This window comes from Methylorubrum zatmanii, assembly GCF_014845115.1.
GTDB lineage: Bacteria > Pseudomonadota > Alphaproteobacteria > Rhizobiales > Beijerinckiaceae > Methylobacterium > Methylobacterium zatmanii.
In genome coordinates this window covers 1-48,216 of record NZ_NKUI01000044.1, presented here as the reverse complement: position 1 = coordinate 48,216, position 48,216 = coordinate 1, and the positions used below count along the sequence as shown (strand labels likewise).

General features: G+C 69.5%; 47 protein-coding genes. 19 read left to right on the top strand and 28 right to left on the bottom strand.

The features are described 5' to 3' along the window. A partial coding sequence (locus MZTS_RS06135) for a MucR family transcriptional regulator (RefSeq protein WP_192282577.1) occupies positions 1–275 on the bottom strand: 275 nt, incomplete at its 3' end. Between the two features lie 393 nt (positions 276–668). Between MZTS_RS06135 and MZTS_RS06130 the strand changes: the two genes are divergently transcribed. The 3 genes from MZTS_RS06130 (at position 669) to MZTS_RS06120 (ending at position 7,071) form a co-directional block, all read left to right on the top strand. Then, entirely contained in the window at positions 669–2,816 is a 2,148-nt protein-coding gene (locus MZTS_RS06130; protein ID WP_192282575.1) for a S9 family peptidase, read from the top strand. 378 nt (positions 2,817–3,194) lie between these two features. Then, complete coding sequence (locus tag MZTS_RS06125; RefSeq protein WP_192282573.1) at positions 3,195–3,608, top strand: hypothetical protein; 414 nt, start codon at positions 3,195–3,197, stop codon at positions 3,606–3,608. A gap of 130 nt (positions 3,609–3,738) precedes the next feature. Then, positions 3,739–7,071, top strand: coding sequence for a hypothetical protein (locus MZTS_RS06120; RefSeq protein ID WP_192282571.1), 3,333 nt, complete (start codon positions 3,739–3,741; stop codon positions 7,069–7,071). A 3-nt stretch (positions 7,072–7,074) separates the two neighbouring features. Here the strand turns inward: MZTS_RS06120 and MZTS_RS06115 are convergent, their stop codons facing one another. The 5 genes from MZTS_RS06115 to fabA all read right to left on the bottom strand — a co-directional run bounded on the left by MZTS_RS06115 (position 7,075) and on the right by fabA (position 11,736). Next, positions 7,075–7,476: a DoxX family protein gene (locus MZTS_RS06115; RefSeq protein WP_192282569.1), complete on the bottom strand. Its 402-nt coding sequence runs from the start codon at positions 7,474–7,476 to the stop codon at positions 7,075–7,077. A gap of 58 nt (positions 7,477–7,534) precedes the next feature. Beyond that, positions 7,535–8,284 (bottom strand): flagellar type III secretion system pore protein FliP, encoded by a 750-nt coding sequence (fliP, locus tag MZTS_RS06110; RefSeq protein ID WP_192282567.1) that lies wholly within the window; start codon positions 8,282–8,284, stop codon positions 7,535–7,537. 77 nt (positions 8,285–8,361) lie between these two features. Further along, a complete protein-coding gene (gene fabI / locus MZTS_RS06105; RefSeq protein ID WP_192282565.1) occupies positions 8,362–9,189 on the bottom strand; it encodes an enoyl-ACP reductase FabI in 828 nt (275 codons plus the stop codon). A 627-nt stretch (positions 9,190–9,816) separates the two neighbouring features. Continuing rightward, positions 9,817–11,043 carry a beta-ketoacyl-ACP synthase I gene (gene fabB, locus MZTS_RS06100; protein WP_192282563.1) on the bottom strand — a complete coding sequence of 409 codons (1,227 nt, stop codon included), beginning with the start codon at positions 11,041–11,043 and terminating at the stop codon, positions 9,817–9,819. A gap of 153 nt (positions 11,044–11,196) precedes the next feature. Beyond that, positions 11,197–11,736 (bottom strand): 3-hydroxyacyl-[acyl-carrier-protein] dehydratase FabA, encoded by a 540-nt coding sequence (gene fabA, locus MZTS_RS06095; protein ID WP_009866753.1) that lies wholly within the window; start codon positions 11,734–11,736, stop codon positions 11,197–11,199. 278 nt (positions 11,737–12,014) lie between these two features. On the opposite strand from fabA, the gene irr reads away from it, so the two are divergent. Next, positions 12,015–12,518: a Fur family transcriptional regulator Irr gene (gene irr, locus MZTS_RS06090; RefSeq protein WP_009866754.1), complete on the top strand. Its 504-nt coding sequence runs from the start codon at positions 12,015–12,017 to the stop codon at positions 12,516–12,518. A gap of 55 nt (positions 12,519–12,573) precedes the next feature. Here irr and MZTS_RS06085 read toward each other — a convergent pair whose 3' ends face one another. Continuing rightward, the gene (locus tag MZTS_RS06085) at positions 12,574–13,167 is read right to left on the bottom strand and encodes an SH3 domain-containing protein (protein ID WP_009866755.1); all 594 of its coding nucleotides are present in this window, start codon (positions 13,165–13,167) and stop codon (positions 12,574–12,576) included. 316 nt (positions 13,168–13,483) lie between these two features. Between MZTS_RS06085 and MZTS_RS06080 the strand changes: the two genes are divergently transcribed. Beyond that, positions 13,484–14,488 carry a 2-hydroxyacid dehydrogenase gene (locus MZTS_RS06080; protein ID WP_192282561.1) on the top strand — a complete coding sequence of 335 codons (1,005 nt, stop codon included), beginning with the start codon at positions 13,484–13,486 and terminating at the stop codon, positions 14,486–14,488. Between the two features lie 183 nt (positions 14,489–14,671). Here MZTS_RS06080 and MZTS_RS06075 read toward each other — a convergent pair whose 3' ends face one another. Beyond that, complete coding sequence (locus tag MZTS_RS06075; RefSeq protein ID WP_192282559.1) at positions 14,672–15,685, bottom strand: bifunctional riboflavin kinase/FAD synthetase; 1,014 nt, start codon at positions 15,683–15,685, stop codon at positions 14,672–14,674. Between the two features lie 326 nt (positions 15,686–16,011). Between MZTS_RS06075 and MZTS_RS06070 the strand changes: the two genes are divergently transcribed. From MZTS_RS06070 to MZTS_RS06060, 3 genes are all read left to right on the top strand, one after another. Beyond that, positions 16,012–16,395, top strand: a complete 384-nt coding sequence (locus MZTS_RS06070; RefSeq protein WP_003604011.1) for a response regulator — start codon at positions 16,012–16,014, stop codon at positions 16,393–16,395. Positions 16,396–16,555: 160 nt separating this feature from the next. Then, positions 16,556–17,035, top strand: coding sequence for a protein phosphatase CheZ (locus MZTS_RS06065; protein WP_009866964.1), 480 nt, complete (start codon positions 16,556–16,558; stop codon positions 17,033–17,035). 353 nt (positions 17,036–17,388) lie between these two features. Then, a complete protein-coding gene (locus MZTS_RS06060; protein WP_009866963.1) occupies positions 17,389–17,616 on the top strand; it encodes a hypothetical protein in 228 nt (75 codons plus the stop codon). An 18-nt stretch (positions 17,617–17,634) separates the two neighbouring features. Here the strand turns inward: MZTS_RS06060 and MZTS_RS06055 are convergent, their stop codons facing one another. Beyond that, positions 17,635–19,125 carry an EAL domain-containing protein gene (locus MZTS_RS06055; RefSeq protein ID WP_192282555.1) on the bottom strand — a complete coding sequence of 497 codons (1,491 nt, stop codon included), beginning with the start codon at positions 19,123–19,125 and terminating at the stop codon, positions 17,635–17,637. A 273-nt stretch (positions 19,126–19,398) separates the two neighbouring features. Here MZTS_RS06055 and MZTS_RS06050 point away from each other — a divergent pair, with 273 nt between their 5' ends. Together MZTS_RS06050 and MZTS_RS06045 are read left to right on the top strand one after the other, a co-directional pair. After that, the gene (locus MZTS_RS06050; protein WP_009865072.1) at positions 19,399–19,620 is read left to right on the top strand and encodes a heavy-metal-associated domain-containing protein; all 222 of its coding nucleotides are present in this window, start codon (positions 19,399–19,401) and stop codon (positions 19,618–19,620) included. Positions 19,621–19,931: 311 nt separating this feature from the next. Beyond that, positions 19,932–21,605, top strand: a complete 1,674-nt coding sequence (locus MZTS_RS06045) for a formate--tetrahydrofolate ligase (protein WP_192282553.1) — start codon at positions 19,932–19,934, stop codon at positions 21,603–21,605. Between the two features lie 51 nt (positions 21,606–21,656). Here the strand turns inward: MZTS_RS06045 and MZTS_RS06040 are convergent, their stop codons facing one another. After that, positions 21,657–23,762: a M3 family metallopeptidase gene (locus tag MZTS_RS06040; RefSeq protein WP_192282551.1), complete on the bottom strand. Its 2,106-nt coding sequence runs from the start codon at positions 23,760–23,762 to the stop codon at positions 21,657–21,659. 210 nt (positions 23,763–23,972) lie between these two features. On the opposite strand from MZTS_RS06040, the gene MZTS_RS06035 reads away from it, so the two are divergent. Both MZTS_RS06035 and MZTS_RS06030 read left to right on the top strand, forming a co-directional pair. Further along, complete coding sequence (locus MZTS_RS06035; protein ID WP_192282549.1) at positions 23,973–24,881, top strand: extensin-like domain-containing protein; 909 nt, start codon at positions 23,973–23,975, stop codon at positions 24,879–24,881. Between the two features lie 88 nt (positions 24,882–24,969). Continuing rightward, on the top strand, positions 24,970–26,055 hold the full coding sequence (locus MZTS_RS06030) for a L,D-transpeptidase family protein (RefSeq protein WP_192282547.1): 1,086 nt from the start codon (positions 24,970–24,972) through the stop codon (positions 26,053–26,055). A gap of 7 nt (positions 26,056–26,062) precedes the next feature. Here the strand turns inward: MZTS_RS06030 and MZTS_RS06025 are convergent, their stop codons facing one another. From MZTS_RS06025 to MZTS_RS06015, 3 genes are read right to left on the bottom strand one after another with little or no spacing between them, the layout of a single operon-like run. Then, entirely contained in the window at positions 26,063–26,776 is a 714-nt protein-coding gene (locus tag MZTS_RS06025) for an ABC transporter permease (RefSeq protein ID WP_192282545.1), read from the bottom strand. Further along, entirely contained in the window at positions 26,773–27,915 is a 1,143-nt protein-coding gene (locus tag MZTS_RS06020) for an ABC transporter permease subunit (protein ID WP_009864148.1), read from the bottom strand. The genes MZTS_RS06025 and MZTS_RS06020 overlap by 4 nt, the downstream gene beginning before the upstream one ends. Continuing rightward, entirely contained in the window at positions 27,912–28,742 is an 831-nt protein-coding gene (locus MZTS_RS06015) for an ABC transporter substrate-binding protein (protein ID WP_378738538.1), read from the bottom strand. Before MZTS_RS06015 ends, MZTS_RS06020 begins: the two co-directional genes overlap by 4 nt. A gap of 370 nt (positions 28,743–29,112) precedes the next feature. On the opposite strand from MZTS_RS06015, the gene MZTS_RS06010 reads away from it, so the two are divergent. Then, the gene (locus MZTS_RS06010) at positions 29,113–29,502 is read left to right on the top strand and encodes a response regulator (RefSeq protein WP_192282540.1); all 390 of its coding nucleotides are present in this window, start codon (positions 29,113–29,115) and stop codon (positions 29,500–29,502) included. A 15-nt stretch (positions 29,503–29,517) separates the two neighbouring features. Here MZTS_RS06010 and MZTS_RS06005 read toward each other — a convergent pair whose 3' ends face one another. Together MZTS_RS06005 and rsmI are read right to left on the bottom strand one after the other, a co-directional pair. After that, positions 29,518–29,901: a YraN family protein gene (locus tag MZTS_RS06005; RefSeq protein ID WP_192282579.1), complete on the bottom strand. Its 384-nt coding sequence runs from the start codon at positions 29,899–29,901 to the stop codon at positions 29,518–29,520. Beyond that, positions 29,888–30,838 (bottom strand): 16S rRNA (cytidine(1402)-2'-O)-methyltransferase, encoded by a 951-nt coding sequence (gene rsmI, locus MZTS_RS06000; protein ID WP_192282538.1) that lies wholly within the window; start codon positions 30,836–30,838, stop codon positions 29,888–29,890. The genes MZTS_RS06005 and rsmI overlap by 14 nt, the downstream gene beginning before the upstream one ends. Before the next feature lie 119 nt (positions 30,839–30,957). On the opposite strand from rsmI, the gene MZTS_RS05995 reads away from it, so the two are divergent. Beyond that, positions 30,958–32,148 carry a penicillin-binding protein activator gene (locus MZTS_RS05995; RefSeq protein WP_192282536.1) on the top strand — a complete coding sequence of 397 codons (1,191 nt, stop codon included), beginning with the start codon at positions 30,958–30,960 and terminating at the stop codon, positions 32,146–32,148. 46 nt (positions 32,149–32,194) lie between these two features. On the opposite strand, the gene MZTS_RS05990 is transcribed toward MZTS_RS05995, so the two are convergent. The 6 genes from MZTS_RS05990 to MZTS_RS05965 form a co-directional block, all read right to left on the bottom strand. Continuing rightward, entirely contained in the window at positions 32,195–32,476 is a 282-nt protein-coding gene (locus MZTS_RS05990; protein WP_192282534.1) for a type II toxin-antitoxin system mRNA interferase toxin, RelE/StbE family, read from the bottom strand. Beyond that, positions 32,473–32,706, bottom strand: coding sequence for an acetyltransferase (locus MZTS_RS05985; protein WP_192282532.1), 234 nt, complete (start codon positions 32,704–32,706; stop codon positions 32,473–32,475). Before MZTS_RS05985 ends, MZTS_RS05990 begins: the two co-directional genes overlap by 4 nt. Positions 32,707–32,770: 64 nt before the next feature. Next, on the bottom strand, positions 32,771–33,949 hold the full coding sequence (hemW, locus tag MZTS_RS05980; protein ID WP_192282530.1) for a radical SAM family heme chaperone HemW: 1,179 nt from the start codon (positions 33,947–33,949) through the stop codon (positions 32,771–32,773). Between the two features lie 142 nt (positions 33,950–34,091). Beyond that, the gene (rdgB, locus tag MZTS_RS05975) at positions 34,092–34,727 is read right to left on the bottom strand and encodes an RdgB/HAM1 family non-canonical purine NTP pyrophosphatase (protein WP_192282528.1); all 636 of its coding nucleotides are present in this window, start codon (positions 34,725–34,727) and stop codon (positions 34,092–34,094) included. Further along, positions 34,724–35,437, bottom strand: coding sequence for a ribonuclease PH (gene rph, locus MZTS_RS05970; protein ID WP_192282526.1), 714 nt, complete (start codon positions 35,435–35,437; stop codon positions 34,724–34,726). Before rph ends, rdgB begins: the two co-directional genes overlap by 4 nt. Before the next feature lie 140 nt (positions 35,438–35,577). Further along, positions 35,578–35,841 carry a hypothetical protein gene (locus tag MZTS_RS05965; RefSeq protein ID WP_246482021.1) on the bottom strand — a complete coding sequence of 88 codons (264 nt, stop codon included), beginning with the start codon at positions 35,839–35,841 and terminating at the stop codon, positions 35,578–35,580. A gap of 246 nt (positions 35,842–36,087) precedes the next feature. Here MZTS_RS05965 and hrcA point away from each other — a divergent pair, with 246 nt between their 5' ends. Next, on the top strand, positions 36,088–37,179 hold the full coding sequence (gene hrcA, locus MZTS_RS05960; RefSeq protein ID WP_192282522.1) for a heat-inducible transcriptional repressor HrcA: 1,092 nt from the start codon (positions 36,088–36,090) through the stop codon (positions 37,177–37,179). A gap of 46 nt (positions 37,180–37,225) precedes the next feature. Here hrcA and MZTS_RS05955 read toward each other — a convergent pair whose 3' ends face one another. From MZTS_RS05955 to MZTS_RS05940, 4 genes are all read right to left on the bottom strand, one after another. Continuing rightward, on the bottom strand, positions 37,226–40,324 hold the full coding sequence (locus tag MZTS_RS05955) for an efflux RND transporter permease subunit (RefSeq protein ID WP_192282520.1): 3,099 nt from the start codon (positions 40,322–40,324) through the stop codon (positions 37,226–37,228). Between the two features lie 61 nt (positions 40,325–40,385). After that, positions 40,386–41,618 (bottom strand): efflux RND transporter periplasmic adaptor subunit, encoded by a 1,233-nt coding sequence (locus MZTS_RS05950; RefSeq protein WP_192282518.1) that lies wholly within the window; start codon positions 41,616–41,618, stop codon positions 40,386–40,388. Continuing rightward, entirely contained in the window at positions 41,615–42,244 is a 630-nt protein-coding gene (locus MZTS_RS05945; RefSeq protein ID WP_009865890.1) for a TetR/AcrR family transcriptional regulator, read from the bottom strand. The genes MZTS_RS05950 and MZTS_RS05945 overlap by 4 nt, the downstream gene beginning before the upstream one ends. Beyond that, on the bottom strand, positions 42,241–42,516 hold the full coding sequence (locus MZTS_RS05940) for a hypothetical protein (protein ID WP_192282516.1): 276 nt from the start codon (positions 42,514–42,516) through the stop codon (positions 42,241–42,243). Before MZTS_RS05940 ends, MZTS_RS05945 begins: the two co-directional genes overlap by 4 nt. A 316-nt stretch (positions 42,517–42,832) precedes the next feature. On the opposite strand from MZTS_RS05940, the gene MZTS_RS05935 reads away from it, so the two are divergent. From MZTS_RS05935 to MZTS_RS05925, 3 genes are all read left to right on the top strand, one after another. Continuing rightward, entirely contained in the window at positions 42,833–43,462 is a 630-nt protein-coding gene (locus tag MZTS_RS05935; protein WP_192282514.1) for a YgjV family protein, read from the top strand. Positions 43,463–43,692: 230 nt separating this feature from the next. Continuing rightward, a complete protein-coding gene (locus MZTS_RS05930) occupies positions 43,693–44,619 on the top strand; it encodes an ABC transporter ATP-binding protein (protein WP_192282512.1) in 927 nt (308 codons plus the stop codon). Beyond that, positions 44,616–45,395, top strand: coding sequence for an ABC transporter permease (locus MZTS_RS05925; protein ID WP_009864491.1), 780 nt, complete (start codon positions 44,616–44,618; stop codon positions 45,393–45,395). Before MZTS_RS05930 ends, MZTS_RS05925 begins: the two co-directional genes overlap by 4 nt. Positions 45,396–45,432: 37 nt before the next feature. Here MZTS_RS05925 and MZTS_RS25460 read toward each other — a convergent pair whose 3' ends face one another. Together MZTS_RS25460 and MZTS_RS05920 are read right to left on the bottom strand one after the other, a co-directional pair. Beyond that, on the bottom strand, positions 45,433–45,567 hold the full coding sequence (locus tag MZTS_RS25460) for a hypothetical protein (RefSeq protein ID WP_281397011.1): 135 nt from the start codon (positions 45,565–45,567) through the stop codon (positions 45,433–45,435). A 119-nt stretch (positions 45,568–45,686) separates the two neighbouring features. After that, positions 45,687–46,463 carry an alpha/beta fold hydrolase gene (locus MZTS_RS05920; RefSeq protein WP_192282510.1) on the bottom strand — a complete coding sequence of 259 codons (777 nt, stop codon included), beginning with the start codon at positions 46,461–46,463 and terminating at the stop codon, positions 45,687–45,689. A gap of 183 nt (positions 46,464–46,646) precedes the next feature. On the opposite strand from MZTS_RS05920, the gene MZTS_RS05915 reads away from it, so the two are divergent. Further along, positions 46,647–47,492, top strand: coding sequence for an FkbM family methyltransferase (locus MZTS_RS05915; protein ID WP_192282508.1), 846 nt, complete (start codon positions 46,647–46,649; stop codon positions 47,490–47,492). On the opposite strand, the gene sfsA is transcribed toward MZTS_RS05915, so the two are convergent. Beyond that, a complete protein-coding gene (sfsA, locus tag MZTS_RS05910; RefSeq protein ID WP_192282506.1) occupies positions 47,449–48,195 on the bottom strand; it encodes a DNA/RNA nuclease SfsA in 747 nt (248 codons plus the stop codon). The two genes, MZTS_RS05915 and sfsA, sit on opposite strands and share 44 nt — an antisense overlap. Between the last annotated feature and the right edge of the window lie 21 nt (positions 48,196–48,216).

Sequence of the window (48,216 nt, the reverse complement as noted above, 5' to 3'; positions counted from 1 at the left end):
AGGTGCCGCTTCAGCGACTTGAAGGTCCGCCCATCCTCGAGGCAAACGAGATAATCGGGCTGGATCGACTTCTTGATCGGAACGGCGGGCTGCTGCGGCTCCTGGGGCTGGGGCTGGGCCACCGCCCGGCCGGTGCCGATCTGAAGCAGGGCGCCGTGGATGTTGCCGATCAGGGGCGCGAGCTCGGCAGCCGGAACCGGGTTGTTGCTCACATAAGCCGCGACGATGTCGGCCGTGAGATCGACGTAATCGACCGGCGTCTCGGTTTCGTTCATGTTTCTAACGATGTCCTCTCGCGGTGCAGTGCATGCCGTCGTCACGCTCGGGCTTCCCACGGGATGTCGGAAGCGACCGGATGTGGATCGATCTGTGCAATTGACCCGCTTGTTTTCGGTTCGGAGTGACGCCCCCTCTGTCACGCGAACTACCTAGAACATCGAAATTAGACCTGCAAGACAGGGCGGGTATGCACAACTGAACGGGTTCATCGGCGTGCAGGACGGATCATCCTGCCGTGAATGCTCCACAATCTTGGAACTCAAGCCTTCGGTCGTCGATCGCGGGCATTGCCGATTCCTCCCCCTGCACATTCGATCCTGCGCCTTGCGGCCTGAGCCGCGGCACGGCACATCCCCTGGCACAGGATGTGACCGCATCGGAGCCAGGCGATGACCTTCAAGCCCCCCCTGTTCGCCTTGCCGGCCGAAGCCCCCGCGGCCGAGGCGCGCCCGCACGCCTTCGAGCTTCATGGCCGGCGCGTCGAGGATCCGTTCGCCTGGCTGAAGGCCGGGAATTGGCGCGAGGTGCTGAAAAACCCGGCCGCGCTCGCCCCGGATATCCGCGCTTATCTCGACGCCGAGAATGCCTATGCCGAGGCCGCGCTCGGTCAGGCGGCGGAGCTGCGCCGGACGCTGGTGGCGGAGATGCGCGGGCGGATCCGCGAGGACGATGCCTCGGTGCCGGAGCCGGATGGCCCCTACGCCTATTACAGCCGCCACCGCGAAGGCGGCCAGCATCCGCTGATCTGCCGTCGCCCCCGCGCCGTCCATCGCATCGCGGAGGAGCCGGAGGACGGCGAGATCGGCGAGCAGATCCTGCTCGACGGGGACAAGGAGGGTGAGGGGCTCGCCTTCTTCGAGATCGCGGGCGCGTCTCATTCCGACGACCACCGCCTGCTCGCCTGGGGCGTCGACACCAAGGGGTCGGAACTCCACACCATCCGCGTGCGCGATCTCGACACCGGCGAAGACCGGCCCGATCGGATCGAGACCACGGCGGGCGAGGCGGTGTGGAACGCCGCCGGCACCGCCTTCTTCTATGTGGCCCTCGACGAGAACCACCGGCCGGCCCGGGTGATGCGCCACCGCCTCGGGACGGATCAGGCCGAGGATACCCTCGTCTACGAGGAGGCGGATCCGGGCTTCTTCGTGAATATCGGCCGTACCCAGTCCGGCACCTATCTCACCGTCACGGCGAGCGACCACGAGACATCGGAAGTCCACCTTCTCAAGCGCTCCGACGATGAGGCGGCGCTGACCTGCGTCGCGCCCCGCGAGCCGCGGCTGATCTACTCGGTCGAGGATTGGGGCTCGTATCTCGTCATCCTGACGAATGCCGACGGCGCGGTGGACTTCAAGGTCGTCACCTGCCCCCTCGACGCCACCGCCCGCGAGAACTGGCGGGACGCGGTGCCCTACCGGCCCGGCGTGATGATCCGCCACCTGCACGTCCTCGGCAACCACCTCGTGCGGCTGGAACTGGAGAATGCCCTGCCGCGCATCGTGGTGCGCGATCTCAAGGGCGAGGAGCACACCGTCTCCTTCGCCGAAGAGGCCTATTCCCTGGGGCTGCTGCCCGGCTACGAGTTCGAGACCGCGCGGATCCGCTTCGTCTACTCGTCGATGACGACGCCGGCCGAGACCTACGATTACGATTGCGTCACCCGCGCCCGGATCCTGCGCAAGCGCCAGACCGTGCCGAGCGGTCACGAGCCGGCCGATTACGTGACGCGCCGCCTGTTCGCCACCGCGCCCGACGGGGAGAGCGTGCCGATCTCGCTGCTGCATCGCCGCGGGCTCGCCCTCGACGGGTCGGCGCCGCTGCTGCTCTACGGCTACGGCTCCTACGGCACGCTGATGCCGGCCGGCTTCCGCACCAACCTGCTCAGCCTCGTCGATCGCGGCTTCGTCTACGCCATCGCCCATGTCCGCGGCGGCACCGAGAAGGGGTGGAACTGGTATCTCGACGGCAAGCGCGAGAAGAAGCCCAACACCTTCACCGATTTCGTCGCCTGCGGTCGGGCGCTGGTCGAGGCCGGCTACACTGCGAAGGGGCGCATCGTCGCCCATGGTGGCAGCGCCGGCGGCATGTTGATGGGGGCTGCCGCCAATCTCGCGCCGGACCTGTTCGCGGGCATCGTCGCCGACGTGCCCTTCGTCGACGTGCTCAACACCATGCTCGACGCCGATCTCCCGCTCACCCCGCCGGAATGGCCCGAATGGGGCAATCCGGCCGAGAGCCGGGAGGCCTTCGAGACGATCCTGTCCTACTCGCCCTACGACAACGTGGCGGCGAAGGCTTATCCGGCGATCCTGGCGCTCGGCGGTCTCACCGATCCGCGCGTGACCTATTGGGAGCCCGCCAAGTGGGTCGCCCGGTTGCGCGCCACCATGACCGGCGGCGGGCCCGTCCTCCTGAAAATCAATATGGAGGCCGGACACGGGGGCGCCGCCGGGCGCTTCGACCGCCTGGAGGAAGTCGGCCTGATCTACGCCTTCGCCCTGATGGCGGCTGGGCAGGCCGACCGGGCGGCCTGACGACATGGTTTGGCGGACGTGATGTCCTCACGCTGAGGGGCTGCGTCGGCACACTCGACCCATGCCGCGGCACTTGTGCAGCGGCATGCCTGCCATGGGATCGACCTTGCGGGAGCTTCGAGGCCGAGCTGCGCGCCTCCGTTCAGCAGGAGCAGTTTGGGACTTTCCGGATCAGGTGGCTCGCCAAGGCTCTGAAACGGACCGGGCGGAACATTTTGACCTTTCCTCGTCTCCACGCGCGGAGGGCGGCAGTCGGAGCGCGCTCATGGTCCGGGTTCTCGCTTCCGGGACATTGCGCTAGGACGGATCCCGTCGGGTTTCCCCGGCCCAACGATAAGTAAAAATAATAATCGACGAATAGATTTAGGGAGAAACACCGTGAAGCATCTCGCCCTCGCTGTCTGTCTCTTCGCGCTGCCCTTCGCGGCCGCGGCGCAGGAGCCACCGGCCGCCGTCGCCAAACCGGCGCAGCCGGCACCGGACGGCGCGGAGAAGGCGCCGCAGACGGCCGAGGAGCGCCAGAAGGCGAGCGCGGTCAAGCTCGCCGGTCTCGTCCGGTTCGTCGGCGAATCGTGCAAGGAGGTGCAGCCGGATTACGAGCGCTTCAAGGCAGTGGTGGCCGCCATGGGGGTCGATCTCGACGCGATCTCGAAGGGTGAGCTGCTGATGCGCAGCATGAGCTACACCGAGGTCTACCGGAAGGACGTCGAGGCCAGCTGCCGCAAGGCGGTGGAGCTGTTCGGCGAGAAGGGCACGGCGATCCCCGGCCTCGTCCTGCGCAAGGCATCCTGAAACGCTTGGCGCCGAAGAGCCGTCTTTTAAGCGCCCGTTCACCGCGTTGCGCCAGACTGCCCGCATCGGTGGCGTAGGGCGACCGGCCCTCGTCTGAGGCCGGACGCCGCGAAGGCGGGCGTTTCGCGCGATGGGAGGACGGGCCGGTCAGAGGCAGCGGCTGCGTCCGGGCAGGCTCATCCTGCGCGCCGGCCTCGTGCTCGGTCTGTGCGCCGGGGCCTCGGCGGCCTCTGCGGCCCGTCTGGTTTCCGCCAAGGGCGCGCAATCGGACGGCTTCGGCCGCATCGTCCTGACCTTCGACGAGCCGGTGAAGGTGAAGGCCCGGCTCTCCGGCGCCATCCTCGTGCTCGGCTTCGGCGAATCGGTCGGCGCGGGCCCCGAGCGGATCGCCGTCGGCATGCCCGATTACGTCGCGGTGGTGCGACGCGACCCCGATGGCTCCGCCATGAGGCTGGCGCTGCAGAGGCCCTATCGCATCAACGTGCAGGATGCCGGCGAGCGGGTCTTCGTCGATCTCCTGCCGGACAATTGGAGCGGCTTTCCTCCGCCGCTGCCGGCCGAGGTGGTGGCGGATCTCGCCCGCCGGGCTGCTGCTGCCGAGGCGAGCCTGAAGGCGCGCAACCCGGCCCCGCCGCCGCGTCCGCTCTCGCTGGAACTCTCCCACGGCCCGGCCCGCACCCGGCTCAGCCTTCGGGTGCCGGCGGGGACGGAGGCGGTCTTCGCCCCAGCCGAGACGGCAACGCGCCTGACGCTGCCGGGCGCATGGCGCCTCGACGACCATTCCCTGCGCGGGCGCCTCGACCCGGCCATCGGCAGGATCGCCGTCGAAACCGAGGCGGGTGAGACGCGCATCCTCGCGACGCCGGGCGAGGGCGTGACCGTCGTGACGGAACGGGACGAGGATCTCGCGATCATCGACTTCCTCTCAAAGCCAGCGAAGGAGGTCGAAGCGAAGCCGGCGCCCTCCGCCGCAGCGCAGGAGGGGACGCAGGAAGCGGCAATGGAGGCGAAGAAGGAGGCGGCGCCGGCCCGCCTTGCGGAGGCGCCGCCGCGCCGGGCCGAGCCCCCGCCGCGCAAGGCGGGCGCGGGGCTCGTCTTTCCCTTCGCCACGCGCGTGCCGGCGGCTCTGTTCGAGCGCGGCGGCATCGTCACGCTGGTCTTCGCCACCACCGAGCCGGTCCAGCCTCCCTCGTCCGGAACGACCGGGCTCGTCGCCCTCGGCCCGCCCCTGCGCAGCGGCGGCTTCACCGTGCTGCGCTTCAAAGCCCCCGCAAACCGGCTCGTGGATCTCCTGCCGGTGACTGAGCCGATGGGATGGGAGATGGTGGCGGGCGACGGCCTCGCGCCGAGCGAGAGCCTGACCGCCCAGCGGATGCCGACGAGCCAGGGCCGCATCGGCCTCTCCCTGCGCCTGCCCGATCCAGGCCCGGCCGGCTGGCTCGACTTCGACGGTGAGCGCATCGCCGTCGTGACGACGGTGGGCGCCCGGCCGGCGGGGGTGGCCAAGATGCAGCGCTTCGTCGAGTTCGACCTGATTCCGAGCCGGCTCGGTCTCGCCGTGCTCGCCCGTGCGGACGACCTGATCGTGCGGCCGGATCTCGACGGCGTCACCATCGTGCGGGAGGGTGGCAAGGAGGGCAGGGAAGGCGGCCTTGCGGTCTCCGGGGTCTCGCGCCCGGCCGATCCGGCGGTGGAGGCAGTCAGCGATCTCGTCATCGACCGCGACACCTGGGAGAAGGCGCAGCGGGGCGACGTCCGCACCACCCTGCGGGACGGGCTCCTCGCCGCCGCCGAGGCCCATCGCCGCGACCGCGGCGGCCTCCGCCTCACCCTTGCCAAGATGCTGATGGCCAACGATCTCGACGTCGAGGCGCTCGGCACGCTCACCGCCGCCGCGGCCGAGGATGTGGTGATCGACGGCGACCGGCAGACGGCGCTGATGCGCGGCATCCTGCTCACCCGGATCGGCCGCAGCGAGGAGGCGCGCAAGCTGCTCTCCGAGGAGCGCTTCGCCATCAACCCCGAGGCGCGGCTGTGGCGCGGCCTGGCCGATGCGGCCCTCGGCCGCTGGGCCGAGGCGGCGGCCGCCCTGCGTGCCGGCGAGCCGGTGTTGGAGCGCTACCCCGAGACGCTCGCCTCTTATTTCCATGCCGCCGCCGCGGAGGCCGCCGTCGAGACCGGCGATTGGGAGGCCGCGGCCCGCGAATCGGTTGCCGCCTCCCGCGCCGCGACCGACGCGACCCGCGACCGCCTGACCCTGCTGCGAGCCAAGGTGGACGAGGCGACCGGGCGCGGGGCGGCGGCCCTGTCGGCCTACGAGACGCTGCGGGATCAGGCGCCCTGGCCGATCGCGGCCGAGGCGACGTGGCGCGCAGCGGCTTTGGGCTACCGGCTCGGCAAGACGGCTCTGCCCGATGCGATCGACCGGCTCGAGGTTCTGGGCCTGACCTGGCACGGCGGCGCCACCGAAATCGAGACTCTCGGCGCCCTGGGCGGCCTCTACGAGGATGCCGGGCGCTGGCGCAAGCTGTTTGCCACCGCCCGCCGGGCCGACGTGCTGGATGCGAACGCACCGACGGTGAGAACCCTCCACGAGCGGGCCCAGGCGGTGTTCGAGGATCTGTTCCTGGGGGCACGGGGCGAGCGACTCGGCGGGGTCGAGGCGCTGGCGCTCTACTTCGACTACAGGGACTTCGCTCCGGCGGGGCGGCGCGCCGACGAGATCGTGCGGCGCCTGGCCGACCGTCTCGTGGCCCTGGACCTGCTCGATTCCGCCGACGAGTTGCTGCAACACCAGATCGAGCGCCGCCTTCAGGGACCGGCCCGCGCGGCGGTTTCGGCCCGGCTCGCTACGATCCGGCTGATGGCCGGCAAGCCCCTGGAAGCGCTTCAGACGCTCGACGCCACCCATGTTCCCGGCTTGCCGGAGGAGGTGCGCCGCTCCCGCGCGCTGCTGCGCGCCCGTGCCCTGTCGGACCTCTCCCGCACGGATCTCGCCCTCGAGACCGTCGAGGGCGAAACCGGATCCGACGCGGAGCGGCTGCGGGCCGATATCCTGTGGGGAGCTCGGCGTTGGCGCGAGGCGGGCGAGGCCCACGAGATGATCGTCGGGACCGCCTGGAGCACCGGCAAGCCCCTCGACGACGCGGCGCGGGCCGATGTGATCCGAGCCGGCATCGCCTATGGGCTCGCGGGCGAGACCCTCGGCCTCGAACGGCTGAAGGCGAAGTTCGCCGGGCTGATGGCCGAGAGCGCGGATGCCCGCACCTTCGCGATGCTGATGCGCCCCGATGCCTCCCGCACCGCCGCCTTCCGCGATGCGGCCCTGCGCGCCACCAAGGCGGAGACGCTCGCCGCCTTCCTCACGGAATACCGCAAGCGCTATCCGGACAATGCCGTGCCGGAGCGCGGCAGCGTGGCGCCCGGCAACCGGGCCGAAGCGCTGTCGCCCCCGCCGGGATGATCCTCAAAAGGCGCTGCGGCTGCGCTGCGCGTCCAGGCTCCACGGGCCGGGGCCGGCGAAGGCGATGTAGAGGAAGACGAAGCAGAAGAGGATCGCCGCGTCGCCGCCGTTCAGCGCCGGGAACGGGCTCTTGGGCGCGTGGGCCATGAAGTAGGCGAAGGCCATCTGGCCCGAGAGCAGGAAGGCGACCGGGCGGCTGAACAGGCCGATCAGAAGCAGCGCGCCACCGATCAGTTCGAGCAGCCCGGCGGCGCCCAGCAGGGACAGCAGCGGCGGGTTCATTTGGCTCGCCGGGAAACCGAGGATCTTCTGCGTGCCGTGCGCCATGAAGATCAATGCGGCGACGATCCGCAGGACGCTCAGCATCCGCGGGGCCCATGATGTGGTGACAGTCCTCAGATCCATGCGTCCGGTTCCCTGTGTCGTGCTGCCGCCGCGATCTCGAATCGCGCAACGGCCAAGCTCATCCTCCGTAACTCTGAACGAGGGAGCCCGCCACCAGCGTCCAGCCGTCGACCAGGACGAAGAAGATCAGCTTGAACGGCAGTGCCACCGTGGCCGGCGGCAGCATCATCATGCCCATGGCCATCAGCACCGAGGCGACCACGAGGTCGATGATGAGAAAGGGGATGAACAGGAGGAAGCCGATCTCGAAGGCACGGCGCAGTTCCGAGATCATGAAGGCGGGGGTGACGATCTCCAGGCCGACCGCTTCCGGTCCGGCCGGGGCGGGCTGGCGCGCCATGTCGAGGAACAGTTTCAGATCCTTCTCGCGGACGTTGCGCAGCATGAAGGTCTTGAACGGGCCCGATGCGCGCTCGAACGCCTGGGATTGGCTGATCTGACCCGCCATCAGCGGCTCGATCCCGGCTCGGTAGGCCTCGCGGGCCGTTGGCGCCATCACGAAGGCGGTCAGGAACAGGGCGAGGCTGACGATGACGGCGTTCGGCGGCGCGGTCTGCGTGCCGAGCGCCGAGCGCAGGATCGACAGAACCACGACGATTCGGGTGAAGGCGGTGGCCATCACCAGCACGGAAGGCGCGAGCGCCAGGACCGTGATCAGCGCCACGAGCTGGAGCGCCCGCTCCGTGGTGCCGCCCGCGCCGAGATCGAGAGTGACGCTCTGCGCCAAGGCGCAGCCCGCGCTGCTGAGGAGCAGCGGGACGGCGGTAAGGAGTGAACGCGGCAGGTGGCGGAGCGGGGAGGGGGTCATCGCGGGCCGCACCCTGCGGTGCCCGCCCGCTTTCCACAAGCGATGCGTGGACACGCCCGCGCTAGAACCGCCGACGATCAGACGTCGCCGACGCCCGCCTCGTCCTGCGCCTGGAGCACGGCCGTGCGGGGCATCGAGATGATGTTGTAGCCCGAATCAACGAAGTGGATCTCTCCGGTCACGCCGCCGGAGAGATCCGACAGCAGATAGAGGGCGGAATTGCCGACATCCTCCAGCGTCACCGTGCGACGCAGGGGGGCATGGGCCTTCTGATGATTGTACATCAGCCGCGCATCGGCGATGCCAGCGCCCGCCAGCGTGCGCATCGGCCCTGCCGAGAGGGCGTTCACCCGGATGCCGTCCGGCCCGAGATCGCTGGCAAGATAGCGGACGGAGGCTTCCAGCGCGGCCTTGGCCACGCCCATCACGTTGTAGTTGGGCATCACCCGGGTCGAGCCGGCATAGGTCAGCGTCAGGAGCGAGCCGCCCCGGGGCATCCGGGCGGCGGCGCGCTGGGCGATCTCGGTGAAAGAGAAGCAGGAGATGGTCATGGTGCGCGAGAAATTCGCGCGGGTGGTCACATCGACGTAGCGCCCCTTGAGCTGCGCCTTGTCGGAGAAGCCGATGGCATGGACGATGAAGTCGATTCCATCGGGGAAGCGCTCGTCGAGTGTGGCGAAGGCGGCGTCGACGGTGGCGATGTCCTCCACATCGCAGGGCAGCACGATGTCGGACCCGACCGAGGCGGCGAGCGGCGCGACCCGGCGCCCCAAGGCCTCACCCTGGTAGGTGAAGGCCAGCTCGGCACCGTGCCGATGCAGGGTCTTGGCGATGCCCCACGCGATCGAATGATCGTTGGCGACCCCCATGATGAGGCCGCGCTTGCCCGCCATCAAACCCGTCATTCGTTCTCACCCGTACACGCTCGACCTGCGGCCGATCCCGAACGGATCGGGCTCGGCAGCGGCTCAGGTCTCTTGTCCGACGCATTCCCCGTCGCCGAACCGGTCCGCATCTCGGTCGGGAACGCGCGGGCGCGTCGGCGCTCTCCTGAGGCTTAGCCCGCCGGGCGACGGCCTGTCCACGCGCTGCATCCCGTTGCGCACCGGGCATGAAAAAGCCCCGGCGCGGGGCGACGGGGCTTGTGGGGAAGGCGGGAGATCAGAAGTAGCCGCGGGTGCCCGATTGGGCGTCGTCGATCAGCGCCTGCTTGGCGCGCACTGCCAGACTGGCCGCGATGGCCAATCCGCAGACGGAAAGCAGAGCGAGGACGGTAATCATGGTAAATCCTGCTTAATGAAGCAGGAACGTCCTTGCAACGGCCGGGTTCCGAATTTCCATCAGACTAAGCGCGCCCTTGAGCTTCGGTTTTGTTTCGCATTTGCGAAGCTCGACCGTCGCGCCGCAAAATCGCTCGCCGCAGGCCTCATCCCAAATCCGGTTGCTCCCTTCGGGAGGGCGGATGTGGGCTTCGCTCAAACGCCGCGCGGGCTTGCCGATACGGGATCCGCTCCGATCAAGCGGATCCCGTCTCAGGCGTCCGGGTGCTTGAGAACCAGCGTCGCGTTGGTGCCGCCGAAGCCGAACGAGTTCGACATGACGTGGCCGAGCGAGGCTCCGTCCCGGCGCTGGCGCAGGATCGGCATGTCGGCGAAGGCCGGATCGAGCTCGTCGATATGCGCGCTTTCGCAGATGAAGCCGTTGTTCATCATCAGCAGCGAGTAGATCGCCTCCTGCACGCCCGTCGCACCCAGGGAATGACCGGTCAGCGACTTGGTGGCCGAAATCGGCGGGCAGGCTTCACCGGAGCCGAAGACTTGGCGGATCGCCTCGATCTCCTTGTCGTCGCCCACCGGCGTCGAGGTCGCGTGCGGGTTGATGTAGTCGATCCGGGCGCCCTTCAGGTCTTCCATGGCTTGGCGCATGCAGCGCACCGCGCCCTCGCCGGAGGGGGCGACCATGTCGTGTCCGTCGGAGGTGGCGCCGTAGCCGGCGACCTCGCCGTAGATCCGCGCGCCGCGGGCCTTGGCGTGCTCGAACTCCTCCAGCACGAGCACGCCGGCGCCGCCGGCGATGACGAAGCCGTCACGGTTGGCATCGTAGGCGCGGGAGGCGCGCGTCGGTGTGTCGTTGTAGCGCGAGGACATCGCGCCCATGGCGTCGAACAGGACGGAAAGGGTCCAGTCCAGCTCTTCGCAGCCGCCGGCGAAGATGATGTCCTGGCGGCCGCCCCGGATGATCTCGGCGGCATTGCCGATGCAGTGGTTCGAGGTCGCGCAGGCCGACGAGATCGAATAGTTCACGCCGCGGATCTTGAACCACGTGGCCAACGTGGCCGAGGCTGTCGAGGACATGGCCTTCGGCACCGCGAAGGGCCCGACCCGCTTCGGCCCCTTGTCGCGGGCGATGGCGGCCGATTCGACGATGGTCCGGGTCGAGGGGCCGCCCGAGCCCATGATGATACCGGTGCGGTCGTTGGAGATCTCGCGTTCTTCCAGGCCCGCGTCGCGAATCGCCTGATCCATGGCGACATGGTTCCAGGCGGTGCCGCCGCCGTGGAAGCGCATGGCGCGGCGGTCCACCACCGCCTCGGCATCGAGCGCCGGAGCGCCCGCCACCTGACTGCGGAAGCCGTGAGTCGCCTGCGCCTCGGAATGCGTGATCCCGGAGCGGGCTTCCCGCAAGGAGGCCAGCACCTCCTGGGTGTTGTTGCCGATGGACGAGACGATGCCCATCCCGGTGATGACGACACGCCGCATGATGGCTCGTGCTTGTTTGCCGCAGCCTGCGCGGCAATTCCGTGAGGGGTCAGTTAGGATGTCGCGCGGCCAATCTCAACCGCGTGCGACGCGCTCCCCGCCGAAGGAGGCAGGGTTTCGATGCAAGAGAGCGCTTTTCGAGGCCGGCCCGCCTCAGGAGCGAAACAGAGCCACGCGCAGGTCGCTTGCCTCGTAGATGCGCCGCCCGTCGGCCTCGAGCCAGCCATCGGCGATGCCGAGCACGAGCTTGCCCTGGCGCACGCGCTTGATGTCGATGCCGTAGACGACCTGTTTGACGGTCGGCAGCACCTGATCGGTGAACTTCACCTCGCCGACGCCGAGCGCCCGGCCGCGGCCCGGCGCGCCGAGCCAGCCGAGATGGAAGCCGACGAGCTGCCACAGGGCGTCGAGGCCGAGGCAGCCCGGCATCACCGGATCGCCCTTGAAGTGGCAGGGGAAGAACCAGAGGTCGGGCCGGATGTCGAATTCGGCGAGCACATGGCCCTTGCCATGGGCGCCGCCCTCGGTGCCGATCGAGGTGATCCGGTCGAACATCAGCATCGGCGGCAGCGGAAGCTGAGCATTGCCCGCTCCGAACAGCTCACCGCGCCCGCAGGCCAGGAGATCCTCGTAGGAGAAGCTCGAAGCGCGCTGCTGAGAAGCGCCGTCGGATTGCTGGTCGAGAGAAGCCATGGATGACGTACGGGTCCTCGGTGACGGACAGGTCCGACGATGTGAGCGGACAGGCGTGATGGGATGGGTGTCTCGTTAGCACAGGCTTCTCGCGCCCACAAAGCGCCCTGCGCACCCGATTGACCACTGCTGGGCGGTGCCCGCCCGGGACCGGCGAAGTCATGCATATTCCACGTACCAACCCAGAGTCCGCGCCGGTACGGGTTGCCGCAGGCGTCCGTGCTCCGTATAATTTGCTCGCTATACTCGTTCTAAATAAGTGGGAATCATTCCCGGCGATGTCCGATCTGACGCCCCTCCAGGCCGTGCTGAACGCACGGTCCGCTTCTCCGGTCGATACGGCCGCTGGCCGCCGTGGCTGCCCGCTGTCCGACCTGCGGGACCGTCTGCGCCGCGCCGGCCTGCGGCCGACCCGTCAGCGCCTGTCCCTGGGCTGGCTCCTTTTCGGCCGCGGCGACCGCCACCTGACTGCGGAAATGCTCTACGACGAGGCGATGCGGGCCAAGGTGCCGGTGTCCCTCGCCACGGTCTACAACACCCTCCACCAGTTCACCGAGGCCGGGCTCCTGCGCCAGCTCGCGCTGGACGGGTCGAAGGCCTATTTCGACACCAATCCGAGCGAGCATCACCACTTCTTCCTGGAGGAAGAGGGCGAGGTGCTCGACATGCCGGAATGTGGCATCTCGGTCGATTCGCTCCCCGAGGCGCCCGAGGGCATGGAGATCGCCGGGGTTGAGGTGATCGTTCGCCTGCGCCGTCGTCAGGTTTCCGGTCGCGGCTGATCAAATCTGCCTGCCGAAAGAAAAAAGGCCCGGATGTCCGGGCCTTTTTTCTTGCCTATTCCACCCGCTCGTCCGGGTAGACGCCCCAGAGCCGGCTTTGGCGGATATAGCCGTCGACATCGCCGCGCTTGTCGGGGAGGGGCACGACGAGGCGGCACCACGTGCCGGTACAGCTCTTGACGCTGCCGATCACCCCCGGCTGCAACCGGGCCTGTTCGGCGGATTGATCGTCCGCGCGGGCGGTGAGGGGAACGGTGGCCTTGGCCGCATCCGCCCGCTCGCCGGATGGCGGGATCACCACGGCGGTGCGGCGCCCTGACAGCAGCGAGTGCAGCACCCAACCCTCGGTCCCCTCCGAATCGCGGATGCGCCGCCAGGTCTCGAACTCGGCGACGATCTCGACCGGGAGGCCCTCGCGCTGGAACACCCAGAGCGTGCGATGGTCCTTCGAGGGCCCCTCGCGTAGGTTGACGCGGTTGGTCTTCAGGCTGGCGTAGCGCGGCAGCGGCAACTTGGTCACCGGCCCCTTGCCGACTTCGGGAGCCGGGGCGGGGGCCGATTCGGCGGTCAAGGGCACCAGCACTGCGAACAGGGCCGCGAGCACAGCGAGGCGGGTGGGGCTCACCAGGGGCAGGTTAGGCGGGCGCATCGTCCCTCGTCTCCGATCCGTGGCTTCGATCATGTCGGTAAGAGAAAGCGCGGCCTTGCCCGGATGCTCTCCCGGATCGACGGGCGATCCGCCGATTGTCCGCTACCGATCCCTCGGGGGTTGGGCCGCATTGTGTTCCCCGACCTCTCTGGTAGAGAGGCCGGATGTCCTGCGGTGAGCCGGCGGACCGGCTCGCCTTCGCCCCATCTGGCCGCGCCATGGTTAAGGGAGCGTAAGCCGGCCTTTCGTGGCAAGCCGCGGAGGCTGTCGGCTCGGGACCGGGATGCAGTGCCGGACGACCTCGGTGGGAGGAAACATGTCGTCGTTGAAGCGCAAGCCGCTGGTGGTCGTCACGCGGCGCCTGCCGGACGCGGTGGAAACGCGCATGCGCGAGCTGTTCGACACGCGCCTCAACCACGATGACGCGCCGCTGTCGCAGGAGGCGCTGGCCGCCGCGATCCGCGAGGCGGATGTGCTGGTCCCCACCGTCACCGACGAAATCAATGCCGGGCTCCTCGCCCAGGCGGGGCCGAACCTGCGGCTCATCGCCAATTTCGGCAACGGCGTCGATCACATCGATGTCGGCGCGGCGTTGGAGCGGGGCATCACCGTCACCAACACGCCCGGCGTGCTGACCGAGGACACCGCCGACATGACCATGGCGCTGATCCTGGCGGTCGCTCGCCGGATCGCGGAAGGCGCGCGCATCATCCCCGACGACGACTGGACCACCGGTTGGTCGCCGACCTGGATGCTCGGCCGGCGCATCACCGGCAAGCGCCTCGGCATCGTCGGCATGGGCCGCATCGGCCAGGCCCTGGCCCGCCGCGCCAAGGCATTCGGCCTGTCGATCCATTATCACAACCGCCGCCGGGTTCCGTCGGCGATCGAGGAATCCCTCGACGCGACCTACTGGGAATCCCTCGACCAGATGCTGGCGCGGGTGGACATCGTGTCGGTCAACTGCCCGCACACGCCAGCGACCTATCACCTGCTCTCGGCCCGCCGCCTCAAGCTGCTCAAGCCGGAGGCGATCGTCGTCAATACCGCCCGCGGCGAGGTGATCGACGAGAACGCCCTGGCGCGCCTGATCGAGGCCGGCGATGTTTCGGCCGCGGGCCTCGATGTGTTCGAGCAGGAGCCGGCGGTGAGCCCCCGCCTCGTGCGGCTCGCCCGCACCGGCAAGGTGGTGCTGCTGCCGCATATGGGGTCGGCCACGCATGAGAGCCGTACCGATATGGGCGAGAAGGTCATCATCAACATCAAGACCTTCATGGATGGCCACCGTCCGCCGGACCGCATCCTGCCGACGATGCTCTGAAGGTTGGCCTCCGTAGTTCGCGCTCGCCAGCATCTCGCGCTCGTCAGGGCGCGCGCGAGCGGAGCCATCCAGACGGCGCCGCGACATCAGATTGGCGCGCGCCCTGGACTGCTTCGCTCACGCTCGCCATGACGGGAATTGCGGGCCGAAGGAGCGCCGTGGTCGCGAGGCGCCGGGCGCGCGTCAGCCAAGCATCGACGGCACGCGATCCGCGACGATCGCCGCCCGGGCCTGCATGGAATCGACATCCATCTGCGCCACCAGAGCCTCGGCGCTGGCGAAGCGTTCCTCGCCGCGCAGATAGGCCAGAAGCTCGACCGCGACTTCCTGGCCGTAGAGATCGCCTTTGAAGTCGAACAGGTGCACTTCGAGCAGCGGCGCCCCGTCGTCGAAGGTCGGGCGGCGGCCGTAGCTCGCCACGCCCGGATGCAGGTTCCCGTCGGCGAGCCGCACCCGCACTGCGTAGATGCCGTGGGCGAGGCCACAGGCATCCAGGGCGAGGTTGGCGGTCGGGTAGCCGAGGGTGCGCCCGCGCTTGTCGCCGTGACGCACCTCGGCCAGCACGAACCAGCGGTAGCCGAGGAGGGCGTTGGCCCGCGCCACGTCACCGGCCGCGAGCGCGGCCCGGATCGCGCTCGAGGAGATCGGCGCGTCACCGGGATCCGCCGAGACCGCCGGAACGATGCGGCAGCCGATACCGGCCTGGGCGCAGAGATCGGCGAGCGTGCCCGGCGAGCCTTCGCGGCCGCGGCCGAAATGGAAATCGTGGCCGATCACCACGCCGGAGACGCCGAGTTGGTCGCGCAGCCAGCCCTCGACGAAGCCTTGGGCGCTGGTTCCGGCCAGCGCCGCGTCGAAGCGGCGCACGATCAGTCCATCGAGGCCGAGGCGCGCGAAGACGATCTCCTTGGCCCGCCGCCCGCTGAGCCGGAACATCGGTTGGTCGGGGGCGAAGAAGGCGCGGGGATGCGGCTCGAAGGTCAGCACGGCGGCCGGGCGCGATCCGGCCTCGTGACGCACCGCCTCGATCAGGGCGCGATGGCCGCGATGCACGCCATCGAAATTGCCGAGCGCGACGACGGCCCCGGCTAATTCCGGCGGGATCGCATCGTCCTCGCGGCAGATCGCGAAGGCTTTACGAGAGGAGGGGAGGCCGGTCCCGGCGGGCGGCGCGGCGTTCTCTTCGCCTGACGGCATCGGATCCTGCGATCGGGTGTCTGCGCGCCTCCGGGCATCGGCGGGCGCGGGCGCTTCGATCCCGCGCGGCGAACGGGCCGCCCCCGCGCCGGAGATCCGCGCGGCCGGAGACTTGGCGAAATCGGCTCCCCCGGTCAAGCGAAGCACAGAAGGCTGATTCACCCAGGTCTGCACGACTCGGCGCGGATTAACCGCTTCGCAATCCGCGCCCCGTATTGTCCAGAACACGGAAGGCGGCTCCACTCTCACTCATCGGTGCGACACCGGTCGCGGATGAGCGCTGCGCGGTGCCGGCATCAAACAGGGACAATCGGAGCAGACGTCATATGGCCCTCGACCTCAGCATGCCTATCCTGGTGGTCGACGACTACCAGACCATGGTCCGCATCATCCGCAACCTCCTCAAGCAGCTTGGCTTCGAGGACGTGGACGATGCCTCCGACGGGACGGCAGCCCTCGCCCGCCTGAAAGGCCGGAAATACGGTCTGGTGATCTCGGATTGGAACATGGAGCCGATGACCGGCTACGAATTGCTGCGCCATGTCCGCGCCGACGAGGGCCTGCGCACCACGCCGTTCATCATGGTCACCGCCGAGTCGAAGACCGAAAACGTCATCGCCGCCAAGAAGGCCGGTGTGAACAACTACATCGTCAAGCCCTTCAACGCCGCCACCCTCAAGTCGAAGATCGAGGCGGTCTGCGGAGCCTGATCTCCGGGGCCGTCCCCGCAGCTGCGGCCGGCTCAAGAGCCAGCCGCCCGGCAGACGGATCGACGATGAGAACACCGAAAGAGTGTGTCCCGAGAGGTCGCCCATGAGAATGATGGCAGCGACTCGCGAGAACCGGTCGCAGGTTTCGAGCCCCTCCGCGATGGTCAAGGAGCTCATCGACATCGCCGACTACATCGCGAACCTGCGGGACGCGATCGCCCTGTTGCGGGCCAACGAGCTGACCCGCCATCGCCTTCCGATGGTCCACGAGGAGCTGAGCGAAGTGGTGGCCGCGACAGCCGGGGCCACCAACTCCATCATGGGCAATGCCGAAGCCATTCTCGGCCTGCCGGATGGACCGGGCTATCGTGCGGCGGTCGAGGCCAAGATCTACGACATCTTCGAGGCCTGCGCCTTTCAGGACATCACCGGCCAGCGCATCGCCAAGGTGGCTGAGGCGATGAGCCAGCTCGAAGGCCGGCTGGCACGCTTCAGCGCGGCCGTGAAGGCCCGCGACGCGAACGGCATCGACGAGACGGAGGCCGAGCGCCACACCCGCAACGAGGCGCTGCTGCTGAACGGCCCTCAGAAGGGCGGACCGGCTACCGCGCAGGACGAGATCGACGCCCTGTTCGCCTGAGGCGGCCCGTTCTCTCCGGGCAGCACGGCGAACGGGATGGTCGCGGCTCAAGTCTCGTAAGGGGGGCTGAAGAAGCCGAGGCCATCGAGCTGCGTCGGATGATACTGGAATGGTCGCGCCGCTGGATCGCTTCGCTGACGCTCGCGATGACGGAGTGCGGCAAATCCTGAGGCAAGCACCCTGCACCGATGCGGCGTTGTCAGGCCCGGCTCGGCTGACGAAGGCGACGCACCGGGGCGGAGGTCTTACGGTCAAGCTGCCTTGATCCGACCATCCGGTCTGCGAAAAGCCGTCAAGGTCGTCCCCGAAGAAGGGCGCGGGATCCGAGAAGCGGAATCCGCAGGGGCTTGACCATGGCGAGAAATCATCTGCCGCTGGACGGCGCATCCGGCGATGCCCTCGACAGCGCCCGGGCACAGGGGCGGCTGCACCATTCCATCGCCACGACACTTCTGGTGATCGCCGCCGCCCGCGCCGAGCGCGCGGCTCCTCCGGTTCAGGCCGCCCGGCAGCGTCTGGCTCAGATCTACGGCGCCACGCGTCTGCGCAAGCGGCTGGAGCGCGAGACCGCGCAGGGCTGACCCCGCCCAGTCTGCGCCTTATCCGGCCCTGCGCAAAAAGTCCCGGAAGGGGCGGCGCTGCGGTGGCGGGCTCGGCGGCGGATCGGGGGAGGGCGGTGGCGGCGATACCGTCTCGGGTGGCGCGGTCAGCACCTCCGCCCGCACGGCCCGGGGCGCGGCGAAGACGGAGCCCTGCGCCAGCGGCACGTCGAGATCGATCAGGTCGGGGACCTCCGTCTCGGACTCGACCCCGGTCGCGACCAGACGGATTCCGGCGCGGACGAGGGAGGCGACGAGATCCTCCAGCGCGATGTCCGGCATCGCCTCGCGGGTCAGCGGGCGCAGCAGCAGAGAGGCCGCGACCTTGACCTGGGTGATGCCGCGTTCGGCCAGGCTGGTCGGGTCGAAGCGCAGATCGATCGGCCGGTCCATCACGAAGCCGATACGCCCGCGCAGGCCCGCGAGCAGCGCCGCCTGTTCCGCATCGAGGCTGCGCCAGCTCGCCTGCGGCAGTGCGATCACGACCCGGCCAGCGAGTTCGGGCCCTTCGCTCACGAGGCGTCCGAGGGAGCGCAGAAAGCCCGGCTCGAACAGCGAATGCGGCGAGAGGCTGTAGCAGACGGAGGCCGGGCTGCCGCGCCCCTGCAGATGCCGCGCGATGATCGCAACCTGCTGGAGCATGCGGCGATCCAGCGCCGTGGTCCGGCCATGCCGCTCCAGCACGGGCAGGAAGGTCTCCGGCGTGAGGACGATTCCGCCGACCTTGAGCCGGGCCATGGCCTCGTAGGAGACGACCTTCCGCTGCGGCAGGCTGACGACCGGCTGTAGGAAGACCTCCAGCCCGGCACCGTCGAAGGCCTCGATCAGCGGAGTCTCGTCCGCGACCGTCTCGAACGGATCGGACAGGCGGGGGGCGGGAGGCGTCGTGCGCGGCACGAGCCGCATCGGCGCGGCCTCCTGCGCGGCGGGAGAGGGCGGTGCCGCTTCCGGTGGATTCGGCCGTGAAGCCGGACGCGATGGCGCGGCCGGCTTGGCGGCGGCTTGGGCCTGAAGCTGAGCCTGCGCTTGCGTCTGAACCTTCAGCCGGTCGATGTCGCCGTCCTGGGCGGCCACCACCGAGGCCAGCTCACGCACGATGCCGCTGAGGATGCCGATCTCGGCGGTCACCTCCTCGATGCCGGCGGCGAGCCGCTTGTCGAGAGCCTTCACGGCCTCGTCGGCAGGGGGCGCGGAGCTGTGTCCCCCCGTGCCCTGCATCCGCGTCTGGACCAGCGCGGCGGCGACCGATTCCAGCTTCACCAGACGTTGGGACAGGATGCCGATCTCCTTTGAGACGACCTCCTGCGCGGCGGTGACGGCGGACAGGCGCCGCCACAGCAGCAAGCCACCGGTGAGGCCGAGCCCGCACACGGCGCAGACCGCGGCGAGCGGCGCGACCAGGGCCAGCGGGACGAGGACCAGGACGCCGATGAGGCCGAGGATCCAGGCGGTGCCGCGCGGGCGGATCGTTCGGGCTTGCGGTGTCTTCACCGTCGATCGACGCGTTTCTGTCTGGTGGCCGCGGCCGGAAAAGGTTCGCACGATGCGGGGGGAGACCCGCAGGCCGTGGGGCTGCGACGCGTCGGCGGGCTCTGGGGCAAGACCGCCTTACGTCGTAACCCTAATCTCGCCGAGCCGGCCGGCGGCCGCAAGGCGGCGGGCCGGCTTCTCCCCGTGCAAACGGCGTCTCACCCGGCGCGCCGGCCACACGCTTGCCAAGTGCCGCACGGAAGCCACATGGACCGGAGGTGGGGAAGGGATGCCATGGACCAGGGACCGATCCAGCTGACCATGCGGGTGGAGGGCATGACCTGCCAGGGCTGCGCCGAGGCCGTGCGCCGCACGATCCGCCGCCTCGACCCGCAAGCCGAGGTGGCAGTCGATGTGGAAGCAGGCCGCGTGACGGCGACCACCCACGCCCAGAGCCTCGATGTGGCGCAGGCGCTGACCGAGGCCGGCTACACTGCCACCGCGATGACCGGTTGAGCCGTGCGCCGACCCCGATGGACGTACCGCTTGCGGGCTGACACCACGACTTCTGAAGAATCTTGACGGTCCGGGTCAAAAAAAACCGAGAGGCTTTTCTTCGCCGTTTCGCCCAAACTGCGACGATCGGTTTATCGTGGCCATAGCCTCGGCTAAAGCGCTTGGCGCTTCAATCGAGGCCGGGCCAGGGTAAGGCGCGCCGAAACGACGTCAGAATGTCGCCTGTCCCGATCCGGTCGGCTTCCAGCCGGGGTCGAGCGGTGGATTGGCGCGTCGCGAGCCCGGGTTCTCAAGAAACGACGGTGAGAGAAATGCCCTCAGATATCGAGATCGCCCGCGCGGCGACCCTGAAGCCCATCGCCGAAGTCGCCGGCAAGCTCGGCGTGCCGGACGAGGCGCTGCACAATTACGGCAAGCACATCGCCAAGATCGACCACGGCTTCATCAAGTCGCTGGAGGGCAAGCCCGAGGGCAAGCTGGTGCTCGTCACCGCGATCTCGCCGACGCCTGCGGGCGAGGGCAAGACCACGACGACGGTGGGCCTCGGCGACGCGCTCAACCGCATCGGCAAGAAGGCGGTGATGTGCCTGCGCGAGCCCTCGCTCGGCCCCTGCTTCGGCATGAAGGGCGGCGCGGCCGGCGGCGGCAAGGCGCAGGTCGTGCCGATGGAGCAGATCAACCTGCACTTCACCGGCGATTTCCACGCCATCACCTCGGCGCACTCGCTGGCCGCCGCGCTGATCGACAACCACATCTACTGGGCCAACGAGCTCAACATCGACGTGCGCCGCATCCACTGGCGCCGCGTGGTCGATATGAACGACCGGGCCCTGCGCGCCATCAACCAGTCGCTCGGCGGCGTCGCCAACGGTTTCCCGCGTGAGGACGGCTTCGACATCACCGTCGCCTCCGAGGTGATGGCGGTGTTCTGCCTTGCCAAGGATCTCGCCGACCTCGAGGAGCGGCTCGGCCGCATCGTCATCGCCGAGACCCGCGACCGCAAGCCGGTGACGCTGGCCGAGGTGAAGGCCACCGGCGCCATGACCGTGCTGCTCAAGGACGCGCTGCAGCCGAACCTCGTGCAGACGCTGGAGGGCAACCCGGCCCTGATCCATGGCGGCCCGTTCGCCAACATCGCCCATGGCTGCAACTCGGTGATCGCCACCCGCACCGGCCTGCGGCTCGCCGATTACACCGTCACCGAGGCCGGCTTCGGCGCCGATCTCGGCGCGGAGAAGTTCATCGACATCAAGTGCCGCCAGACCGGCCTCAAGCCCTCGGCGGTGGTGATCGTCGCCACGGTGCGCGCGCTCAAGATGCATGGCGGCGTCAACAAGAAGGATCTCTCCGGTGAGAACCTCGACGCGCTGGAGAAGGGCTTCGCCAACCTCGAGCGCCATGTGAAGAACGTGCGCAGCTTCGGCCTGCCGGTGGTGGTCGGTGTGAACCACTTCTTCCAGGACACCGATGCCGAGCACGCCAAGCTCAAGGAGCTGTGCCGCGACCGGCTGCAGGTCGAGGCCATCACCTGCAAGCACTGGGCGGAGGGCGGCGCCGGCGCCGAGGATCTGGCCCATGCGGTGGTGAAGCTGGCCGAGGGCGAGCAGCAGCCGCTGAACTTCGTCTACGAGACCGAGTCGAAGCTCACCGACAAGATCAAGGCGATCGCGACCAAGCTCTACGGCGCGGCCGACATCCAGATCGAGTCGAAGGCCGCCACCAAGCTCGCCGGCTTCGAGAAGGACGGCTACGGCCACCTGCCGATCTGCATGGCCAAGACGCAGTACTCGTTCTCGACCGACCCGACGCTGATCGGCGCTCCGTCGGGCCACCTCGTCTCGGTGCGCGACGTGCGCCTCTCGGCGGGGGCCGGCTTCGTGGTGGTGATCTGCGGTGAGATCATGACCATGCCGGGCCTGCCCAAGGTGCCGGCGGCGGACAACATCCGCCTCGACGCCAACGGCCAGATCGACGGTCTGTTCTAGCCTCACGTCAACCCTCTCCCCTTTCCGGGGGGAGGGTTCCTTTTTTATGATTTAAGCTGCCAACCCGCGCTTCTTGAGCAGCGGCGCGATGCTCGGCAGCCGCCCCCGGAACGCCGTATAGGCTTCGCGGGCGTCGCGCAGGTTGCCGGCGCCGTAGATCGTCCGGCGCAAACGCTGGGCCGTCTCCGGGTGGAAGATGTCGCCGGCCTCGCGGAAGGCGTCGAAGGCGTCGGCGTCGAGCACCTCCGACCAGAGATAGCTGTAATAGCCGGCGGCATAGCCGTCGCCGGAGAAGATGTGCGCGAAATGCGGGGCGCGGTGCCGCGCCGCGATCTCTGCCGGCATGGCGATGCGGCGCAGGGCGTCCACCTCGAAGGCGCCGACATCGAGCCCGTCCTCGCCGGCGGCGGAAAGGTGCAGCGTCATGTCGACGATGGCCGAGGCCGCGTATTCGACGGTGGCGAAACCCTGGTTGAAGGTCGCGGCGGCCAGGAGCTTCTCCAGCAGCGCCTCCGGCATCGGCTCGCCGGTCTCCACATGGCGGGCATGGGCCCGCAGCACCTCCGGCTGCTGCAGCCAGTGCTCGTAGAGCTGGGAGGGCAACTCCACGAAGTCCCGCGAGACCGCGGTGCCAGACAGGAGCGGGTAGGTCACGTCCGAGAGGAGCCCGTGCAGGGCATGGCCGAATTCGTGGAACAGGGTGCGCGCGTCGTCGAAGGACAGGAGCGTCGGCTCGCCGCGCGGCGCCCGGGCGAAGTTCATGACGTTGACGATGATCGGCGTGATGTCGCCGTTGAGCCGCTCCTGCGAGCGGAAGGCGCTCATCCAGGCGCCGGACCGTTTCGAGGCCCGCGCGAAGTAATCGCCGAGGAACAGGCCCACCTCCGACCCGTCCGCATCGCGCACGATCCAGGTCCGCACGTCGGGATGGTAGCGCGGCACGTCCCGAATCTCTTCGAAGCTCAGGCCGAACAGCCGTGAGGCGGTGTCGAAGGCCGCCCGGATCATGCCGTCGAGGGGCAGATACGGCTTGATCTCGGCCTCGTCGAGATCGTGCCGGGATCGCCTCAGCTTCTCGGAGAAATGCCGCCAGTCATGCGCTTCGAGCGTGAAATCGTGTCCCTCGGCGCGCACCAGCGCCTGCAACTGCTCGCGCTCCTCGGCGGCCCGCTGCAGCGCCGGCTTCCAGACGTTGCGCAACAATTCCATCGCCGCGTCGGGCGAGCCGGCCATGGTGTCGTCGAGCTTGAGATGGGCGAAGCTGTCGAAGCCGAGCAGCCGCGCCCGCTCGGCCCGCAGGCGCACGATCTCCGAGATCAGGGCCCGGTTGTCGGTTTCGCCCCCGTTCTCGCCACGGCGGATCCAGGCGTCGTAGGCCCGCGCGCGCAGGTCGCGGCGGGTCGAGAAGACGAGGAAGGGCTCGATCAGCGAGCGCGACAGGGTGATGACGTGGCCGTGCTCGCCGCCCCTCTCCTTGGCCGCCTCGGCGGCGGCGGCGCGCAGGAAGGGCGGCAGACCGGCGAGATCGTCCTCGCCGTCGAGCGGCAGGATGAAGCTGCGCTCATCGGCCAGGATGTTCTGCGCGAAGCGCGTGCCGAGTTCGGCGAGCCGGGTGGCGATCTCGGCGATGCGTGCCTTGGCCTCCGGCGCGAGGTCGGCGCCGGCCCGGCGGAAACGGCTGCGATAGCGGTCGAGCACGCGCCTTTCCTCGGCGCCGAGGCCCTCCGCCTCGGCGTCGATGGCCGAGAGGCGGGCCCAGAGAGCGGGGTTCAGGGTGATGGCGCTGGCATGCCGTGCGAGCTGCGGGGCCACCGCCCGCTCGATGGCCTGGAGTTCCGGGCCGGTGTTGCTGCCGGTGAGATTGAAGAACACGTTCGCCACCCGGTCGAGCGCGTGGCCGGCCCGTTCCATCGCCGCGACGGTGTTGGCGAAGCTCGCCGCCTCCTGGTTTCCGGCGATGGCGGCGATCTCGGCCTCATGCTCCTTCAGCGCGGTGGCGAAGGCCGGCACGAAATGCTCCGGCCGGATCGCCTCGAACGGCGGCAGGCCGAAGGGGGTCGACCATTCCCGCGCATCGAAGGGATTTCCCGGCGCCGGGCCGGCCTCGTCGCCGGGTCCCGAACCCACGGGGAGGTCGCGTGCGGTGTCGGCGGTCATGAACTCTGCCTTCGGGAACGACGTTCGGTGCAAGGCGTCAACATAGGTTTGCGGCCGGCTCAGCGCAAAGCGGCCGTGCCCGGCCGGATCGGATCGCGTTCGCAAGGAGCGTGGCCGGGATGTTCTTGCCGCGATGGGCCGGGGAGCCAACGAGGATATGACGAGACGGGGTGGCATCGATCCGTGGCTGCCGAGCGGGGACCACGCGGCATGAAGCCTGTCATGCTCGCCAGCCTTGTCGGCGCCGGCTTCGCAGCCGGGATCGGTGCTCCGCGCGCCGAACCGGGCAAGCAAGCTCCGGCGGCGACGGTGCCGCTGCCGCCGCCTCAGCCGCCGGAACGCCCGAACGATCTCGTTCCACCGTCGCCCCAGGTGACGCCGCTGCCGCCGGGACGCCCACCGGAGCTCGCCACATCCCCCGACCGAGCCGGTGACCGGAAGCCGGAGGAGGCGTCCAGGGCAGCCGGCACGGCGACGGGTCAGGAGCCGGCGCCCACGACTCCCCCGGAGACGCCGCTGCCGCCGGCCCGCCCGCCGGAATTGTCGGGGGAGGCGGCGCTCGTCCTGACGGTGGCGGCGCCGGACGACACCGCCTGCCTGCGCCGGCTGGAACGGCTCGGGGTGCGGTTCGAGGCCTTGCCACCCTTGAGCAACGGTCAGTGCAGCGCGCCGCACCCCCTGAGCGTCACCGCCCTGGCCGACGGGGTGGCGTTGGAGCCCGCCGCGACCCTGACCTGCCGGTCCGCCGAGGCGCTGGCGCGCTGGACGAGCGAGGTGCAGGTCGCCGCGCGGCGGTCATTCGACGACAGCCTGAAGAGTCTCGTGCTCGGAGGCAGTTACGTCTGCCGGGGCCAGAACCACGACACCGATGCCAAGCTCAGCGAGCACAGCTTCGCCAATGCCGTGGACATCATGGGCTACGGCTTCGCCAAGCGCGCGAACCTCACCGTCTCGGCCGTGCCCGACGGCACCCCCGAAGCGGCCTTCCTCAGCACGGTGCGGGCGAGCGCCTGCGGCTTCTTCCGCACGGTGCTGGGGCCCGGCAGCGATGCGGCCCATGGCAACCACCTGCATCTCGACGAGCGCGAGCGCAATGCCGGCCACCGGCTCTGCGAATAGACCGGGGCAGGAGGCGCCTTTCGTCGCGGGAACGGTGGCGCTTGACCATCGCTTTTCCCTGGTCGTGGGCCGAGGAGCGTGACGGGCGATGGGACGGGCGTCGATGTGGGGGGCGCTGACGGCGCTCTGTTTTCTGAGTGTGGTCGTTGCGCCGGCCGTGAGCGCGGCCGAGACGCCGGCCCTGACCCGCGAGGCGATCGAGAACGCGACCTTCCAAGAGTCGCGGGAGGATTCGAAGCCGGACAAGGCCGCCAAAGCGAAGACCAAGGCCGCAGCCAAAAAGGAGGCCGGTGACAGGCCGGATCCGCTGCTGGTGAAGGTGCAGGTTCTGCTCGACCGCGCCCGGTTCTCCCCCGGCGCCATCGATGGGCGCGACGGCGAGAACCTGCGCGGCGCGCTCTCGGCCTTCGCCGCCGCTCAGGGGCTGCCGGCCACGAACCGGCTCACCCGCGAGCTGTTCGACCGGCTCCAGGCGACGAGCCGCGATCCCGTCGTGACGCAGTACACGATCACCGAGGCGGACGTGAAAGGCCCCTTCGTCGAGGCGATGCCGCGCAAGATGGAGGAGCAGGCCGAGGTCGGGCCGATGCGCTACACCAACCCCCGCGAGATGCTGGCCGAGCGCTTCCACATGCAGCGCGACCTGCTCTCCGCCCTCAACCCGGACGTGCCCCTGGACAAGGCCGGCGGCACCCTCGTGGTGGCGGCGGTGCCGCCGCTGGGTGAGGGCAAGGTCGAGGGTGCGCCGCTCCCGCCCAAGGTCACCCGCATCGAGATCGACAAGCGCACCAAGCGGTTGCAGGCCTATGGCGAGGACGGCAAGCTGACGGCGGATTACCCCGCCTCCATCGGCAGCGCCGAGAAGCCGGCGCCGGACGGCTCGGCCAAGGTCAAGGCCATCGCCTTCGATCCCTGGTACACCTACAATCCGAAATACCGCTTCGCCGGTGTGAAGGCCCGGAAGAAGTTCTCGATCCATCCGGGGCCGAACAATCCGGTCGGGATCGTCTGGATCGATCTCTCGATCCCGTCCTACGGCATTCACGGGACGCCGGAGCCGGAGAAGGTCGGCAAGACCGAGTCGCACGGCTGCATCCGCCTGACCAACTGGGATGCGCGGGATCTCGCGAGCCGGACGCAAAAGGGTGCGAAGGTCGAATTCCTCGATAAGTGAACCGTCCTCACTCACGCCGCAGCAGACCGCCCGCCGCCAGCAGCAGCGCGTCCCCGAGGAAGGCCATGGCCGCACTGGCCAGCGCGCCTTGCAGCATCGCCACGAAGTTCTGGTTCTGAAGTCCGGCGACGATCGGGGTGCCGAGTGTGGCGGCACCGGCCAAGGCCCCCACCGCCGTCACGGCGACCGACAGGACGAAGGCGGTGCGCAGGGTCTCGACGAGGCCCTGCGCAGCCAGCGGGAGTTCGACCTGTCGCAGCACCTGACCGGGCGTCAGCCCGATGGCGCGGGCCGCCTCGCGCGCCTCTGGCGGCACGGATTCGAGGGCGGCGACGGTGCCGCGCAGGGCGGGCATGATGCCGTAGGCGGCCAGAGCCAGGAGCGTCGGCGGGCCGCCGAAGCCGAGGACCGGCAGGGCCAGGGCGACCACCACCACAGGCGGCACCGCCTGGGCCAAGGCGGCGAGGGTGTCGATGCTCCCGCGCCAGGCAGCGAAGCGTGCCCGCGTGGCGATCAGGCCGAGTCCGCCGCCGATCCCGGCCACGAGGGCGAGCCCGCCGCCGGCCAGGGCGAGATGATTGAGAGCCAGCTCCGTGAGGCGTCCTGGGGTGAGGGGACGGTGCGCAGCGCCGCCGACGAGGCTGGCCAGGGCCGGATGGCTCCCGAGGCCGAGCACGATGCCGAGAAGGAGCGGCCCGAGAGCCGGTGCGAAGCGGCTCATCGCGGCCACCGGCGGCGCGCCGCCGCCTCCACGGCCCGCAGGCCGGTTTCGGCGGCAAGGGAAAGGGCGATCATCGGCAGGGCCCCGAGCAGGATCAGATCGGGTGCGAACTGGGCCATGCCGTCGAAGACGAGGGTGCCGAGCCCGCCCGCGCCGACGAGGGCGCCGAGGGTTGCGAGCCCGAGCGCCTGGACCGAGGCGACCCGTAATCCGCCGACGAGGATGGCAGCGCCGAGGGGCAGGCGGAGATCCGTCAGGATCTGGCGCGGGCTGAGCCCGAGGGCGCGGGCCGCATCGAGGCTTTCCGCATCGGGCGCGCGCAGCGCCGCCTCTAGGCCGCGCCAGAGCGGCAGCAGCAGGTAGGCGGCAATGCCAACCAGCGCCGGACCGGTGCCGAGGGCCGATAGGCCGTATCCGCGCAGGGCCGGGAGGGCGTTGAGAACAGCCGAGCCCGCGGCGACGAGGCCGCCGAACAGGGCGATGGCGGGGACGACCTGTACTCCGCTCACCCCGAGATCGATGGCACCGCGCCCGCGCCGCCACAGGCCGAGCAGGACGGTCACGAGCAGGGCAAGCAGCAGGGCGCCGAGGGTAAGGGTGAGATGGTCGAGGATCGCCCGACCCAGGACATCGCGGCGGCTCCTCACTTCGCGGGCGAGGGACAACCCGTCGAGGCTGCCCGATGCAAACAGAATCGTGAGGAGCGCCCCAAGCCCCGCTCCTGCCACCAGCCCTCCGCCGGGCAGGCCGGCCCGCCGGGCAGCCGGCGGTAGGGCGGCGGAGAGCAGAATCAGGCCGATCCAGGCTCCGGCGGCGAGCCTCGCTCGCGAGGCTGGCGGCTGGCCGGCGAGGGCCGTGTCCGCTCCCGATCCGAGCCCGATCAGGAGTAGAGTGACGGCTGCCGCGCAGGCACCGGCGGCGACCGCCGAGCCGACCCGGCCGCGACACGCCGCCAGCAGGGTGATGCCGAGGGCCGAGAGGCCTTCCACCGGCCAAAACCAGGGCCCGAGCACCTCGCCCGCAGAGATCGGGGTTCCGGTGACCAGCCGGTTCGGAGCGAGGTGCAGCAGCGGCAGAAGCGCGAATATCGCAGGCACCAGCGCCGCTGCCGCGAGACCGAGGAGGAGACGTGCGATCACGGGCGGCCCGCCTCCCGGCCGAGCCATTCCGCCGCCACCGCGGAGGCGGTGCGTCCCTCCACGGTGATGGCCGCGTTGAGCTGCCGCAGAGTCTCGGCGTCGAGCCGTGCGAAGACCGGATCGAGGGCCCTGCGGATCTGCGGATAACGGTCGAGCGTGTCGGCACGGATCACGGGGGCCGGCTCGTAGACGATCTGCGCACCCTTGGGATCGCTCATCACGGTCAGGTCGAGGGCCGCCAGGGCCCCATCCGTGCCGTAGACCATGCCGGCATTGATTCCGCTGATTCCCTCCGCCGCCGCGCGGGCGGTGACGGCCGTGTCGCCGCCGGGCAGGCTGACGATGCGGGAGAGCGGCAGGCTGAAGCCGTATGCCGCCTCGAACGAGGGCAGGGCGGCGGGGCTCTCGACGAACTCGGTCGAGGCGGCGAGGCGGATGAGGTCGGCGCGCACGGCGCTCGCGAAATCCGCCATGGTGGCGAGGTTCCGCTCCCGGGCGAGCCGGCCCTGCACCGCGATCAGCCACGTATTGTTGGCCGGGGCCCGCGCGAGCCAGACGAGGCCGCGCGCCGCGTCGAGACTTGCGGCCCGGTGATAGGCACCGTCACCGGTCTTCCAGGCCGGGTCGGTTTCGGTGGCGGAGAAGAAGGCCACGTTGCCGGTATATTCGGGATAAAGGTCGATCTCCCCCGAGAGCAGGGCCGAGCGGACGATCAGGGTCGGGCCGAGACCGAGGCGGCGTTCCACCGGCAGGCCGAGGCCTTCGAGAACCTGGGCGATCAGCTCGCCGAGAAGGCGGCCTTCCGTATCGTTCTTTGAACCGATCACGATCGAGCGAGCCGGCGCGGCACGGGCACCCACCGGCAGCAGCGCCGCGATGGCACCGGCCAGAAGGTCCCGCCGGCTGGGGCCGGAACCGGTGTCGGAGCGCGGACGGAACGGTGCCGAGCCGCGACAGGGTGAATGAAATGTTGCGCTGAGTAACATAGGCCGTCGAGCATAGCACGAGCGCGGCTTTCCAGTGCTTGACACGCCCAGCTTTACGGGCGACGGCTCCGAATGCCGGGCAGCGTTTTCCGGGTGGGGCATCCGTTTCCGCAGCATGTCGGGGGAGCCACGCCCGGAGTTCCAGACGCGACCGGTCCGCCAAGACAGCGTTCCGGTTTCAGGAACGGATCGATAGGGAAGACGACCCGGCGTGACTGTGGATTCGAACGAGGATCGTCTGTCCGGCGCCCGCGTGCTGGTCGTGGAGGACGAGGCGGCGATCTCGATGCTGCTCGAGGATATGCTGCTGGATTTCGGCTGCGAGATCGTCGGCCCGGCCGCACGCCTCGCCACCGCCCTGGAGATGGCCCGCAGCGAGTCCTTCACGGTCGCCATCCTCGATGTGAACGTGGCCGGCGAGCCGATCTATCCGGTGGCCGAGGCCATCGCCGAGCGTCAGCTGCCGATCGTGTTCTCGACCGGCTACGGCGGAGCGGGCATCCGCGAGCCGTTCCGCGACCGGCCGGTGGTGCAGAAGCCCTTCAGCCAAGCCGACCTGAAGCGCACCCTGATCGCCGCCATCGAGAGCGCGCAGGGCTGACGTTCCTCAATCCGCTCAGGCGCCTTCGATCTCGAAGGCGTTCGGCAGGTGGCGCGGCCAGCGGCGCGGCGCCACGAAGACGGCATCCGCTCTCAAAGTCGCGTCGGCGGGAACCGGGTGACGGGCGAGCCAGGCCAGCGCGGCGCGGGACATCCGCGCCCTCTTGCGTGCATCGATGGCGGTCGCGGCGGCATCCAGGGTCGCGCGCGCCTTGACCTCGACGAAGGCGATCGTGCGCCCGCGCCGGACGATCAGGTCGATCTCGCCGCCCGCCGCCGCGTAGCGCCGGGCCAGCGGCCGGTAGCCCTTCAGCATCAGGGCCGCCAGCGCCAACGCCTCGGCGGAGAGGCCCCGGCCGTAGGTGAGGCGGCGGCGTAAGGCCGGATCAGGCGGATGTATCGTCATCGCCGCGGCGAGCGAGCGCCAGGGCGCGGGCATAGACGACGCGCTTGGGCTGGCCGGTCTCGTCGGCGACGAGGGCGGCGGCGTCCTTGATCGAGTGCCGGGCGAGGGCCGCCTCGATGCGGGCATCGAGCCCGGTATCGGCCTCCCGCGCGACCGCGTCCTCCGGCGCCGCGCCGATCACCACCACCACCTCGCCCTTGGGCGGCCCCTCCTGCGCGAAGGTTTCCGCCAAACCGCCGAGGCTGTCACGGCGGATCGTCTCGTAGAGTTTGGTCAATTCGCGCGCCACCGCCGCCGGACGCTCGGGACCGAGAGTCTCGGCGGCGTCAGCCAGCATCTCGGGCAGACGATGGGGGGATTCGAACACGACCAGCGTGCCGGGGATGGTGGCCAACGCTTCCAGCCGGTTGCGCCGCGCGCCGGATTTCTGTGGCAGGAATCCCTCGAAGAAGAAGCGGTCGGTCGGTAGACCGGCGGCGACGATGGCGGTCATCACCGCCGAGGGGCCGGGGATCGGCGTGACCGGGATGCCGGCGGCGATGGCCGCCTGAACCAGCTTGAAGCCCGGATCCGACACCAGCGGCGTGCCCGCGTCGGAGACGAGGGCCAGGGTCTCCCCGCCTTTCAGCCGCATCACCATCCGCTCGCGCACGGCGTCGTTGGAATGCTCGTGGTAGGACAGGAGCGGCGTGGTGATCCCGTAATGCATCAGCAGGGTGCGGGTCACGCGGGTATCCTCGGCCAGGACGGCGTCGGCGGCGGCCAGGGTCGCGAGGGCGCGGAACGAGACGTCGCGCAGGTTGCCGATGGGGGTGGCCACCACGTAGAGGCCCGGCGCCAGGGGTTCGGCCTCGGCGGCGAGGCCGAAGGCTGTGAAGGTGGCGGGCGCGCGGGGGCCGCCTTCGGGGCGCTTGTCGAGTCGCTGTGTCATCGCCGCGACAATGCCATGTCCGAGCGCCTTTGAAGACCGGGGAAAGGCTGGGCCTCACATTTACTTTTCACAGGGCGCTCCGCATCGTAACCCCGATTTGCGCGCGAAGGGGAACGGCGATGGCGCGACGGGTCGGATTTCAGGCAGGCCTCGCGGCAATCGCCCTTCTCTGCACTGGCTTGGCCGCCTGCGTCGGCCTCCCCGACGTGCCGCGCCCGCAGGCCCCGTCGGCCCCCGCCGAACCGGTCGCGACGGGCCAGGAGACCATCGGCGCCGGCTCGGTGAAGGTCGCGCTGATCGTGCCCCTGAGCGGGCAGGGCGCGGCGGTCGGCGGCGCCCTGCGCAACGCCGCCGAACTCGCCTACGACGATTTCCAGAAGCCGGACCTGCGCATCCTCGTCAAGGACGACCGTGGCACGCCCGAAGGCGCGCGGGAGGCCGCCCAGGCGGCCTTCGCCGAGGGAGCCGAGGTGGTGCTCGGCCCGCTCTTCGCCGCCAACGTCCAGGCGGCGGGAAGTGTCGCGCGCGGGGCGGGCAAGCCGGTGATCGCCTTCTCGACCGACGCGGCGGTCGCCGCCCGCGGCGTCTACCTCATCAGCTTCCTGCCGCAATCGGAGGTCGACCGCATCGTCGATGAGGCGACGGCGGCCGGGCGCCGCTCCTTCGCCGCTCTGATTCCTGAGACGACCTACGGCAACGCCGTCGAGGCACAGTTCCGAGAGGCGGTGGCCCGGCGCCGTGCCCGGCTGGTCGCCATCGAGCGTTATCCCGCCGGCAATCCGGGCCCGGCGGTGGAACGTCTGCGCGGCGTGATCGCGGGAGCTTCGGCGCAGGCCGACGCCCTGTTCGTTCCGGATACGCCGGAGGGCCTCGCCGCTGTCGCCCCGGCCCTGACGCGGGCCGGGTTCTCACCGGCGCGGGTTCGCCCGGTCGGACTGGCCCTGTGGAACGATCCGCGCGTGTTCTCGCAGCCGGCCTTCCAGGGCGCATGGTTCGCCGCCCCGGACGCCGCCGGCTTCTCCGGTTTCTCTCAGCGTTATCAGGCCCGCTTCGGCACGCTGCCGCCGCGCACCGCCTCGCTCGGCTACGATGCGGTCTCCCTCATCGCCGCCCTCGTGCGCCAGTTCGGTTCGCAGCGCTTCGCCGATGCGACGCTGACCAATCCAGCCGGCTTTTCCGGCCTCGATGGCACATTCCGATTCCGCCCGGAGGGTGTCAGCGAGCGCACGCTCGCGGTCTACGAGATCCGCAACAACGCCGCCACGGTGGTGAGCCCGGCGCCGAAGGTGCTGGCGCCATCGGGGATCTGACGCTTTTTGGGCGATCGCTGGTGATAAGGCTGCGCACGCTCATACGCTACGGGATGGGCCGTCTGGCGGCATGGCGGATCGTCGCGACAGCGACGGCCTGTTCCGCCTCATCCACGCGATAGAAGATCAGGTAGGGCAGGCGCGGCACCACGAAGCGGCGCAGTCCGCGACCGACGGGACGGCCTGCCTGGGGATGATCGAGGAGTCTGCGCAGGGCCGTCGCCAGCTGATGCTCAACTTGACGGGCTGCCTGCGGATCGTGTGAGGCGAGGTAGGTGGCGATGGTCTTGAGATCGTTCGTCGCCCGAGCGGAAAGGCGCAGCTTCACCGAAGGTGGCGTCGGAAGGCGGCGGCAATCAGACCCTCCGGATCGCCCTCGATGAACTCGCCACGGTCCAGCTGCGCAAGTCCTTCGAGAACGAAGGGAAGATGGTCTGGCTCGATATCGAGCGTTGGGCTGCCCTGAGTCACGGTGAGAATGGCTTGTGCCATGCTCTCACGATCTGCTGCCGGCATCCGCCGCAGAGCCGCGACGGCTTGATCCAGGATATCGGCCATCGACGCCTCCTCAAGCCAAAATAGCATAGCGAGAGGCGGGAGGGGAGAACGATCAGGGTGGGCGTCAGCCTGCCAGTTCGGCCACCACGGCGTTGAGGACCGGAGCGCCACGGGCGGTCGCGGCGATGCGACCGTCAGGACGCCGCGCGACAAGGCCGTCCGCCATCAGCGCGTCGAGGCGCCGGGCATCGAGGGGCCGACCTTTCAAGGCGGCGTAGCGGGCCGGGTCGATGCCTTCCGAGAGGCGCAGGCCCATCATCAGAAACTCGTCGCCCTGATCCTCGGCGGAGAGACATTCGGTCTCGACCATGCCGTGGCCTTCGCCCTCGACCCGCGCGAGCCAGGCCTCGGGCGCCTTCTCGGTCAGCGTGCCGGTGCGGCCCTCCGAGAGGACGAGGCGGCCATGGGCGCCGGGACCGATCCCGGCATATTCGCCGTAGCGCCAGTAGAGCAGGTTGTGACGCGACTGCGCGCCGGGACGGGCATGGTTCGAGATCTCGTAGGCCGGCAGCCCGGCCTGCGCGCAGATCTCCTGAGTGACGTCGTAGAGGGCGCGGGCGGATTCGTCGTCCGGCGGGACGAGGCGTCCGGCCTGGGCCAGGCCGAAGAACGGTGTGCCGGGCTCGATGGTGAGCTGGTAGAGCGAGAGATGCTCCGCCGCATGGTCGATGGCCTGCCGCAATTCCGCTGCCCAGGCGGCGGGCGTCTGGTCGGGGCGGGCATAGATCAGGTCGAAGGAGAAGCGCTCGAAATGCGCCGACGCCGTGCGGACGGCGGACAGCGCCTCGGCGACGTTGTGCAGCCGGCCGAGCCGCTTGAGGTCGCCGTCATCGAGAGCCTGGACACCGAGGGAGACGCGGTTGACCCCGGCCGCCCGGTAGCCGCGAAAGCGGGTCGCCTCGACGCTGGTGGGGTTGGCCTCCAGCGTCACCTCCGCATCCGGCGCAACGGCCCAGGCGCCGGCCACCGCGTCGAGCAGGCCCGCCACCGTCTCCGGTGCCATCAGCGAGGGCGTGCCGCCGCCGAGAAAGATGCTGGTGACGGTGCGACCCGGCGCCAGCGCCGCCGCGTGGGCGATCTCGCGGCGGAAGGCGGCGAGGAAGCGCGGCTGATCCACGCCCGCGTAGCGGACATGGCTGTTGAAGTCGCAATAGGGGCACTTCGCGGCGCAGAACGGCCAGTGCAGGTACACGCCGAAGCCCGCGTCGCGGGTCGGGTGGTCGGGCGGTGTCACGGGGGGCATCGGCCTGTTCGAACGTTTCGACCCAAACGGGCCGCTCATTGTGCCCCACCCTCCGCTCTCGGAATGAGGGCGGGGGCTGAGATAGCCCCGGTTCGGTGGCTCTTGTCATAGGGATGTGGGGAGCGGAAGCCTGGGCGAAAAGTCAGCCCGGCCGGCGCAGGCAGGCTTTGGCGAGAAGGACGAAGGCGCGGGCCCGGTGCGACAGGGCGTTGCCGCTCTGCCAATCGACGCCGTGCTTTTCCTCGGACGAGATCTCGCCGAAGGTGCGATCCATGCCGTCCGGCCGGAACATCGGGTCGTAGCCGAAGCCGAGGCTGCCGCGCGGCTCGACGAGGTCGCCGAAGATTCGCCCCTCGAACAGCTCGGTATGACCGTCCGGCCAAGCCAGAACCAGGGCCGAGACGAAATGCGCCCGCCGGTCGCTCGCGCCGCGGCTGTCGAGTTCCGCCGCGATCCGGGCCATGGCGCCGGCGAAGTCCTTGTCCGGGCCGGCCCAGCGCGCGGAGAACAGCCCCGGTGCCCCGTCGAGGGCATCGACGCACAGGCCGGAATCGTCGGCGAAGGCCGGCAGGCCCGAGGCCTTGGCGGCGGCGAGCGCCTTGATCGCCGCGTTCTCGGAAAACATCGTGCCGGTCTCGTCGGGCTCGGGCAGGCCGAGTTCGCCGGCCGAGACCGCCTCGACGCCGAAGGGTGCCAGCAGCTCGCGCATCTCGACGAGCTTGCCGGCATTGTGGGTCGCGATGACGACCTTGCCCGTCAGGATGCGATGCCCGCTCACGCGGTGGCCTTCCGTTGCAGCTCGACGAGCTGCGCCACACCACCCTTGGCGAGGCGCAGCAATTCCAGGAATTGCTCGTCGGTGAAGGGCTCCATCTCGGCGGTGCCCTGTACCTCGACGATGCCGCCCTTGCCGGTGACGACGAAGTTGGCGTCGGTCTCGGCCGCCGAATCCTCGGCATAGTCGAGGTCGAGCACCGGCTTGCCCTTGTAGATGCCGCAGGACACCGCCGCGACGTGATCCTTGAGCGGATCGACGGAGATGATCGAGCGGGCGCGCATCCAGGCGAAGCAATCGTGCAGGGCCACCCAGGCCCCGGTGATCGAGGCGGTGCGGGTGCCGCCATCGGCCTGGATCACGTCGCAATCGATGGTGATCTGGCGCTCGCCCATCGCCGGCAGGTTCGTCACGGCGCGGAGGGAACGGCCGATCAGCCGCTGGATCTCCTGGGTGCGGCCGGAGGGCTTGCCGGAATTGACCTCGCGGCGGGTCCGCTCATGGGTCGCCCGGGGCAGCATGGAGTATTCCGCCGTCACCCAGCCCTTGCCGGAGCCGCGCAGCCACGGCGGCCCGCGCTCTTCGAGCGAGGCGGTGCAGAGCACGCGGGTATTGCCGAACGTGACGAGGCAGGAGCCTTCCGCGTAGCGGGCAACCGCCCGTTCCAGCGAGACGTCGCGCATCGCGTCGGGCGCGCGCTTCGAGGGCCGCATCCTTGAAAAGCTCCGTATTGGAAATCGAAGCCAGGGCTCTTAGGCGCTGCCGCCGCCTCCGGCAACTGCCGGCTCGGCCGCGGCTCGTCATAAAAAAGGCCGCCGTCGCGAGACGGCGGCCGAGGGGCCCCGAGGGCGGTTCAGCGCCAGTGGCGATGCAGCCCATGCCGGCGATGCCAGTGATGAGGCCGCCCGAACCGGTGGTGTCGGTGCAGGTGACGGCGATGCCGATAGTGGCGGCGGTAATGGCGATGGTGGCGCCGGTACTGGGCCTGCTCGATCATGCCGCCGGCCGGTGCGGTCGCCTCGGTCTGGATCGGCAGCGGGGCAGCCTCGGCGGCGCGGGGCGCGGCGGTGAGGCTCAAGCCGGTGACGGCGATGGCCAGGGCGGCGGCCTTCACCATGGTCTTTCGTGCGCCTGTCAGCACTATCGGTGGCTCCATTTCGCTCGATGAAGGGAAGGGCTGACCGCAACCTGAGGCGCGGCTCCCGGTTTTGAAACGGTCCGGGGCTCCGGAATGATCCCGGCCACGTTCCTGTTTCCGCACAGGGCGAGGGAAAGCCCCGGTCGCGCAGAACCGCCGCAGGCTTGAGGATTGATCGGCGGCGCCCGAGCCCTCACAATCGATTGTCAGGTTCCAACCCTTCCCTTGTCCGAAGCCCCTCAGACCAACGTGCCTCCGCAGATTCAGGCGCTGTCCGCCCTCAACGAGCGCGCCCGCGAGATCTTCCGGCAGATCGTCGAGAGCTATGTCACCACCGGTGAGCCGGTGGGATCGCGCAACCTCGCGCGCATCCTGCCGATGAGCCTGTCGCCGGCCTCGATCCGCAACGTGATGGCGGATCTGGAGCATTCCGGGCTGATCTTCGCGCCGCACACCTCGTCCGGGCGGCTGCCCACCGAACTCGGCCTGCGCTTCTTCGTCGATGCGATGATGGAGATCGGCGACGTCGATCACGACGAGAAGGCGCGCATCGAAGCACAGATGCAGGCGGCCGCCTCGCGGCACACCTTCGATTCGGCCCTGGCCGAGGCCTCCTCCCTGCTGTCGGGCATCTCGCGCGGGGCGGGTGTGGTGCTGACCACCAAGGTCGATGCCGGGCTCAAGCATGTCGAGTTCGTGCGGCTCGACGCCGACCGGGCGCTGGTGGTGCTGGTGTCGATCGACGGCACGGTGGAGAACCGGCTGGTCGACCTGCCCCCCGGCCTGCCGGCGGGGGCGCTGCAGGAGGCCTCGAACTACCTCAATGCCCGCCTGCGCGGCCGCACGCTGGACTCGCTGCGCGCCGATATCGAGGCCGGGCGCAAGGCGATGAAGAGCGAGCTCGACGCGCTGACCGAGCGGCTGGTCGATGCCGGGCTCGCCACCACCGTCGGCCCGTCCGAGGCGCGCCAGCTCATCGTGCGGGGTCAGGCCAATCTGCTGGACGACTTGCGCGCGGCGGAGGATCTCGAACGCATCCGCCTGCTGTTCAACGACCTCGAGACACAGAAGGACGTGATCGAGCTGCTGGCCCGGGCCGAGCAGGGGGATGGCGTGCGCATCTTCATCGGCTCGGAGAACAAGCTGTTCTCACTCTCCGGCTCCTCGATGATCGCCGCGCCCTTCCGCGACGGGGCGCAGAAGATCGTCGGCGTCGTCGGCGTGATCGGCCCGACGCGGCTCAACTATGCCCGCATCGTGCCGATGGTGGATTACACCGCCCGCGTGGTCTCGGGGCTGCTCGACCGCTCGCGGTAGGAGCCGAACCCGACGAGCCGCCGCCGAATACCGGAGCGTACCGAGCCTATCGGTGGCTCGCCGCGGCAGGGGCGGGTCCGTCCGCCGCCTCGTCGCGGGGGCCGACGAAGCGGCCGAGCAGGCGCCCGAGCAGGCCGCTCAGGCTGTCCATCAGCAGGAACACCGCCGGCACGAAGACGAGGGAGAGCAGCGTCGAGACGATCAGGCCGGCGATGACCGCGACCGCCATCGGCGCGCGGAACTCGCCGCCGATGCCGAGCGCCATCGCCGAGGGCACCATGCCGGCGGCCATGGCGATGGTGGTCATCACGATCGGCCGGGCGCGCTTGCGGCCGGCATCGATGATGGCCGTCACCCGGTCGACGCCCGCCCGCATCTCCTCGACGGCGAAGTCCACGAGCATGATCGCGTTCTTCGTCACCAGCCCCATCAGCATCAGGATGCCGATGACGACCGGCATCGAGATCGGCATGTGGCAGATCAGCAGGCCGAGGATGGCGCCGCCGATGGAGAGGGGCAGCGAGAACAGGATGGTCAACGGCTGCAGGAACGAGCCGAACAGCAGCACCAGCACCGCGTAGACCATCATGATGCCGGCGCCCATCGCCATGAGGAAGCCGGAGAACACCTCCTGCATGATTTCGGCATCGCCGGTCTGGCGGATGGTGACGCCCGGCGGCAGGTTCCTTGCCGTCGGCGTGGCGAGGGCCTGCTCGATCAGCGAGCCGAGGGCGTCTGAGCCTTCCATGTTGGCCTCCACCGCGACGCGCACGGCGCGGTCGTAGCGCTCGATGGCGCCGGGGCCCTGGTCGAGTTCGATATCGGCCACCGCCGCGAGCGGCACGGCCACGCCGTTCTTGGCCGGCACCTTCAGGTTCTCGAGACGCGAGACCGCGCCGCGAGAACTCTCGGGCAGCTGCACCCGGATCGGCACCTGCCGGTCCTTGGCGTTGAACTTGGCGAGGTTGATGCCGATGTCGCCGATGGTGCCGACGCGGACGGTCTCGGCGATGACGTCGGTGGACACGCCGAGATCGGCCGCCGCACCCTCCTTGGGGCGGATCCGCACCTCGGTGCGGTTGAGCGGCGCGGTCGACATCACCGAGACGAGATGCGGGATCGCGGCCATGTCGCGCTGAAGCCGGGCGGCGATCTCGGTCACGACATCGACATCGGGGCCGCTGACCACGAGGGCGAGGTCGCGCTGCCCGCTGTCGCGCAGGGTCCAGGAGCGGATGTCCGGCTCCTCCGCCAGCAGGCCGGCGATCTCGGTCTCGATGGTCCATTGCCGCCGGGCCCGCTCGCTCTTCGGCGTCAGGTTGACGATCAGCGTGGCGAGACGGGTTTCCTTCTTGCCGCCGGCCTGCCGTCCGCCATCGACGAAGACCGAGGTGACTTCCGGCAGCGCCCGGATGCGGGCGACCACCCGGTCGGAGACGGCGATGGTGTCGGCAAGCCGCGCGCCCGGCGCCAGCTCGATCATGAACAGGGTGCGGGCATTGTCCTGCTTCGGGATGAAGCCCGAGGGCAGGAGCTTGGTCGACATGATCGAGCCGGCGAACAGCGCCAGCCCGACCACCAGCGTGATCCATTTGTGGCGCACCGACCAGCCGACGAGGCGGGTATAGGCGCGCATCACCGGGCCCTCCTTCTCCTCTGCATGGCCGTGATCGCGCAGGAAATAGGCGGCCAGCAGCGGGGTGATCAGCCGCGCCACCAGCAGCGACATGAACACCGACACCGCGATGGTGAGGCCGAACTGCATGAAGTAGCGGCCGGCGATGCCGCCCATGAAGGAGACGGGGGCGAAGACCGCGATCAGGGTCGCGGTGATGGCGATGACGGCGAGCCCGATCTCGTCGGCGCCCTCGATCGAGGCGCGGTAGGGCGATTTGCCGAGCCGCATATGGCGCACGACGTTCTCGATCTCGACGATGGCGTCGTCGACGAGGATGCCGGTCACCAGCGTGATCGCCAGCAGGCTGATGCCGTTCAGGGTGAAGCCGAGGGCATCCATCGCCCAGAAGGTCGGGAACACCGAGAGCGGCAGCGCCACCGCCGCGATCATGGTCGCGCGCCAGTCCCGCAGGAACAGGAAGACCACGATGACGGCGAGCGCCGCCCCCTCCATCAGGGTGTGCATGGCCGAGGCGTAGCTGCCGCGCGTCGCCAGAACCGAGGAATCGATCTCCTCGAAGCGGATGTCGGGATAGCTCTCGCTGAATTCGGCGATCTTCTTCTCGACCCCGGCCGCGACCTCGGCATCGCTCGCGCCCGAGCCGCGCGAGACCGCGAAGGCCACCACCGGCGCGCCGTTGAAGCGGGCGAAGGTGCGCGGCTCCTCGATGGAATCCTCCACCGTGGCGAGATCGTCGAGACGGACCTTCCGGCCGCCGGGCAGGACGATGGAGGTGGCCTTCAGGTCGCGGATGGTGCGCGAGGCGGCCAGCGTCCGGATCGACTGCTCGCGCCCGCCGACTTCGCCGCGCCCGCCCGCCATGTCGGCGGAGGTGACGCGCACCTGCTTGTTCACCTCCGCCGCCGTGATGCCGAGGGCGAGCAGGCGGTCGGGCAGCGGCGTGATGCGGATCTCACGGGAGACGCCGCCGACGCGCTCGACGCCTCCGACCCCCTTCACGCCCTGAAGCGTGCGGGCGACCTTGTCCTCGACGAACCAGGACAGGTCCGCCGGCGTCATCGCCGGAGAGGTCACGCCGTAGATCAGGATCGGCAATCCGGTGATCTCGACGCGCTGGATGATCGGCTCGTCGATGGTGCGCGGCAGGTTGATGCGGATCTTCGAGATCGCATCCTTCACGTCGTTGACCGCCCGGTCGGTGTTCACCTCCAGGCGGAACTCGACCGTCGTGACCGAGGAGCCCTCGGTGATCGCCGAGGTGATGTGTTTGACGCCGCGCACGCCCGCGATCGAATCCTCGACCCATTTCGTCACTTGGGTCTGCAACTCGGAGGGGGCGGCACCGCCCTGCGTGATCGTCACCGAGACGATCGGCACGTCGATGTTCGGCATCCGGGTGACCGCGAGCCCGCGAAAGCTGACGAGGCCCAGCACCACCAGCACGAGGAACAGGACGAGGGGCGCGATCGGATTCCGGATCGCCCAGGCGGAGATGTTCAGGCGCATCGGGGCAACCCGTCGGTGAGGTCCGGCGAAGCCCGCGCGGATGTCCGCGCGGGGGAGGGGTTTAGCGTGGGCCGGCGTCGGCCGTGGCCTGGGGTGAGGGCGCGGTGGACAGCGCGGCCGGCGTTGCGCCCTGACGCGCGACCGGGACGGGGCGGACACGGTCGCCGTCCCGCAGGAAGCTTCCGGCGCGGGCGACGACCCGCTCGCCCTCGGTCAGGCCGGCGCGGATCTCGATGTCGTCCTCGTCGGACAGGCCGGTGCGGACCTCGCGGGCCTCGACCTTGTCGTCGGCGACGACGAGCACCGAGCTGCGCTTGCCGCCGCCGTAGAGGACGGAGGCCTGGGGCACGGTGACCCCGCGGGTGCGGGCGAGTTCCACGGCGCCGCGGGCAAAGGTGCCGATGCGCAGGCGCGGATCGGGATCGAGGCGCACGCGGACCTTGCCGAGACGGCTCGCCTTGTCGACCTCGGGATAGACGGCACGGACGCTGCCGGCGACGCGCTCGCCGTCGCCGATCTCGATGAAGGCCGGGTTGCCCTCGCGCAGGAGCGGCAGCTTGGTCTCGATGACCTCGGCCTCCAGCTCGATCTCGCCCCGTGCGATCAGCCGGAACAGCGGCTCGGCGGCGGAGGAGGTCGCCATGCCGACCCGCGCGGTGCGGCGGCTGACGATGCCGGCCTCCGGCGCGCGGATCTCGGTGCGGGCGAGCCGCAATTCGAGTTCGTCGCGCACGGCCCTGGCCTGCGCGAGTTCCGCCCTGGCCATGGCCAGCCCGTTGCGGGCGAAGGCCAGCTTGCCCTCTGCCTGCCGCAGGGCGGCGGTGCGGCTCTCCATCACCACCGCCGTAGTGTTGCCGCTCTGGATCAGCTGCTTGGCCCGATCATGGGCGAGCCGGGCTTCGAGCTCGGCGGCCTCCGCCTGCTCGATGTTGCTCTGTGCCTGCGGAACGGCGGCACTGGCCTTGTCGATCAGGGCGTTCTGCTGGGCGAGCTGCCGGTCGATCAGGTCGCGGGACAACCGGGCGAGCACCTGTCCCTGCTCGACCCGCATGCCCTCTTCGGCCAGAAGCTCGACCAAGCGGTAGCCATCGATCTCCGGCGTCACCAGAATCTCGTCGCGCGGCACCAGCGTGCCGGTCACGACCACGCTCTCCACGATCTCGCGCCGGTCCGCCTCGACCACGCTGACGACGGGCGCCGGAGCGACCTTCGCCGGAGCGGTTTCGGCCCAAGCCGGAGCGAGGCCTAGGGCCAGGAGCAGGAGAGCGGGGGCAAGGGCCCGAACGGAAGTCATCGGCCGGTCTCCGCATCGGCGCGGGGGAGCGAGCCGGACAGGCCCGCGTCGATCAGGGCATGAAGCTGCGCCACTGCCGGGCTGGCATCGTAATCGGGAGCCAGGGCCCGGCTGACGATGATGCCCTTCATCAGCGGCGCGATGGCATCGAACAGGGTCGCCGGATCGCAGGCCGGGGAGGTCTTGATCGCCTCGAACATCTCGATGAGCCACGTCCGTCCTTCCTCGTCGCCCTGCTCCACCAGGGCGGCGATGGCCGGGTTGCGGGTCGCCTCCGCCCAGAGGTCGAGGCGCAGCACCGCCGCCTCGCGGGTGATGTCGTGGAAGAAGCGGCCGAGAATGGCCATCAGGACCGCGCGCTTGTCACCGGCCCGCTCCATCGCCTCGACCAGGACGGCGCCGCGCTCACGATCGCGCTCGGCGAGCCCGAGGACCACGGCTTCCTTGGCGTCGAAGTACCGGTAGATGTTGCCCGGGCTCATCGACGCTTCCCGGGCGAGATCCTGCATGGTGGTCCGGTGGAAGCCGTTGCGAACGAAGCAGGCCTCCGCGGCGTCGAGGATGTGCTCGCGCCGGGCCGCCTGACCGCTCCTCGCATCGATGACCGCGCCGGCAGCCGCACTCATGAAGAGGTTCCCGTGGTGTTCGTAACGGCGGCGCAGGCGCGCGGCTGCAGGTCGAGATCGGCGCAGAGACGCGCCTGCCAGCCCTCCGGCCCGGCTCCGGTCCAGCCGATCAGGGCGAACCAGCCGAGAGCGACGACCGAGCAGACGAGAAGATTGGCCGGCGTGCAGACCGCCCCGACCCATTGCAGGAGGCCGACGCCCTCCTGGGATGGACCGGCATCGCGGCCGAATGATGGAAGGGACGACATCCGACCGCCGCGAGACAGGCCCATCGCGAACTCCTACGCTCGGTTCAGCGATAGTGAACGTTCATTCTCGTGTCAATGAACGTTCATTCTCATTCCGGCGCGGACTTGGCGCTCGTCCTCAAGTGAGGCAGCGGCGCCACGCCGTTGTACGCTTCTTGCCGTCTTAACGATCCGGTCACCAAGCAGGAATAGCGCACTCGGCAAGGCGGGCGCGGTTTCGCCTTCGTTCGGCACTGCTTTCGCGATGGCCCGACGGGACGGCGAGAGAAAAAACCAAGAACAAGCACCGGCACGACGGCTCCGAAACCAGTCACGGACGTGCCGTTCGAGAGTCCTCAAGATGTCCCCCGTCAATGTCATTGCCCTCGCGTGGGATGCCGCGCGTGAACATCTCGACCTGTTCGGAGGCCTGGGGCTGTGCCTCGGCTTCGCGGCCGGCATGATGCCGCGCCGGAGCGCGATCCTGCTCACCTCGGCGGCCTCCTCGGCCTGTTTCGGGCTGCATTTCCTGCGGCTCGGGGCGCAGACCGGGACGGCGATGTGCCTCGTCTCGGTGATGCAGGGCGTGGTCGCCGCCCGCTGGATCGGGGCCGAGGGCCGGGCGGCCTGGGTCGCCCCGCTCTTCGTGGCCAGCAGCCTCGTCGCGGCCTGCCTGACGCTGGCGACATGGAATGGCTGGCCTTCGGCCTGTGCTGGGCTCGGATCCCTGCTCGCGACCACGGCGCGGCTCCAGCTCGATCCGCAGGCGATGCGCCGCTGCTTCCTCGGCGCGTCCTCGTGCTGGCTCGCCCACAACACCCTGGTCGGGTCGGTGTTCGGCCTGACCTGCGACCTGCTCACGATCTCGGCGTTGCTGATCGCCCTGTTGCGGGCAAGCCCGGCCAAGGTGTTGGCGCCCGCTCTGGCGTCCAAGGCGGATGAACCGGCCGGCGCGGCGGTGTCGGTCGGATCGATCCAGACTGTCGTGTGAGGACGCGCGGGCTGGGAGCAAAAAAAGACCCGCCATCGGAACGAGGGCAGGCCGGTTCAGGGATGGTTTGTCGCAGGAGAACGTGAGGAGAAGCCTCAGGCCGCCCTCCGGTTCCGCCATTCCGTGCAACGGAGGGACGAATCGCCTGAAAATGTAACCGGCGCGAGATGGGTTCTTCGCGCTCCGGCCCGTGCTATAGGGCCCGCCCCTCCCGCCATTTCAGGGCCCCGATGCAACCGATCGTCTCGATCGCGAACCTGTCGAAGGTCTACGCTTCGGGCCTGCACGCCCTGCGCGGCGTCACCCTCGACATCGCCAAGGGTGAGATCTTCGCGCTGTTGGGCCCCAACGGTGCCGGCAAATCGACGCTCATCAACATCGTCTGCGGCATCGTCACGCCGAGCGAGGGGATGATCCGGGTCGGCGGCCACGACATCCAGAGTCAGTACCGCGCCGCGCGCCGGATGATCGGCTTGGTGCCGCAGGAGCTGACCACCGACGCCTTCGAGAAGGTGTGGGACACGGTGAGCTTCAGCCGCGGCCTGTTCGGCCTGCCCCGGGATCCGGGGCATATCGAGCGTGTCCTGAAGGATCTCGCCCTCTACGAGAAGCGCGAGAGCCGGATCATGCAGCTCTCCGGCGGCATGAAGCGGCGGGTGCTGATCGCCAAGGCGCTCGCCCACGAGCCGAAGGTGCTGTTCCTCGACGAGCCGACGGCGGGCGTCGATGTCGAGCTGCGCCAGGACATGTGGCGGCTGGTGCGCCGCCTGCGCGAGCAGGGCGTCACCGTCATCCTCACCACCCACTACATCGAGGAGGCCGAGGAGATGGCCGACCGGGTGGGCGTGATCCGAAAGGGCGAGATCATCCTCGTCGAGGAGAAGGTCGAGCTGATGCGCAAGCTCGGCAAGAAGCAGCTCACCCTGCATCTGCGCGAGCCGGTCGGCACCCTGCCCGAGAGCTTGGCGCGTCATGCCCTGCAGGTCGGCGAGGGCGGGCGCAGCCTGATCTACACCTACGAGACGCGCGGGGAGCGCACCGGCATCACCGGCCTGCTCGGCGATCTCGCCGATGCCGGCATCGCCTTCACCGATCTCGATACCAGCCAGAGTTCGCTCGAAGACATCTTCGTCGATCTCGTCCGCGAGCGCGCATGAAGGGCGTGTCCATGCTGAACGTCCCGGCGGTCCTCGCCATCTACCGCTTCGAGATGGCCCGGTTCTGGCGCACGGCCCTGCAGAGCATCGTCGCGCCGGTCATCTCGACCTCGCTCTATTTCGTGGTGTTCGGGGCCGCCATCGGCTCGCGGGTGCAGACGGTGGATGACATCCCCTACGGCGCCTTCATCGTGCCGGGGCTGATGATGCTGTCGCTCCTGACCCAGAGCGTCTCCAACGCCTCCTTCGGCATCTACTTCCCGCGCTTCGCCGGCACGATCTATGAAATCCTGTCGGCGCCGATCTCGCCCCTCGAAGTGGTCCTCGGCTTCGTCGGCGCGGCGGCCACGAAGTCGATCGTGATCGGCCTCATCATCCTCGCCACGGCCTCGCTGTTCGTGCCGCTGCACATCGCGCACCCGTTCTGGATGGTGTTCTTCCTGCTTTTGACCGCGCTGACCTTCAGCCTGTTCGGCTTCGTCATCGGCCTCTGGGCGGACGGTTTCGAGAAGCTCCAGCTCGTCCCGCTCCTCATCGTCACGCCGCTGACCTTCCTGGGCGGCAGCTTCTACTCCATCGAGATGCTGCCGCCGTTCTGGCGGGCGGTGAGCCTGTTCAACCCGGTGGTCTATCTCGTCAGCGGCTTCCGCTGGGCCTTCTTCGGCCGGGGCGATGTCGCGGTGGGCGTCAGCATCGCCGCCACTCTCGCCTTCCTGACCCTGTGCCTCGGGCTCGTCGCCTATATCTTCCGCACCGGCTACCGGCTGAAGAGCTGAGGGCGGACAAGACGATCCCGGCTATGGCCGGTACGGGTCAGGCAAAGGCCAAGGCCTGCCCGCCGATCAGCAGCAGGAGGATCGCGGCCACGATCAGCCCGTTCGCGAGCGCATGGGCGACGAGGCACCGGTGGCGCTCGCGCCCATCGACCTGCGGCATCGGAATCGGCATGGCTCGCCCCGGAACGGAAGCCGCATCGTAACGACCGGGCGCGTCCCGTCGCAGTCGATCAAACGGTCTACTGCCGACAGGCTATGCCGGCGGGCGCGGTCCGCTTCGGCTGAGGCCGGTCAGGGCCGCTGCGCCAGGAAGTCCAGCACGCCCTGGCGGTGCAGCTTGTCGCCCACGGCCGTGGAATGGTCGCGTCCCGGCAAGTCGAGGGCGCGGGCGTTCGGCATCAGCTTGGCCAGTTCGGGGCCGGATCCGGCGACGGTGTCGAGCGCCCCGACCGTGACCAGCGTCGGCGTCTCGATGGCCGACAGCTCGGCCCGCGACAGCGTCTGGCGCGAGCAGCGGATGCAGGCGGCGAGCGCCCGCAGATCGCTCTTGGTCTGCTCGGCGAAGAGGCGGAAGCTGGCGGCGGTCGGGTTCGGCGCGGGCGTGCCGGGCGGGGCTTCCAGCGCCTCGGCGATGCCCTGCGGCAGGCCCTCTCCGGCCACGAGGTGGTAGCCGAGGCCGCCGAGCAGCAGCGAGCGGACTTCGGCGGGGTAATCGAGCGCCATATGCGCGGCGATGCGCGCGCCCATGGAATAGCCCATCACGTCGGCCCGAGCGATGCCGAGATGGCGCAGCAGCCGCACGGCGTCGCCGGCCATCTGGTCGGAGGTATAGGCGGTGGGCTCATAGAGCTTCTCGCTCTGGCCATGGCCCCGGTTGTCGAGGGCGATGACCCGGTAGCCCGCCTCGGTCAGATACCGGACCCAGAGCGTGTTGACCCAGTTGACCGCGTGGTTCGAGGCGAAGCCGTGGATCAGCAGGATCGGATCGCCGTTCCCGGCCTTGAGCGGCTCCTTGGCCGGCATGTCGATATAGGCGATCTGGACGCCGTCTGAATCGAAGCTCTGCATGGTGTCGTCTCATCGGGCGCCCAGGCGCCGATGTCAAAGGCCGGGACGATGCTTCGGGCGACAAGACGGGCCGTTTGGTAGGCCAGTGGCCGGTTCCTTAACCGGTTCTTCGGCCGGCACCGTAATCCCTCGTGTCCCGCGCGACTTGCCGCCGCCCGTTCCGGCTGGCATGACCCCGCCACGATGACGGATTCCTCGCCCTACGGCACCTACGCCCCCACCGGCCTCGTCGCGCGGATCGCCGAGCGGACGCAGAAGCTGCCGGAGCAATCCTGGCGCGCCCGCCGGTTGGCGATGTTCCTGCGCCGCATCGCCATCTCGATGATGCGGGGCCGGCCCCTCGACGTGGAACGCTACGGCGCCCGGATGCGCCTGCACCCCTACAACAACAACTGCGAGAAGAAGGTGCTCTTCACCCCGCAGTTCTTCGATCCGCAGGAGCGGGCGCTGCTCAAGCAACGCCTGCCCGAGGACGCGGTGTTCCTCGATATCGGCGCCAATATCGGCGCCTACGCCCTGTTCGTGGCCGGCTTCACCGGACCGCGCGCCCGCATCCTGGCGGTCGAGCCGCAGCCCGATGTGTTCGACCGGCTCACCTTCAATATCGGCCAGAACCCGTTCGGCACGGTCAAGGCCATCGCCTGCGCGGTGGCCGACAAGGCGGGCGAGCTGACCCTGTTCATCGATCCGCGCAACCGCGGCGAATCGAGCGTGAAGATCGTCGGCACCCAGAAGAACGCCGCCGTGCGGGTGCCGGCGGTGACTTTGCTCGGCCTGTGCCGCTCGGAGGGGATCGAGCGGATCGACGCGATCAAGCTCGACGTGGAGGGGGCCGAGGATCTGATCCTGGAGCCGTTCCTGCGCGATGCGCCGGCCTCCCTGCGTCCGGCCCTGATCGTTCTCGAGAACGGCACCGACCAGTGGCAGATCGATCTGCCCGGCCTGCTCCAGTCCCACGGCTACCGCCAGATCGCGCGGACCCGCCTCAACCTGATGTTCGAGCGGGCGGGGGCGGCGCGCCCGGCGTGAGGATCGGAACCGGCGCGGCGATCTCGACGCCGCCCGGCTCCACCGCGCAGGTATAGGCATAGGCCTCCATCCCCGCCGCCAGCGCGGCTTGCAGGGCGCGGTCGAAGGTCGGATCGATGTCGCGGGCGACATCGAAGGCGGTCGCCTGCATCTGGATCACGACGATCAGCATCGCCCGTCCGCCCGCGGCCACGACGGCGGCCAGTTCCTCCATGTGGCGGGCCGAGCGGGCCGCCTTGCAATCGGGAAATTCGGCGAGCCCCGGCTGCCGCATCAGGTGGCAGTTCTTCACCTCGACATGGCAGGGCGGCAGGCCGCCGCCGCTCGCCAGGAAATCGACCCGGCTCGCCTTGCCGTAGGCCACTTCCGGCCGCAGCGTCTCGTAGCCGGCGAGGGGCGCGATGGTCCTGGCGCGAAACGCCTCGGCGACCAGGGCGTTGGGCCGGGCGGTGTTGATGCCGACCCATTGCGGGCCGCCGGGCAGATCCGCCTCCACCAGTTCCCACGAGAAGCCGAGTTTTCGCGCAGGGTTGGTCGAGGGCGAGAGCAGCACCCGGAACCCCTCGGCATTGAGCCCGAGCATCGCGCCCGGATTGGCGCAATGGGCCGTCACGAGGCTGCCATCGGCCAGCGTCACGTCGGCAAGGAAGCGCTTGTAGCGCCGCACGAGGCGCCCTTCGATCAGGGGAGTGGAAAAACGCATCGCTCACGGTTCGGGGCAGGG

Bases quoted from the DNA above. Each gene is read 5' to 3' on its own strand.
- MZTS_RS05945 (WP_009865890.1), bottom strand. From the start codon at position 42,244: ATGAGTGCGGCTGCCGGCGCGGTCATCGATGCGAGGAGCGGTCAGGCG.
- MZTS_RS05930 (WP_192282512.1), top strand. From the start codon at position 43,693: ATGCAACCGATCGTCTCGATCGCGAACCTGTCGAAGGTCTACGCTTCG.
- MZTS_RS05935 (WP_192282514.1), top strand. From the start codon at position 42,833: ATGTCCCCCGTCAATGTCATTGCCCTCGCGTGGGATGCCGCGCGTGAA.
- MZTS_RS05955 (WP_192282520.1), bottom strand. From the start codon at position 40,324: ATGCGCCTGAACATCTCCGCCTGGGCGATCCGGAATCCGATCGCGCCC.
- fabI (WP_192282565.1), bottom strand. From the start codon at position 9,189: ATGACGGGTTTGATGGCGGGCAAGCGCGGCCTCATCATGGGGGTCGCC.
- MZTS_RS06040 (WP_192282551.1), bottom strand. From the start codon at position 23,762: ATGACCGCCGACACCGCACGCGACCTCCCCGTGGGTTCGGGACCCGGC.
- MZTS_RS06070 (WP_003604011.1), top strand. From the start codon at position 16,012: ATGGCCCTCGACCTCAGCATGCCTATCCTGGTGGTCGACGACTACCAG.
- MZTS_RS05915 (WP_192282508.1), top strand. From the start codon at position 46,647: ATGACGGATTCCTCGCCCTACGGCACCTACGCCCCCACCGGCCTCGTC.
- fliP (WP_192282567.1), bottom strand. From the start codon at position 8,284: ATGACCCCCTCCCCGCTCCGCCACCTGCCGCGTTCACTCCTTACCGCC.
- MZTS_RS06115 (WP_192282569.1), bottom strand. From the start codon at position 7,476: ATGGATCTGAGGACTGTCACCACATCATGGGCCCCGCGGATGCTGAGC.
- MZTS_RS06130 (WP_192282575.1), top strand. From the start codon at position 669: ATGACCTTCAAGCCCCCCCTGTTCGCCTTGCCGGCCGAAGCCCCCGCG.
- MZTS_RS05995 (WP_192282536.1), top strand. From the start codon at position 30,958: ATGGCGCGACGGGTCGGATTTCAGGCAGGCCTCGCGGCAATCGCCCTT.
- MZTS_RS06080 (WP_192282561.1), top strand. From the start codon at position 13,484: ATGTCGTCGTTGAAGCGCAAGCCGCTGGTGGTCGTCACGCGGCGCCTG.
- MZTS_RS05985 (WP_192282532.1), bottom strand. From the start codon at position 32,706: ATGGCCGATATCCTGGATCAAGCCGTCGCGGCTCTGCGGCGGATGCCG.
- MZTS_RS25460 (WP_281397011.1), bottom strand. From the start codon at position 45,567: ATGCCGATTCCGATGCCGCAGGTCGATGGGCGCGAGCGCCACCGGTGC.
- MZTS_RS06035 (WP_192282549.1), top strand. From the start codon at position 23,973: ATGAAGCCTGTCATGCTCGCCAGCCTTGTCGGCGCCGGCTTCGCAGCC.
- MZTS_RS06065 (WP_009866964.1), top strand. From the start codon at position 16,556: ATGGTCAAGGAGCTCATCGACATCGCCGACTACATCGCGAACCTGCGG.
- MZTS_RS06025 (WP_192282545.1), bottom strand. From the start codon at position 26,776: ATGAGCCGCTTCGCACCGGCTCTCGGGCCGCTCCTTCTCGGCATCGTG.
- rph (WP_192282526.1), bottom strand. From the start codon at position 35,437: ATGCGGCCCTCGAAGCGCGCGCCCGACGCGATGCGCGACGTCTCGCTG.
- MZTS_RS05950 (WP_192282518.1), bottom strand. From the start codon at position 41,618: ATGACTTCCGTTCGGGCCCTTGCCCCCGCTCTCCTGCTCCTGGCCCTA.
- MZTS_RS06085 (WP_009866755.1), bottom strand. From the start codon at position 13,167: ATGCGCCCGCCTAACCTGCCCCTGGTGAGCCCCACCCGCCTCGCTGTG.
- fabA (WP_009866753.1), bottom strand. From the start codon at position 11,736: ATGGCTTCTCTCGACCAGCAATCCGACGGCGCTTCTCAGCAGCGCGCT.
- MZTS_RS05920 (WP_192282510.1), bottom strand. From the start codon at position 46,463: ATGCAGAGCTTCGATTCAGACGGCGTCCAGATCGCCTATATCGACATG.
- hemW (WP_192282530.1), bottom strand. From the start codon at position 33,949: ATGCCCCCCGTGACACCGCCCGACCACCCGACCCGCGACGCGGGCTTC.
- MZTS_RS06030 (WP_192282547.1), top strand. From the start codon at position 24,970: ATGGGACGGGCGTCGATGTGGGGGGCGCTGACGGCGCTCTGTTTTCTG.
- MZTS_RS06075 (WP_192282559.1), bottom strand. From the start codon at position 15,685: ATGCCGTCAGGCGAAGAGAACGCCGCGCCGCCCGCCGGGACCGGCCTC.
- MZTS_RS06050 (WP_009865072.1), top strand. From the start codon at position 19,399: ATGGACCAGGGACCGATCCAGCTGACCATGCGGGTGGAGGGCATGACC.
- MZTS_RS06060 (WP_009866963.1), top strand. From the start codon at position 17,389: ATGGCGAGAAATCATCTGCCGCTGGACGGCGCATCCGGCGATGCCCTC.
- rsmI (WP_192282538.1), bottom strand. From the start codon at position 30,838: ATGACACAGCGACTCGACAAGCGCCCCGAAGGCGGCCCCCGCGCGCCC.
- fabB (WP_192282563.1), bottom strand. From the start codon at position 11,043: ATGCGGCGTGTCGTCATCACCGGGATGGGCATCGTCTCGTCCATCGGC.
- MZTS_RS06045 (WP_192282553.1), top strand. From the start codon at position 19,932: ATGCCCTCAGATATCGAGATCGCCCGCGCGGCGACCCTGAAGCCCATC.
- MZTS_RS05925 (WP_009864491.1), top strand. From the start codon at position 44,616: ATGAAGGGCGTGTCCATGCTGAACGTCCCGGCGGTCCTCGCCATCTAC.
- sfsA (WP_192282506.1), bottom strand. From the start codon at position 48,195: ATGCGTTTTTCCACTCCCCTGATCGAAGGGCGCCTCGTGCGGCGCTAC.
- MZTS_RS06120 (WP_192282571.1), top strand. From the start codon at position 3,739: ATGGGAGGACGGGCCGGTCAGAGGCAGCGGCTGCGTCCGGGCAGGCTC.
- irr (WP_009866754.1), top strand. From the start codon at position 12,015: ATGTCCGATCTGACGCCCCTCCAGGCCGTGCTGAACGCACGGTCCGCT.
- MZTS_RS05965 (WP_246482021.1), bottom strand. From the start codon at position 35,841: ATGGTGAAGGCCGCCGCCCTGGCCATCGCCGTCACCGGCTTGAGCCTC.
- MZTS_RS05940 (WP_192282516.1), bottom strand. From the start codon at position 42,516: ATGGGCCTGTCTCGCGGCGGTCGGATGTCGTCCCTTCCATCATTCGGC.